52 protein-coding genes and 2 tRNA genes (2 of these 54 only partly in view) are annotated in these 57,286 nt (G+C 63.7%); 6 read left to right on the forward strand and 48 right to left on the reverse strand.

Annotated features, from left to right (window positions below; genetic code table 11):
• The 10 genes from ABQ039_RS12215 to grxD all read right to left on the reverse strand — a co-directional run.
• Positions 1–3,576 carry the 5' portion of a pilus assembly protein gene (locus tag ABQ039_RS12215; RefSeq protein ID WP_260297186.1) on the reverse strand. Its footprint begins 300 nt before the window's first position, so only the first 3,576 of its 3,876 coding nucleotides appear in the window; the start codon lies at positions 3,574–3,576; its stop codon lies off the left edge, out of view.
• A 10-nt stretch (positions 3,577–3,586) separates the two neighbouring features.
• Positions 3,587–4,096, reverse strand: a complete 510-nt coding sequence (locus ABQ039_RS12220) for a PilX N-terminal domain-containing pilus assembly protein (protein WP_039816789.1) — start codon at positions 4,094–4,096, stop codon at positions 3,587–3,589.
• Positions 4,097–4,099: 3 nt separating this feature from the next.
• Positions 4,100–5,212 carry a PilW family protein gene (locus ABQ039_RS12225; protein ID WP_374057865.1) on the reverse strand — a complete coding sequence of 371 codons (1,113 nt, stop codon included), beginning with the start codon at positions 5,210–5,212 and terminating at the stop codon, positions 4,100–4,102.
• Between the two features lie 50 nt (positions 5,213–5,262).
• On the reverse strand, positions 5,263–5,739 hold the full coding sequence (pilV, locus tag ABQ039_RS12230) for a type IV pilus modification protein PilV (RefSeq protein WP_054592542.1): 477 nt from the start codon (positions 5,737–5,739) through the stop codon (positions 5,263–5,265).
• Entirely contained in the window at positions 5,739–6,254 is a 516-nt protein-coding gene (locus ABQ039_RS12235; RefSeq protein WP_039816784.1) for a Tfp pilus assembly protein FimT/FimU, read from the reverse strand. Before ABQ039_RS12235 ends, pilV begins: the two co-directional genes overlap by 1 nt.
• 183 nt (positions 6,255–6,437) lie before the next feature.
• Positions 6,438–7,823 (reverse strand): nucleotide 5'-monophosphate nucleosidase PpnN, encoded by a 1,386-nt coding sequence (ppnN, locus tag ABQ039_RS12240; protein WP_016901083.1) that lies wholly within the window; start codon positions 7,821–7,823, stop codon positions 6,438–6,440.
• A 105-nt stretch (positions 7,824–7,928) separates the two neighbouring features.
• Entirely contained in the window at positions 7,929–11,144 is a 3,216-nt protein-coding gene (locus tag ABQ039_RS12245; RefSeq protein ID WP_349778422.1) for a TonB-dependent receptor, read from the reverse strand.
• 458 nt (positions 11,145–11,602) lie between these two features.
• Complete coding sequence (locus tag ABQ039_RS12250) at positions 11,603–12,202, reverse strand: YhgN family NAAT transporter (RefSeq protein ID WP_006450537.1); 600 nt, start codon at positions 12,200–12,202, stop codon at positions 11,603–11,605.
• Positions 12,199–12,942, reverse strand: coding sequence for an SDR family NAD(P)-dependent oxidoreductase (locus ABQ039_RS12255; RefSeq protein ID WP_102256524.1), 744 nt, complete (start codon positions 12,940–12,942; stop codon positions 12,199–12,201). The genes ABQ039_RS12250 and ABQ039_RS12255 overlap by 4 nt, the downstream gene beginning before the upstream one ends.
• Complete coding sequence (grxD, locus tag ABQ039_RS12260) at positions 12,939–13,259, reverse strand: Grx4 family monothiol glutaredoxin (protein WP_006450539.1); 321 nt, start codon at positions 13,257–13,259, stop codon at positions 12,939–12,941. The genes ABQ039_RS12255 and grxD overlap by 4 nt, the downstream gene beginning before the upstream one ends.
• Before the next feature lie 121 nt (positions 13,260–13,380).
• On the opposite strand from grxD, the gene ABQ039_RS12265 reads away from it, so the two are divergent.
• Positions 13,381–13,959: a superoxide dismutase gene (locus ABQ039_RS12265; protein ID WP_024937960.1), complete on the forward strand. Its 579-nt coding sequence runs from the start codon at positions 13,381–13,383 to the stop codon at positions 13,957–13,959.
• 136 nt (positions 13,960–14,095) lie between these two features.
• Here the strand turns inward: ABQ039_RS12265 and ABQ039_RS12270 are convergent, their stop codons facing one another.
• The gene (locus tag ABQ039_RS12270) at positions 14,096–15,241 is read right to left on the reverse strand and encodes a 5-(carboxyamino)imidazole ribonucleotide synthase (protein WP_184609171.1); all 1,146 of its coding nucleotides are present in this window, start codon (positions 15,239–15,241) and stop codon (positions 14,096–14,098) included.
• On the reverse strand, positions 15,238–15,741 hold the full coding sequence (gene purE / locus ABQ039_RS12275) for a 5-(carboxyamino)imidazole ribonucleotide mutase (RefSeq protein ID WP_016901088.1): 504 nt from the start codon (positions 15,739–15,741) through the stop codon (positions 15,238–15,240). Before purE ends, ABQ039_RS12270 begins: the two co-directional genes overlap by 4 nt.
• 58 nt (positions 15,742–15,799) lie before the next feature.
• On the opposite strand from purE, the gene ABQ039_RS12280 reads away from it, so the two are divergent.
• The 3 genes from ABQ039_RS12280 (at position 15,800) to ABQ039_RS12290 (ending at position 18,059) form a co-directional block, all read left to right on the forward strand.
• Positions 15,800–16,069, forward strand: coding sequence for a Trm112 family protein (locus ABQ039_RS12280; RefSeq protein WP_024937963.1), 270 nt, complete (start codon positions 15,800–15,802; stop codon positions 16,067–16,069).
• Positions 16,070–16,089: 20 nt separating this feature from the next.
• Positions 16,090–16,950 (forward strand): carboxylating nicotinate-nucleotide diphosphorylase, encoded by an 861-nt coding sequence (nadC, locus tag ABQ039_RS12285; protein ID WP_374057866.1) that lies wholly within the window; start codon positions 16,090–16,092, stop codon positions 16,948–16,950.
• A 62-nt stretch (positions 16,951–17,012) separates the two neighbouring features.
• A complete protein-coding gene (locus tag ABQ039_RS12290; RefSeq protein ID WP_104569831.1) occupies positions 17,013–18,059 on the forward strand; it encodes a DUF2272 domain-containing protein in 1,047 nt (348 codons plus the stop codon).
• Between the two features lie 224 nt (positions 18,060–18,283).
• Here the strand turns inward: ABQ039_RS12290 and pnp are convergent, their stop codons facing one another.
• The 25 genes from pnp to tpiA form a co-directional block, all read right to left on the reverse strand.
• A complete protein-coding gene (pnp, locus tag ABQ039_RS12295; protein ID WP_054592535.1) occupies positions 18,284–20,398 on the reverse strand; it encodes a polyribonucleotide nucleotidyltransferase in 2,115 nt (704 codons plus the stop codon).
• Positions 20,399–20,567: 169 nt separating this feature from the next.
• Complete coding sequence (gene rpsO / locus ABQ039_RS12300) at positions 20,568–20,828, reverse strand: 30S ribosomal protein S15 (protein WP_003485583.1); 261 nt, start codon at positions 20,826–20,828, stop codon at positions 20,568–20,570.
• Between the two features lie 157 nt (positions 20,829–20,985).
• On the reverse strand, positions 20,986–21,912 hold the full coding sequence (gene truB / locus ABQ039_RS12305; protein ID WP_184609168.1) for a tRNA pseudouridine(55) synthase TruB: 927 nt from the start codon (positions 21,910–21,912) through the stop codon (positions 20,986–20,988).
• Positions 21,913–21,992: 80 nt separating this feature from the next.
• Complete coding sequence (gene rbfA / locus ABQ039_RS12310; protein ID WP_024937968.1) at positions 21,993–22,385, reverse strand: 30S ribosome-binding factor RbfA; 393 nt, start codon at positions 22,383–22,385, stop codon at positions 21,993–21,995.
• Positions 22,386–22,526: 141 nt separating this feature from the next.
• Positions 22,527–25,235 (reverse strand): translation initiation factor IF-2, encoded by a 2,709-nt coding sequence (infB, locus tag ABQ039_RS12315; RefSeq protein ID WP_054592534.1) that lies wholly within the window; start codon positions 25,233–25,235, stop codon positions 22,527–22,529.
• A 95-nt stretch (positions 25,236–25,330) separates the two neighbouring features.
• Positions 25,331–26,842, reverse strand: a complete 1,512-nt coding sequence (gene nusA / locus ABQ039_RS12320) for a transcription termination factor NusA (RefSeq protein ID WP_024937970.1) — start codon at positions 26,840–26,842, stop codon at positions 25,331–25,333.
• Between the two features lie 4 nt (positions 26,843–26,846).
• A complete protein-coding gene (gene rimP / locus ABQ039_RS12325) occupies positions 26,847–27,437 on the reverse strand; it encodes a ribosome maturation factor RimP (protein WP_046343329.1) in 591 nt (196 codons plus the stop codon).
• Between the two features lie 210 nt (positions 27,438–27,647).
• A tRNA-Met gene (locus ABQ039_RS12330) sits at positions 27,648–27,724 on the reverse strand.
• Between the two features lie 201 nt (positions 27,725–27,925).
• Positions 27,926–29,386, reverse strand: a complete 1,461-nt coding sequence (nuoN, locus tag ABQ039_RS12335; protein WP_024937972.1) for an NADH-quinone oxidoreductase subunit NuoN — start codon at positions 29,384–29,386, stop codon at positions 27,926–27,928.
• A gap of 36 nt (positions 29,387–29,422) precedes the next feature.
• A complete protein-coding gene (locus ABQ039_RS12340; protein WP_102256530.1) occupies positions 29,423–30,925 on the reverse strand; it encodes an NADH-quinone oxidoreductase subunit M in 1,503 nt (500 codons plus the stop codon).
• Positions 30,926–30,945: 20 nt separating this feature from the next.
• Positions 30,946–33,120, reverse strand: coding sequence for an NADH-quinone oxidoreductase subunit L (nuoL, locus tag ABQ039_RS12345; protein WP_184609165.1), 2,175 nt, complete (start codon positions 33,118–33,120; stop codon positions 30,946–30,948).
• Positions 33,121–33,127: 7 nt separating this feature from the next.
• Complete coding sequence (nuoK, locus tag ABQ039_RS12350) at positions 33,128–33,433, reverse strand: NADH-quinone oxidoreductase subunit NuoK (RefSeq protein WP_006450557.1); 306 nt, start codon at positions 33,431–33,433, stop codon at positions 33,128–33,130.
• Entirely contained in the window at positions 33,430–34,092 is a 663-nt protein-coding gene (locus ABQ039_RS12355) for an NADH-quinone oxidoreductase subunit J (protein WP_172837831.1), read from the reverse strand. Before ABQ039_RS12355 ends, nuoK begins: the two co-directional genes overlap by 4 nt.
• Positions 34,093–34,096: 4 nt before the next feature.
• Complete coding sequence (gene nuoI, locus ABQ039_RS12360) at positions 34,097–34,585, reverse strand: NADH-quinone oxidoreductase subunit NuoI (RefSeq protein WP_167709143.1); 489 nt, start codon at positions 34,583–34,585, stop codon at positions 34,097–34,099.
• 3 nt (positions 34,586–34,588) lie between these two features.
• Positions 34,589–35,680, reverse strand: a complete 1,092-nt coding sequence (nuoH, locus tag ABQ039_RS12365) for an NADH-quinone oxidoreductase subunit NuoH (RefSeq protein WP_167709144.1) — start codon at positions 35,678–35,680, stop codon at positions 34,589–34,591.
• On the reverse strand, positions 35,677–37,911 hold the full coding sequence (nuoG, locus tag ABQ039_RS12370; protein WP_349778420.1) for an NADH-quinone oxidoreductase subunit NuoG: 2,235 nt from the start codon (positions 37,909–37,911) through the stop codon (positions 35,677–35,679). The genes nuoH and nuoG overlap by 4 nt, the downstream gene beginning before the upstream one ends.
• Positions 37,908–39,242 (reverse strand): NADH-quinone oxidoreductase subunit NuoF, encoded by a 1,335-nt coding sequence (gene nuoF, locus ABQ039_RS12375; protein WP_024937978.1) that lies wholly within the window; start codon positions 39,240–39,242, stop codon positions 37,908–37,910. The genes nuoG and nuoF overlap by 4 nt, the downstream gene beginning before the upstream one ends.
• Positions 39,243–39,245: 3 nt before the next feature.
• Positions 39,246–39,773 carry an NADH-quinone oxidoreductase subunit NuoE gene (gene nuoE, locus ABQ039_RS12380; RefSeq protein ID WP_016902996.1) on the reverse strand — a complete coding sequence of 176 codons (528 nt, stop codon included), beginning with the start codon at positions 39,771–39,773 and terminating at the stop codon, positions 39,246–39,248.
• Entirely contained in the window at positions 39,770–41,077 is a 1,308-nt protein-coding gene (locus ABQ039_RS12385) for an NADH-quinone oxidoreductase subunit D (RefSeq protein ID WP_016902995.1), read from the reverse strand. Before ABQ039_RS12385 ends, nuoE begins: the two co-directional genes overlap by 4 nt.
• On the reverse strand, positions 41,074–41,826 hold the full coding sequence (locus ABQ039_RS12390; RefSeq protein ID WP_046343337.1) for an NADH-quinone oxidoreductase subunit C: 753 nt from the start codon (positions 41,824–41,826) through the stop codon (positions 41,074–41,076). The genes ABQ039_RS12385 and ABQ039_RS12390 overlap by 4 nt, the downstream gene beginning before the upstream one ends.
• Positions 41,827–41,862: 36 nt before the next feature.
• On the reverse strand, positions 41,863–42,417 hold the full coding sequence (locus ABQ039_RS12395; RefSeq protein WP_016944318.1) for an NADH-quinone oxidoreductase subunit B family protein: 555 nt from the start codon (positions 42,415–42,417) through the stop codon (positions 41,863–41,865).
• Complete coding sequence (locus ABQ039_RS12400; RefSeq protein WP_003485539.1) at positions 42,408–42,764, reverse strand: NADH-quinone oxidoreductase subunit A; 357 nt, start codon at positions 42,762–42,764, stop codon at positions 42,408–42,410. The genes ABQ039_RS12395 and ABQ039_RS12400 overlap by 10 nt, the downstream gene beginning before the upstream one ends.
• A 102-nt stretch (positions 42,765–42,866) precedes the next feature.
• Positions 42,867–42,951 (reverse strand) — tRNA-Leu (locus ABQ039_RS12405).
• A gap of 49 nt (positions 42,952–43,000) precedes the next feature.
• A complete protein-coding gene (secG, locus tag ABQ039_RS12410) occupies positions 43,001–43,462 on the reverse strand; it encodes a preprotein translocase subunit SecG (protein WP_184609161.1) in 462 nt (153 codons plus the stop codon).
• A 33-nt stretch (positions 43,463–43,495) separates the two neighbouring features.
• Positions 43,496–44,251 carry a triose-phosphate isomerase gene (tpiA, locus tag ABQ039_RS12415; protein ID WP_016902991.1) on the reverse strand — a complete coding sequence of 252 codons (756 nt, stop codon included), beginning with the start codon at positions 44,249–44,251 and terminating at the stop codon, positions 43,496–43,498.
• A 112-nt stretch (positions 44,252–44,363) separates the two neighbouring features.
• Between tpiA and ABQ039_RS12420 the strand changes: the two genes are divergently transcribed.
• Positions 44,364–45,164, forward strand: a complete 801-nt coding sequence (locus ABQ039_RS12420) for an SDR family oxidoreductase (RefSeq protein ID WP_349778419.1) — start codon at positions 44,364–44,366, stop codon at positions 45,162–45,164.
• 284 nt (positions 45,165–45,448) lie between these two features.
• On the opposite strand, the gene ABQ039_RS12425 is transcribed toward ABQ039_RS12420, so the two are convergent.
• From ABQ039_RS12425 to trpB, 10 genes are all read right to left on the reverse strand, one after another.
• Positions 45,449–45,877, reverse strand: a complete 429-nt coding sequence (locus tag ABQ039_RS12425; RefSeq protein ID WP_104542591.1) for a group 1 truncated hemoglobin — start codon at positions 45,875–45,877, stop codon at positions 45,449–45,451.
• Entirely contained in the window at positions 45,877–46,749 is an 873-nt protein-coding gene (locus tag ABQ039_RS12430) for a DUF3034 family protein (protein ID WP_349778418.1), read from the reverse strand. The genes ABQ039_RS12425 and ABQ039_RS12430 overlap by 1 nt, the downstream gene beginning before the upstream one ends.
• Positions 46,746–49,112, reverse strand: coding sequence for a bifunctional diguanylate cyclase/phosphodiesterase (locus ABQ039_RS12435; RefSeq protein ID WP_024937986.1), 2,367 nt, complete (start codon positions 49,110–49,112; stop codon positions 46,746–46,748). Before ABQ039_RS12435 ends, ABQ039_RS12430 begins: the two co-directional genes overlap by 4 nt.
• Positions 49,109–49,801, reverse strand: coding sequence for a methylamine utilization protein (locus ABQ039_RS12440; RefSeq protein WP_349778417.1), 693 nt, complete (start codon positions 49,799–49,801; stop codon positions 49,109–49,111). The genes ABQ039_RS12435 and ABQ039_RS12440 overlap by 4 nt, the downstream gene beginning before the upstream one ends.
• Before the next feature lie 200 nt (positions 49,802–50,001).
• A complete protein-coding gene (locus ABQ039_RS12445; RefSeq protein WP_046343346.1) occupies positions 50,002–50,940 on the reverse strand; it encodes an isopenicillin N synthase family oxygenase in 939 nt (312 codons plus the stop codon).
• A 124-nt stretch (positions 50,941–51,064) separates the two neighbouring features.
• On the reverse strand, positions 51,065–52,414 hold the full coding sequence (gene glmM, locus ABQ039_RS12450; RefSeq protein ID WP_024937989.1) for a phosphoglucosamine mutase: 1,350 nt from the start codon (positions 52,412–52,414) through the stop codon (positions 51,065–51,067).
• Positions 52,415–52,496: 82 nt separating this feature from the next.
• Complete coding sequence (gene accD, locus ABQ039_RS12455) at positions 52,497–53,381, reverse strand: acetyl-CoA carboxylase, carboxyltransferase subunit beta (RefSeq protein ID WP_046343350.1); 885 nt, start codon at positions 53,379–53,381, stop codon at positions 52,497–52,499.
• Positions 53,382–53,588: 207 nt separating this feature from the next.
• Positions 53,589–54,395, reverse strand: coding sequence for a tryptophan synthase subunit alpha (trpA, locus tag ABQ039_RS12460; protein ID WP_046343351.1), 807 nt, complete (start codon positions 54,393–54,395; stop codon positions 53,589–53,591).
• Between the two features lie 40 nt (positions 54,396–54,435).
• Entirely contained in the window at positions 54,436–54,645 is a 210-nt protein-coding gene (locus ABQ039_RS12465) for a hypothetical protein (protein WP_016903690.1), read from the reverse strand.
• Positions 54,645–55,862, reverse strand: coding sequence for a tryptophan synthase subunit beta (gene trpB / locus ABQ039_RS12470; RefSeq protein WP_016903691.1), 1,218 nt, complete (start codon positions 55,860–55,862; stop codon positions 54,645–54,647). Before trpB ends, ABQ039_RS12465 begins: the two co-directional genes overlap by 1 nt.
• A 106-nt stretch (positions 55,863–55,968) precedes the next feature.
• On the opposite strand from trpB, the gene ABQ039_RS12475 reads away from it, so the two are divergent.
• Positions 55,969–56,889: a LysR family transcriptional regulator gene (locus tag ABQ039_RS12475; RefSeq protein WP_349778416.1), complete on the forward strand. Its 921-nt coding sequence runs from the start codon at positions 55,969–55,971 to the stop codon at positions 56,887–56,889.
• A gap of 140 nt (positions 56,890–57,029) precedes the next feature.
• Here ABQ039_RS12475 and ABQ039_RS12480 read toward each other — a convergent pair whose 3' ends face one another.
• Positions 57,030–57,286, reverse strand: the end of a protein-coding gene (locus ABQ039_RS12480) for a phosphoribosylanthranilate isomerase (protein WP_016903693.1). 412 nt of this gene lie beyond the right edge of the window; 257 of the gene's 669 nt are visible here — the last part of the coding sequence; its start codon lies off the right edge, out of view — the gene reads right to left on this strand; the stop codon is at positions 57,030–57,032.

Raw genomic sequence — 57,286 nt, forward strand, 5'->3', positions numbered from 1 at the left:
GCCAAACAACCAATTCACACCATCGGTACTGCAACCGCTACTTGCAGCAAGTGGCGCGTAGGTGGGCATGAACAGAATTCCCGAAACAAGTTCCGGATAACCCACGAACCGTTCACCAGCCGGCAGATCCACATACCATCCCAGCGATGTTGTTGGGACAGTACCCACCTGCAGGGTACGCGTCCCGCTACCAGCAACGGTTGTGACTGAGTATGGCGTCAGGCTCGCTCTGCTCAAGGTCGTAGCGATCACGCCATCTATCTGATCCGTAAATCCATACAAGCTTTGTATGTGCTGCGAAGAGCTCGGCAGGCTGTCGTCATTGAACGAAAAACTACCGGTACCAAATAATACAAGGACTCCGCCGTTTTCACCGGAAGCTGCCTGCAGTCCGCCGGTAATGGGTTGCCGGTAGGTACGCCCACCCTCGACATATGTCGCCGTGGTAAATGCAGGCACAGTCACCGAAGCTGCGGTCGAGGTGAGATCAAACTTCCAGATGGCACCACGAAGATCGGCACCATAAACCGTATCGGCATAGCCATCCCGTGTACGAGCAGGCATGCCAGACGGGTCGGTCGTCAGGTTGTCCACCCGATCCAGGACAATGATATTACCCAGCCCGTTCCGGCCACTGATCGCGTTCCCCGGCTCCGTTGCCTCGATCATACGAACGACCGGGGTTGAAGACGTTCCGATGTCCACCACGAACAAGACAGCCTTGCCGTTAGCGCTGTCATAGCCGTTACCAAAGATCGCTTTCCAGCTCACCGTGCCATTAGCAGCACGTACTGGGACAATGACCGGCTTACCGAGCACGTGTCCAATATTGGAGCGCACCGTAGCATCACCACTGAGATCGTTGATCTCCCACAGGCGACTGCCACTACCAAACGCGCCCGGATTGGTCACATCCAGGGCAAACGCACCGCGGCCACCAGCCCCGGTCGTGCCAACCAGTGTCGTCTTCCAGCTGTTGTTGTAGTAGGTATCTCCCACCGCAAGCGGACCATCGACGAAATAGCGATGATCAAACGGCTGAGCAGAGGCTTTGTTGGCTTGATAAGGCAGTAGCAGATTACCCATGTGGCCGTAGGAAGTTGCCGGAATATAGGCAAAGCGCTCACGTCCCCCACCACCGACGACAGTCCCACTACCATTCATGCCACCGTCGAAAGCATGCAACATGCCGTCGTTGGCCCCCGCATATACCATGTACCCTTGATTGGCGCGCTTGGTATTCAAGTAGTTGGTATAGGTCGTTCCCAGTGTTCCTCCCAAAGCACGGTATCCGTAGTCATCGATAGGCGCACTGATCAACGGTGCAGAGTTGATGATATCGCCTAGGACGGTGGTCCGGTCACGCAACTTGCCCTTCTGCTGGACCTCACCACTTCGATCTCCCAGTAGATAGCCAGCCGCTGTCGCCGCCGTTGCTCCAAGATTGATTAAATCTTGCTCCGAACAGATAGATTGACTTGGATATAGTGTCCGTGACAAGCCGCAAAGACCACTCAGACTGATTGTCGTACCATCAAATTTACGAAAATTAGTTCCGTCACTAAAGAAAACATTGCGAGCAGCAGATGCAGGCATTTGTTCGGAGGCTTCCCAAAACGGGGTAAAACGGGCCTCTCTTGTCTCCGGATCGACAGACGCCTGACTGGCCTTAAGCTTACTGGACCAATCAGTCCCATTATTTCTGATTTGGTATTCAGGCGACACAGTCAGGGAGCCCGCACCAATGCGAGCACCCGTTAAGGCCAGAGTTCCAGAAGGAGAATTAGCTGCACTGGCCGCCGAAAGAACTTGGCGCATCGCACTAGTCACTTCATCAGGGCTCTTGGCATTAATGAACTGACCGCGACTGTTAATAGTGGCATGCCAGAGTTCGTCGATCACGCGACCGTCATCATCCGCAGTTGGGTTCCCATTACTATTCCAGTCGGGTGGATTAGCATATGGATCGCCGGTGGCCGCTTGATTAACTTCGTATATATTCCCCTGCGCACCTAGAGTAATTGCATAGAAATTCATATGCAAATCCTTCTGACAATCCAGTCGCTTCCAGTCAGCAGACGTCTTGGAAAGTGTCGCGCACTTGTCATCCACGGGTACAAGTCCGGCCGGAAAACTTGGGCCAGTCACCAGTGGAGTAGAAGTGCCCGAATAGTAGCTCGCAGCAATATCGGCAATCGTATTGCTATAAGAGTCAGCGAATGGAGCGCCAGAGAAATCAACCGTACCGGTAGAGTCGGCATTGCCGTACCCACTGACAGAATTGTTAGCGTTCGTATATCCGTCGGTAAATAACATGCCGCCGTTCTTTTGGCATGCGCGCAGGACCGGCGCACCATCCCCGGTTCGCAAGAACTGCCTTCCCAAATAGTCGACAGCCGTACGATTTGGGGTACCGCCATTCGGCTTGAGACGGTAAATCAAATCGAACAATGAGGTACGCGCGGCGTCGTCGTCCATGTCGTACATGGTAGCCGCGGTCAAATTATTGATAGTGAAGTAGCCGACCCGCATTTTGTCGACGTCGGCCAACGATCGGGACGCGGATCCGACGATCGACAAGATACGATTATGACTATACTGAAACCAGTTGGCAAAATTCTGCCGCGCATTATTATATGCCGCAGTATTAGACCCATAATTGGCTGCCAATATCTGATAACGACGCATATTGCACCCGGGACCACAGGCATTTGCAATGATCGGCCTATTGACGTCACTGGTTAGATACCCAGCTGGAGCCGGGGCATCCACTGGCAGATAAAAAGTTGCCGGCACATAACCCATTTGTACCGCACAATTCGCCGCGACTGAGACTGCTGAATTCAACGTAGTCCAGCGCCCGCCACTGCTCGGCAAGCCATTACCGTTATTTGAGTTGCATGATCGCGCACTTGATCGATAGCGTGTTCCAGCAGGAATTGTCATTCCCGTCAAAAACTGGAATGACTCGCCATCGCTTTCACGATAGGCAAGGTCATAGATAGTGTTGTACCCTGCACTGAAATCATTGCCATAGACAAGAGGATTACGCGGATCAACTCTTGCTTGGTCGAATGTAGCCGCCGGCCAAAGATTGGCGCTTGTTGACGTTTGCGCAGGAGGCGTCCACGGCTCATAGAGCACACTGGGATTATAGTAACCAGCATTGTAAGTTGGCGAGCGCGCAAACCCGAAAACGTCGAGCGGAGGAATTGCACGACCAATTGAATAAGACGAGTTATATCCAGAGTGCGGAAACAAATAAACATAACAATCGGAAAAGTTGTTTGCACACGACTCACTGGAATTAAAAAATACACCAGCCGAACTGAAGAAGCTGCTACCGTTCCACTGCAGACGCCCATCTCCGCCCTTGAAGATGCGCTCGAACGTCATCGAATTCGAGTCATCCACTGCCATGATAAATGCTGGCGGAATTGAGGTCGCGTTATTCAGCGGAGCTTGCGCCAAAGCTCCCTGTCCTTGCGCAGCAATCAGGCCGTAAATGAAATAGCCGCCAGCCGCGACAAGAACGATTGCAGAGACGACAACGGCTCGGAAAATGCGACGGGACATATCGGCAGCCTCAGAGCTTGAAAATGGTGTCGATCGATGCCGATGACGAGGCATCTGTTGCGGCATCGTTAGCGAATGTAGTGATTTGATATACCGGAGTCACGGGATCGAGCGGATCCCCCATCGCAAGCGACCCCCCGCCGATGATGCACGAGTCGATGCGCCTTACGTTGACCGCCTCACTCACCGATGTTGCCTTGCTGCGTCCCCATTCAACCGGATCAAATGCGGCATCACAGTTTTGCTGGATATCGGTATCAACCAAGGGAGCGCCTGTTGGCGCATCCGTACGATTGGCAATGGCCTCAATGGCACGCTCGCTCCGACGCGTCACTCCTTCAGCATGTTGGAAAGCAATATTGGTCGCCAAGTAATTGGATGCCATTTTTTCCTGCATCCCCGCTACTTGCATCCCGGCAATTCCGATCAACGCCAACAGGATTAGCATGATCAGTGCAACATAGAGCACCGCGCCACGAGGGCGAGCGGGCATAGGACGCAGGCGAGCGTAAGCATTCATAAGTTAGTTCCCGAACAGTCGATTACGCAAGGCGATCGTGGACTCGTACGTCATTCTGTACCGCCCGTCAGTTTGGGCAGGCGGCGCAAAAGACACTCCCAATGCACTTGGATAGCGCAGCGCACTCGCCGGTCTCTCTGCTGTGGCAGGTGACGGACTACGGGCAAGAATACCGACCTGGACCTGCCCCACTCGCCGCCACTGCCCAGCCGCTGCAGCATCTGTACCAATAGAAACATCACTTGCAGTCGCTTGTGTATTGATGTTCCCCAATGGTGGGGAGGTGGTGGACATGCTGGCGGTCTGATCAAGACCGAACAGCAGTTGCATGTTCTCGATACCTTCAACCAGTTCCTCGGGCGTTCCGTAATCGTCAACGCCGTTAGAGCGCGCCCGCATCAGCGCCGGCTCGCCCGTTGTTGCCGAGGTCCCGATGTAATACACCAGCGATTCCGCACGGTAGATCAACGCTTGGCCGGTTGGCCTTGCCGAGTAGTTTGATAAATTGGTTCCGTTGGCGGTGATCTTGCCGCTGGCGTAGACGCCCTTGAACACCGTTGCATGGGCACAGTCAGCGATTCCAAATACAGTCGGAGCCGCCTGCCCCCCCTCGGTCAGGCGCAGGCCGTTAGTGGCGTTGAAGCTGACCACGCTGTTACTGCCCGACGTGAGCGAAGTGATCGGCACGCTCTCTGGGGCCAAGTAGCGTAAGACCAGGATGTCGCTGCCCCCGCGCGGATTTAACTTGGAAATCGATGCTGGAAGATTTGTTGGCACAGCCCAGGTGGCCCCGATAGTCAGAACGCCGAGCGGCTTTGTATTAGGCGCTTCGTAACCTTGCACGCTAACGCTGAAATCCAATGGATGACCCGAACCGCTTGCGGCGCCGGTGGTGATGACCGGGTCCCCCTCGCCACGCACAAAATGTGCCTGGTCATTGACACAGCCAAAATGCCCTGCCATGCGTATGTCGCGCTGCAAGAACTCCAAGGCAAACCGCCCGTTCTCCTGCGCGCGCGCACTCCCTTCTGCAAGCATTGATGCGGTACGGGATGCCGAGAAGACCTGGATAACCCCCAGCATCAATACCAAGCCGATCACCATGGCGATCATCATCTCGATCAAGCTGATGCCTGCAATCGCACGCTTGGATACAGAGCTACAAGTCATAGCTGAGACACCAAGGTGAACGTTGTGAGCGCATCCGGGTTGCTTGCATCCCAGCGCTGATCGCCCCAACTGATGCCAACGGTTACCTGGCCGTTGGCATTAAGCACGGTCGCACTGGCGCCTTCTCCTAATGCCTGTACCACCTGACACTTCCAGCGTGCGACGTTGGTTGCGATAGTGAGATTGGTCCCAAGCGGGCGGCTGCAGCTGGCAGCAGTGACCGTGTTCGCCGAAAAGGTGGCGTCGGTATACCAGGACGATTGAAAACGATTGCTGCGCATCTGGTCCAGCAAGTCGTAAGCCAGGTTGGTGGCCTGGGTGCGATAGTTGGCGCTCTGCACGAATCTCACGTTGGCGGTCTGCAACAGCGCAAACCCGAGCAAACCAAACGCAAGAACGATAATGGCGATCAACACTTCGAGCAGGCTGAAGCCGTCGGAACGAGCGCGAGATACAAAGGATCGGGGGAGCATCACTGACAGGCGCCTTTCTGGGAGGTGATCTGACCGGCACCGTTGACGACTAACGTGCGACGCAATGCCTGCCCATCACACGTGGTTGGCTGCAGCGTGATCTGCTGATTGGTGGAAGCAAGCCTACGCCCCCGTCCATCGAATGCAATCGCGGTGCCGGAAGGACCGGAATTGCTCAGCGACCGGTCTATCGAAACGAAACGCAGGACGGTGTCGCCGCTCTTGAAGGCTCCGTCTCCGTCAGTATCCGCCCAAGCCAGCATCCCGCTCCCCCAGTTGTTGTCGCAAGCGGTTCCCGATGCACTACCGCAAACCCCACCACCTCGGCGATTGCGTATCGCCTCACTGCGGGCGAGAGACAGTAACCCGAGGGTCTCATTGGCGCTGCTCGCTACCCGATTGGAGCGAATTACTCCACGAAAGCTTGGAAGCGCGACCGTAAGCAAAATTGCCAATACGGCGATCGCAATCATCAATTCCACAAGTGTGAAGCCGGTAGATCGGCGAAAAGACATTGGACGCTCCCCAGCGTGACCTAGCCAAGATGCTTCGACTGCCCCCTCAGGAACAAGCACCGGGGGGACGAACGGTCGTTTTAGGGTTGCCGACGTGAGTGTTAAGACTTACCGGGCCTACAACCCGCACTCGGCCCGCCCCCTCCCCCCTCCCCCGGAAGTAGGATCTAAATCCAGAAGGCGTTAAGTCACCACCCGATAGCAAGGCCGGTAGTCCCCCGAAATCTTCATCCGGCGCTGCTCGACGAAGCCGCGCAACAGTTCATCCAGGGCCTGCATGATGTCCGGGTCGCCGTGGATTTCGAAGGGGCCGAATTCCTCGATGCGGCGCATGCCGTCTTCCTTGACGTTGCCGGCGACGATGCCGGAGAAGGCACGCCGCAGGTCGGCGGCCAGGGCAGGCGCTGGGCGGCCGTGATGCAGGTCGAGGGCGGCCATGGCCTCGTGGCTGGGTTCGAACGGCTGCTGGTACTCGAGCGGGATGTGTACCGACCAGTTGAAGTAGTACGAATCCTTCTGTTCCTTGCGGTGCGCACGCACGTCGTGGATGCCTTCGGCCATGCGACGCGCCACGGCAACCGGGTCGCCAACGATGATTTCGTAGCGGGAAGCGACAGCTTCGCCCAGGGTGAGCCGGATGAAGCGGTCGATCTGCTCGAAATACGGCGCGGCAATGGTCGGGCCGGTCAGGATCAGCGGGAACGGCAGGTCGGCGTTTTCTTCGCGCAGCAGGATGCCGAGCAGGTAGAGAATTTCCTCTGCCGTGCCGACGCCGCCCGGAAACACCAGGATGCCGTGGCCGATGCGGACGAAGGCTTCCAGGCGCTTCTCGATGTCCGGCATGATCACCAGGTGGTTGACGATCGGGTTCGGCGACTCGGCGGCGATGATGCCCGGCTCGGTCACGCCGATGTAGCGCGTGTGATGCTTGCGCTGCTTGGCGTGCGCGATGGTGGCGCCCTTCATCGGGCCCTTCATGGCGCCCGGGCCGCAGCCGGTGCAGATGTCCAGCCCACGCAGGCCCAGCTCGTAGCCCACCTGTTTGGTGTAGAGGTATTCGTCGCGCGAGATGGAATGGCCACCCCAGCACACGACCAGGTTCGGGTCCGACGGCTGCAGGATGCGCGCATTGCGCAGTTGCCCGAACACTGCGTTGGTGATGCCTTCGCTGGTGTCCAGATCCCCGCGCTGGGCTTCCAGCTCGATCGCCATGTAGGCCAGGTCGCGCACTACGGCGAACAGCAGCTCGGCCACGCCCCGGATGATCTCGCCATCGACAAAGGCCATCGCCGGTGCGTTGCTCAGATCGATGCGGATACCACGATCCTGCTGGTTTACCTGGATGTCGAAATCCGGATACAGGTCGCGCGCGGCGCGCGGGTCGTCCGACGCGCTGCCGCTGGTGAGCACGGCCAGCGCGCAGCGGCGCAACAGCTCATGCATGCCACCGCTGGAGGCATCTCGCAGACGCGCAACTTCCGCCTTGGACAACACGTCCAGGCCACCGCGCGGGTAGATCCGCGCATCCACCACCGGCAGCGCCCGTGCTGCCGTACTGCTGAGTTCCATAGCTTGCTCCTGTCGTATCTCAGAACTTTAGCGTACTCACCCGCACAAAAGAAAACGGCCGGGAGAACCCGGCCGTTTCTGCAAGCTTCGAGCCACTAGCCAACTTTAGAACTGGTAGCGGAAGCCCAGCTGCAGTGCCCAGCGGGAGATGCCCTTGTCGTCGTAGATGGTTGACGGATCAGGCGTATTGAAGCGGTAAACGTATTTACCGGTAGCCGCATCGATACCGCCGTACTCAACCACGCCGCGCATACCCGGGAACGCGTACTCGTCCACACGGCCCCACTTCTTATTGAGCAGGTTTCCGACGTTCATCACGTCAAGCCAGATCTGCGCCTTGTTGCCTTCCAAGAAGCCAGGCAGCTCCTGCTCGATGTGCAGGTCGAACTGGTTTACCCACGAGTTGCGCACTGCATTGCGCTGCGCAACCTGCCCCTTATGGGACGACAAATATTCATCATTGTTGACGAAGTTCCAAAACGCAGCTTCTTCCGCTGCCGAGCCAAAGCGAACATCACCCGGACCTGCGGGGATGTACAGCAGGTCGTTCAAGCGGCTGTCGCCATTTGCATCGTTGTCAAAGGTATAGCTGTAGGGACGGCCACTACGGCCCTGGTAGATCAGGCCGACCTTGGTGGCAAAGTCGCCGAAGAAGTTGTGCTTCCACTGCAACGTTCCGAGGAAGCTATTGCGGATCTCATAAGCAGACGTCGCATTGACCTCTTCGTTGGCCTGGAACACCGCCGTATTGCCCAGCTGCGAACCGGAGGTGGAGCTTGTCAGGCCACTTACTTCGTCGGCATTGGCGAAGGTATAAGCCAGGCTCCAGGACCAATCGCTATCGTTGAACGGCTTATTCAATCCAATGGTCAGGCTCTGGCTGCCACCCTTGCTGGTAGACCGCGCAATGATCGCATCGTTGTAGCTGCGATAACGATTGCCACGCGGGTCGACCGAAATGCCAGTCGGCTGAGTTCCGTTGACATTCCAGTTGGCGGGATTTAAGCCCGCCTGATTCCAATAGATCTGACGACCATCCTGACCGACCGCAGTCGGTCCGGTCTGGCTGAGATTCAGCTGTTGGTAGTAAATAGCTTCTTTGACCTTCGTAACGACGCCCTCGACCGACGCCACTACACCGTACCAAGGCAACTCGGTATCGAACGCCAAGTTCGCCTTCCACACAGCAGGTTGACCCAGATCCTTGTCAACGAAGTCGACAGACTGAGTGGCGCCGTTCAACGTCCCGTTACCACGCGGCTGGTTGTTGATGTCCGGCGTAAACGCGATGCCGTTGCTATTGACCAGATTTACGCTTGAGAAGTTGTAATCGGTGTAAGCCAGACCGGTATTCGAGTAAGGATTGGACAGCCATACCGACGCCGCTGCGCCTTGGAACAGGCCAACACCGCCACGCAACTGTGTAGGACGGTCTGCATCGAAGGTGTAGTTGAACCCAAAGCGCGGCTGCAGAAGGCCGTTGCCATCTATGGTTTCATCATTACGCACATCAAACGTGGTCGAGGCAGCTGCATTATATTGCGGCTTGTTCTTCACCATCGGCTCGTCGTAACGCACACCGAAGGTCAAGGTCAGGTTGCTGTTGACAGCCCATGTATCCTGCAAGAACAGGCCGACGTTTTTCATGCCCCACTGCGCGGCGATATCGTCGATATTTCCGCTGGTGGACTGAGAGTAACGGTAGCTAGCCGGACGATTGTTGCGATAGTCGGCAATCGAGTTGAAGTTGTACGAACCAAAGACACGCTGAGCAAACAAGTTGAAGATGTCGTTGTCTTCGTAGTCGCCACCAAACTTCAGGGTGTGATCATCCAGATACAGATTGGCAGCAAAGAACGCATTCCACGTTTCAGTACGCAGTGCATTGGCCTGTGTACTCTGCTCGGTACCGAAGTTGACGAAGTTGTTGCCGATCCGGACACCGACAGCCGGCAATTGCGAGGCAGCGTCACGCACTGCAGAATAATCGCGGTAGGAAACCTTGGCTTCGGTAGAGAACTTCTCCGTCCAGTCACTGAACAATTGAGCGGTGTAGGTTTCAAGCTCGAAATTGCGGGTGTAATGGTACGAGTTCAATGACAAGGCGGTAGCGCTGAAGCCATTGAGGTTAGCGGTCTCCTGTTCGGACTTGCCGTAACGAAACGAGGCGCGGTGCTTGTCGCTGATGTTCCAGTCGATCTTAATGCCCTTCTCTTCCGACTCAGAATCAAGTGCTGGCAGAGCCAGTGTTCCCGGGTCGAAGCCATAGACATTGCGCGAAATGTCGACGATCTCGTCAACCTGTGCCTGGCTCACGCCAACGATATTGCTGGCGCCCGAGCCGGTCGGACCGTAGCCGGATGCTCCGGTGAATACGCCTTTGCCCTTGTACTTTTCGTAGTTAGCGAAGAAAAACAGCTTGTCCTTGACAACCGGCCCCCCCAGGGTCAGACCATAAGTGGCTTCATTGTCGAACAGCTGCGGGCGGATACCGTTTTGGTTCTTTCCGGACCAGTCGTTCTCACGATAGGTTCCATAAACTGAACCGTGAAATTCGTTGGTACCAGACTTGGTCACGGCATTAATGACGCCGCCGGTGCCACCGGTGATGGCCACATCGTAATTGGCCACGTCCACCGAGATTTCGTCGATGACGTCCATCGAGAACGGCTGGCGCGGAGTCGGCAGGCTGTTGGATTCCAGTCCGAAAGCATCGTTGGTGCTGATGCCGTCGACGCGGATCGCGTTGTAGCGCGGGTTCTGGCCGGCGATGGAGATTTCGTTGCGCGCCTTGTCGGTCTGCGCGACGCGCGGATCCAGACGCACGTAGTCCTGCAGGTTGCGGTTGATCGACGGCAGCGACTCGATTTCTTCGCGGGTCACGTTGGTGCCGGTGCCCATCTTGTTGGCGCTGAAGATCGCTGAGCCGTAGTTGCCTGCGATCGCCTGCACGGTACCGAGCGTGGCCAGATCGCCGCCCAGGGCTGCATCAACCTGATTGACCTTATCCAGGTTCAAGTACACGCCTTCACGCGTGGTGTTGCCCGCGCCGGAAGCAGTAATGGTGATCGTGTACGGCCCACCCACACGCAGGCCGCGCGCGTTGTAGCGTCCGCTGGCATCGGTGGTGGCGCGGCTGACCGTGCCCGATTCGACGTGGGTGATCGTCACTTCGGCATTCGGCACCGGTTGACCGGCGCTGCTGGTCACCAGGCCAGCGACGCCGGCAGAGGTGCTCTGGGCGAACACGGGGGCGGCGGCGAGTGCGGCAACAAGGCCAAGCGTCAGCTTGGACATGCGGAGACAGCGGGGGTGGGTCATTTCGGTAGCCTCGATACAGGTTGGGCAGTGACAAAAAGGCGCAGTCAGCCCAACCGTTCCCGGGGGTGGGCTGCCGATGATCTGGGGTCCCTTGCCGCGCGGCTGGTTGCTGCCGCAACGGTTAACAACAGATTAACACGCTAAGGCCTGATTGTGACGGCGGCGTGACAAAGTTCGCGCGGTGCAACATGAACTTCGCATGTGAAGGCCTAAACGCCAGCTTGCGCAAAGTCGCGCGGCATTTGCGACTGGCATCGCGCTATCGAGCTGGCCTGTCGCAAACCGGCAACGTTTGGCCTGAAAACGCAGCGCTGGCTATCGGCCGCCATCCCGCGCTGTGGTCGCCAGACACCGCCAGCCGCTCATGCCACGGGTCGGCGACGCGGCTTCAAAGCCCGCCAGGCATCCAACAAGCCGTCCCCATGCCACGCACCCTGCCCGCCCATCGCCAACTGGACTCAGATCGACACCGGCAGCTTGAAATAAGTGCCAAGGCCGTCCAGGAACATCTGCACCGAAATGGCCACCAGCAACATGCCCATCAGGCGCTCGATCGCGGTCAGTGCACGATGACCGAGCAGTTTGTACAACAGCGGGGCCGAGGCCAGGATGGTGGAAGCACCGATCCAGGCGATCATCAGCGCCAGGCTCCAATCCCATAACCGGGTGGGCTCGTTGCTGCCCATCAGCATCACTGCGGCCATGCCGGACGGGCCGGCCACCAGCGGGATCGCCAGCGGCACGATGAAGGGCTCGCCGTCGGGGATCTCGCCCATCAGGCCTTCCGGGCGCGGGAAGATCATGCGGATGCCGATCAGGAACAGCACGATGCCGCCGGCGATCGCCACCGATTCCTGGCGCAGATGCATCAGCTCCAGCGCGTACTTGCCGCCCCACAGGAACGCCATCAGCACGAACAGGGCGATCAGCAACTCGCGCGCGAGCACGAAGCGCTGGCGCTTGGGCGGCAGCGGCTTGAGCACGCTGAGAAACACCGGAATGTTGCCCAGCGGGTCGAGGATCAGGAACAGCAGCAGTGCCGCCGACAGAATGGTCACGCGGAAGGACTCCAGATCGCGCCGCGGTGCGCGCCACCGGCCGTGGACAACAGGGTGACGCAGGCGGCGGCATAGCGCGTGGGGTCCAGCGCTTCGCTGTCTTCCTGATGGGTGAAGGCGCGCGCGCGCAAGGCGGTGCGCATCGGGCCGGGCTGCAATCCGCTGATGCGGACCGGGCCGGCGACGGTTTCGTGATGCAGGCTGGCGAGCAGGCCACGCTGTGCATGCTGGGCAGCGCCATAGGCACCCCAGTACGCCTGGCCAACACGTGCCGGGTCATCGACGACGAAGACCACCGCCGCATCGCCTTGCTGCCGCAACAGCGGCAGGCAGGCCTGGGTCAACCAGGCGCGCGCGGTGAGGTTGATATGGAGGTTGCGTGCGAAGTCGGCAGGCGCCGCGAGTTCGGCCGGGGTCAAGCCGGCGAAATCGGCGGCGCAGTGCAGCAGACCGTGCAGGCCACCGAGCTCGGACTGCAGCCGCTGCGCGAGCGTGGCGTAGTCGTCCGGCGTGGCGCCGGCCAGATCCAGCGGATACAGCAACGGCTCCGGACCCAGCTTGGCGACCGCGTCGTAGATGCGCTCCAGCGGGCGCAGCTTGCGGCCGAGCAACACCACGGTCGCACCGGCGGATGCGCACGCCTGCGCCGCCGCGCTCCCCAGCCCGCCGGCTGCACCGGTGATCAGCACCACGCGGCCGGCAAGTGCCGCCGCGTCGGGCCGGGCCTGCGCCAGACTCACGGCTGGTAGGCCTCGCTGACGATGCGCTTGAGCTCGCCGGCCTCGAACAGTTCCAGCGTGATGTCGCAACCGCCGATCAGCTCGCCGTGGATGAACAATTGCGGGAAGGTCGGCCAGTTGGAATAGCGCGGCAGATTGGCGCGCACTTCGGGCTCTTCCAGCACATTGACCGTGCGCAACTGATCGGCGCCGGCAGCCACCAGGGCCTGCACGGCGCGGCTGGAAAAACCGCACATCGGAAATTGCGGGGTGCCTTTCATGAACAGCACGATCGGGTGTTGTTCGACTTCGGCCTGGATCCGTTCCATCACCGGCATTGGACTCTCCTGACTGGGAGCGGCAGGCCCGACCGCCGGGTCGGATAGACTTCCGCAAAGGCGCGCATTGTAAGCCTTCAGCGCGACCTGTCGCCGCACTCCCTTCGCTGCCCTTGCCATCATGCCGATCGAACACCTTGCACTGCCCTACTCCCGCGTCGCCCTGGAGCCGCATCTGTCTGCCGCCACATTGGAGGCGCACCACGGCGTCTGTCACCGCAGCGAGGTCGATCGGCTCAATGCGCGCATCGAAGGCAGCGAGTTCGCCGAGCTGACGCTGGAAGACATCATCGCGCAGGCGCAGGGCACGCTGTTCCATCTGGCTGCGCAGGTGTGGAACCACAATTTCTATTGGCAGTGCCTGCGCCCGCGCGGCGGCGGTGAGCCGCTGGGCCGGCTGGCCGACCGCATCGCCAAATCGTTCGGCGACTTCGTGCATTTCAAGCAGGAATTCAACCGCGTCGCCCTGGGCAGCTTCGGCTCGGGCTGGGTGTGGCTGGTGCAGCGCCCGGATGGCGCACTGGCGATCGTCGCCACGCCGAATGCGTCCACGCCGCTCACCGGGCCGGACACCCCGCTGCTCGCCTGCGACCTCTGGGAGCACGCCTATTACCTGGATTACCGGCAGGACCGCGCGCAGTACCTGGACGCGTTCTGGAAGCTGATCAACTGGGAGTTCGTGGCCAGCCGGTTGGGTTAGCCGCTTGCGCCGTTGCAACAGGTCGACGATCAGGTGACCTGCTGCAACAGCGTCCGGCGGCGTCGCGCACTGCGTGCATCTTCGCCACGGACCTGCGCATCGGCGAGGCCAGCAGTGCCACCGATGGCTCTGCGAATCACCCTTCGCTCAAGCGCGCGAGCACCGGTCCGACCTGCGCATCACGCTGCAGCGCGGCGCCTGCGTCGCTCAGGGCCCGAGCAAGCAGCTGTGGCGTCTCGGCGCGCAGTGTGGCATGGCCGACCTTGCGGCCCTCGCGCGATTGCTTGCCGTAGTCGTGCCAATGCCCACCGGGCACCGCCAGAAATGCAGTCGCGTCCGGCATCGCGCCCAGCCAGTTGAGCATGCAGGCATGCCCGCGCATCGCGGTGCTGCCGAGCGGCAGACCGAGCACGGCCCGCACATGATTTTCGAACTGTGAGGTCTCGGCACCTTCGATGGTCCAATGCCCGGAGTTGTGCACGCGCGGCGCCATCTCGTTGGCGAGCAACTGGCCATCGCGTACGAACAGTTCCAGCGCGAACACGCCGACGTAGTCCAGACGCTCGGCGACCGCACGCGCATGCGTCTCTGCCGCAGCCTGCAAGCCGGCATCCACACGCGCCGGCGCAAGACTGGCCGAGAGCACGCCGTCCACATGCCAGTTCTCGGTCAGCGGCCAGGCGCGGAATTCGCCATCACGCCCACGCACTGCCACCACGCTGACCTCGCGCTCGAACGGCACGAAGGCCTCCACGATCAGCCCGACCTTCGCCGCCTGCGCGCCGAGCGCGTCCCATGCGGCGTCGGCATCGGCCAGCGTCTTGATGCGGAACTGGCCCTTGCCGTCGTAGCCGAAGCGACGTGTCTTGAGCACGCACGGCGTTCCGATACGGGCCAATGCAGCGTCGAGCCCTGCACGGTCGTCGATGGCGGCGAACTCGGGCACCGGAATGCCGAGCTCGCGGAACAGGGTTTTTTCGCTGAGCCGGTCCTGCGCCACCGCCAACGCGGCAGCGCTGGGAAACACCGGCACCTGCGCAGCCAACTGCTGCGCGCCGGCGGCCGGCACGTTTTCGAAATCGAAGGTGATCACATCCACCTGTGCGGCGAATGCGGCAAGCGCGGCGGTGTCGTCAAAGGCGCCCGCCTGCAGCGGCGCCACCTGCCCTGCGCAGGCATCGGTAGCCGGGTCGAACACCCCAAACCGCAAGCCCAACGGCGCACCGGCCAACACCAGCATGCGGGCCAACTGGCCGCCACCCAGAATGCCGACTGTGGTCATTGGCGCGGGTCGTCGCTGGCCATGACATCGTCGGTCTGCCTGGCGCGGAACTGCGCCAGTGCCTGACCGATCTGCGCCTGCTCCGGCGCCAGCATCGCGGCGGCGAACAAGGCCGCATTGGCCGCGCCGGCGTTGCCGATCGCAAACGTCGCCACCGGAATCCCGGCCGGCATCTGCACGATCGACAGCAACGAATCCATGCCGTTGAGCGCCTTGGACTGTACCGGCACACCGAGCACCGGCACCGCCGTCTTGGCCGCCAGCATGCCCGGCAGATGCGCCGCGCCACCGGCGCCGGCAATGATCGCGCGCAGACCGCGTTCGCCAGCCTGCTCGGCATAGCTGAACAATACGTCCGGTGTGCGGTGCGCCGAGACCACCTTGACTTCGTAAGGCACACCCAGCGCATCGAGCTTCTGAGCTGCGTGTTGCATGGTTTCCCAATCGGAACGGGAACCCATCACGATGCCGACCAGCGGCGCGGAGTGGTTGGAGGTCATGGCCCTGCCCTGCGGTAAAGACGTATTCTAGCCATCTTCCACGCAAGACAAGACTTCGATGGATCGCAAACTGCTCGACCTGCTGTGCTCGCCCGATACCCGCCAGCCGCTCTCGCTGCTCGACGGCAAGGGCCTGGAGGCACTCAACACCGCCATCGCCGGCGGAACCCTGCAGCGTGCCGACGGCACCGCGCAGACACAGCCACTGCGCGAGGCGCTGATCACGCGCGACCGCAAGCAGATCTTCCGCGTCGACGACGGCATTCCGGTGCTGCTGGCCGAAGAAGCCATCGGCACTGCGCAGATCGCCGACTTCCCCGAAAAGTGAATCCTTCCGTTCGCACCACCATGCCGGAGGCGCCACCGGCCGCGCTGGTGGAGGCCGATGTCGCGCGCGCGCTGGCCGAGGACATCGGCAGCGGCGATGTGACCGCGGCGCTGTTGCCCGATCAGCCAGACAGCGCGTACCTGCTGTGCAAGCAGGACGCCGTGATCGCCGGGCGGCCGTGGTTCGACGCCACGCACCGCGCGCTCGATCCGCAGGTGCGGATCGACTGGCAGGTGCACGAAGGCCAGCACGTCGCCGCCGGCACGGTGCTGGCGCTGCTACATGGCCGCAGCCGCAGCCTGGTCAGCGCCGAGCGCACCTCGCTCAACTTCATGCAGACGCTATCGGCCACCGCGACCGCCACCGCTGCATACGTGGCTGCCGTGGCCGGCACCGGCACGCGCATCCTGGACACGCGCAAGACGCTGCCGGGCCTGCGCGTCGCGCAGAAATACGCGGTGCGCTGCGGCGGTGGCGACAACCACCGCATCGGCCTGTTCGACACGGTGATGCTCAAGGAAAACCATATTCGCGCCGCCGGCTCGCTGAGCGCCGCCGTGCATGCCGCACGTGCGCAGCAACCGCAGTTGCCGCTGGTGGTGGAGGTGGAAACGCTGGAGCAGCTGCACGAGGCCTTGCAGGTCGGTTGCACGCGCATCCTGATCGACGATTTCGACCCGGCGATGCGTCGCGACGCGGTGGGCATCGTTGCCGCCCTGCCGCGCGAACAACGCATCCCGCTGGAAGTCTCCGGCAGCGTTGATCTGGCCGGCATTGCCGCCATTGCAGCCGATGGGGTGGATTGCATCTCCATCGGCGGGCTCACCAAGCACGTGCACGCGGTCGATCTGTCGCTCAAACTCGGCCCACCGCCGCGCTGATTTCACGCGTGCCCGCAGCCGGCTCTGTCAGCCTGCTGCGATTGTTCTGTGCAGGATCTGCGATGACTGTAAAACCTTGGCCGTGGCTCTGTCTGGTGTTGGCCGCATGGGGCGGCACCGCGGCCGCCGCGGAAGTCTGCGATGTGCCCCCGCGCTTCGGCACCAGCCCTGCAGCGATCGCCATCGTGCGCAGTGCCTGCAACGAGCACCGCTTGTGGCAGCACCCGTTTATCGATGCCAAGGGCCGTCTGGCCAGCCTGGGCGTGACCGAGGCCGAATCGGGCTATCTGGCCGACCACGGCGTGGTCGCCTGGCAACGCGTGGCCGGCTACTGGCGTGACAGCGGCACGCTGGCATCGATGGGCGGCCGTCCCGGCGCATCGAGTTGCGCGGCACTGGATGGCACGCGCTACACCGCCAGCGATTGCCGCGCGTTCCTGATCGACAACCCGTGGTCGGCCGCCTTCATCTCGTGGGTGATGACGCAGGCCGGATTGAGCGGTTTCCACCGCTCTGCACGCCATCTGGATTACATCCGCAGCGCCTACAACGATGGCGCCAGCGGCCCGTACCAGTTCACCGACCCGGCGGTGGAAAAACCAGCCCCCGGCGATCTGCTGTGCCTGCTGCGCGGGCGCAGCGCTGCGCTCGGCTACGCCGGCCTCAAGGCCGGGCTTGGCGGCAGCGCGCCGATGCCGTGGCAATCGCATTGCGACGTGGTGATCGCCGCCAACGTCGGTGGCGATCGCACCCTGTACCTGATCGGCGGCAATGTGTTCAACACGGTGATGATGCGCAAGATGCCGCTGGACCGCGCCGGCCGAGTGGTGTTGCCGACGCCCCAATCCGACGGCAGCCAGGACCAGAGCGAAGACGGCCTGGGCATCGCCAGCGAGTGCACGCCGGCACACGAAGAACTCTGCGACTTCAATCGACGCGACTGGGCGGCCCTGTTGAAGCTGCGCCCGGATGCGGTGATGACGGCGCCACCACCGGTCGAACCGCTGCCTTCGCCAACCACCTTACCGACCACGATGCCACCGGGTTTCCCGCGCGTGGTGCCGCCGCGTCCGGAAACACAGCCCGCGCCGACACAGCAGCCCGGGTAAGCAAGGCTCAAAGCCCCGCTCCCATCCGGAGAGGGGTTGGGGTGAGGGTACGGCGGCGAAGTCTTGGCCAAGGCTCAACCACGCGAGGCTTCGTCCGTACCCTCATCCGCCCCTGCGGGGCACCTTCTCCCGCAGGAGAAGGATCAAGTCAGGCGCCCTTGCCGAACAGCCAACAAAAAAGCGGGCCGAAGCCCGCTTTTTCGTGACGCATCAACCAGCGGCGATTACTCGGCCGACGGCGGAACGCCCTCGCCTTCTTCCACTGCCTTGATCGACAGACGGATACGGCCCTGCTTGTCCACTTCCAGCACCTTGACGCGGACCAGATCGCCTTCCTTCAGCTTGTCGCCGACCTTTTCCACGCGCTCGCTGGAGATCTGCGAGACGTGCACCAGGCCGTCCTTGCCCGGCAGGATGGTGACGAACGCACCGAAGTCCATGATCTTGGCGACCTTGCCTTCGTAGATGCGGCCCGGCTCCACGTCCGAGGTGATCTGCTCGATGCGCGACTTCGCAGCTTGCGCGGCAATCGCATTGACCGAGGCGATGATGATCGTGCCGTCGTCCTGGATGTCGATCTGGGTACCGGTTTCCTTGGTGATGGCCTGGATGGTCGAGCCGCCCTTGCCGATCACTTCGCGGATCTTGTCCGGGTGGATCTTGATGGTCAGCAGACGCGGCGCGTAGTCGCTCAGTTCCTGACGCGGAGTGGTCAGCGCATGCGCCATCTCGCCGAGGATGTGCAGACGGCCGGCCTTGGCCTGCTGCAATGCCTGCTTCATGATTTCTTCGGTGATGCCTTCGATCTTGATGTCCATCTGCAACGCGGACACGCCTTCGGAAGTGCCGGCCACCTTGAAGTCCATGTCGCCGAGGTGATCTTCGTCACCCAGGATGTCCGACAGCACCACGAAGTCGTTGCCCTCCTTGACCAGGCCCATCGCGATACCGGCGACCGGCGCCTTGATCGGCACACCGGCGTCCATCAGCGCCAGCGAGCTGCCGCAGACCGATGCCATCGAGGACGAACCGTTGGACTCGGTGATTTCCGAGACCACGCGGATGGTGTACGGGAATTCTTCCAGGCTCGGCATCACCGCCAGCACGCCGCGCTTGGCCAGGCGACCGTGGCCGATCTCGCGACGCTTCGGCGCGCCGAAACGACCGCACTCGCCCACCGAGTAAGGAGGGAAGTTGTAATGGAACAGGAAGTTCTCTTTGTACTCGCCCGAGACGGCGTCGATGACCTGACCGTCGCGTGCGGTGCCGAGCGTGGTGATCACGATCGCCTGGGTCTCGCCGCGGGTGAACAGCGCCGAACCGTGGGTACGCGGCAGCACGCCGGCCTTGGCGCTGATCGGACGTACGGTATCCAGTGCACGGCCGTCGATGCGCACCTTGGTGCTCAGCACCGAGCCGCGCATGGTCTGGTATTCCAGCTCGCCGAATTCCTTGGACAGGTCACCGGCAGCCCAGCCTTCGACCGTGGCGCGCGGTGCCAGCGCACCCAGCACGTCCTTCTTGATCGCCGAAATCGCGTCGCGGCGCTGCAGCTTGTCGCGCACCTGGAACGCCGACGCGAGCTGATCGCCCACCGCTTCCTTCAGCGCAGCGATCATGCTGTCGTTCTTGGCCGGAGCCACCCAGTCGGACGGCTTGGTGCCGGCTTCGACGGTCAGCTCGTTGATGATGTTGATGACCTTCTGCATCTCGCGATGGCCGAACGTCACCGCGCCCAGCATCACTTCTTCCGACAGCAGCTCGGCTTCGGACTCGACCATCAGCACCGCATTGGCGGTACCGGCCACGACCAGCTCCAGCTGCGAATCCTTCAGCTCGGTCACGGTCGGGTTGAGGATGTATTCGCCATTCTTGTAACCGACCTTCGCCGCAGCGATCGGGCCGTTGAACGGGGTGCCGGCCAGCGACAGCGCGGCCGATGCGCCGATCAGCGCGGCGATATCGCCGTCGATGTCCGGGTTCATCGACATCACGGTGGCGATGATCTGCACTTCGTTCTTGTAGTCCTCCGGGAACAGCGGACGGATCGGGCGATCGATCAGGCGCGAGATCAACGTTTCCTTCTCGGTCGCACGTCCTTCGCGCTTGAAGAAGCCGCCCGGGATGCGGCCGCCGGCGTAGAACTTCTCCTGATAATCAACCGTCAGAGGAAAGAAGTCCTGCCCTTCGCGCGCGCTCTTGGCGGCGACGGCGGTGACCAGCAGTACGGTGTCGTCGAACTTGACGATGACGGCGCCGCCTGCCTGGCGAGCGATTTCGCCCGTCTCCAGGGTGACGGTGTGCTTGCCGTACTGGAAGGTTTTGGTGATTTTTGCCACGGAGGTTTTTTCCCTTAGGTGTTGCTGTCTTCGTTGGACCGTCGTCGACCCATGCCGAGAACGGGCGGCCGGGAGGCTCCGGCCCATGAACTGCATGCTGCAGATAACGTGATGCGAATGACCAAAACAAAGCCGCGGCGCATCGCTGCGCCGCGGCGGTGTGACTCGATTAGCGGCGCAGGCCGAGCTTCTCGATCAAGGACTTGTAACGCTCGTTATCCTTCTTCTTCAGGTAGTCGAGCAGGCTGCGGCGACGGTTGACCATCTGCAGCAGGCCGCGACGGCTGTGGTGATCCTTCTTGTGGGTCTTGAAGTGGCCGGTCAGCAGCTCGATGCGCGCGGTCAGCAGGGCGACCTGCACTTCCGGCGAACCGGTGTCCTGGGCGCTGCGCTTATTGTCTTCAATAACTTTCTGGGTGTCGACGGACATGATGTTTACTCGATAGATGCGTGGTCGGCAGGAACGTGCATGACGCACCGCCGGACTCGCCGTTTGCTAGGGATGAGCGCGCTTGGCGCTGGAGGTGCCCCGATCGGGGCCGCAAAATTGTAACGTCGTGCGGGCCCGGGAACAAGTTGACTAAACCTTAACAAGCCACCGCTTCGTTCAGTCCATTGAACAATCGCTGCGGCGACAAACGCCCCTCCGCGTCCACCAGGCCTAGCCCTGAGGGGATTCCGTCGGGTCCGAACACGGCCACCTGGCCGCTCGGAAATGCGGGATCACGCAGGCGCTGGCCCATACGAAAACGCGCCGCATGCGCCGCATCGAGCGCGATCCGCGCAAAATCGGCCAGTCCGGCCTCGATCGGCAGCAATAGCTCCTGCGCGTCGGTGCCCGCTTCCAGGGCTGCCGACAGCGCTTCCAGCGTGATCATCTGCGGCGCGCGAAACGGCTCCACCCAGAGCCGGCGCAGCGAGGCGATATGCGCACCGCAGCCAAGCACCTCGCCCAGATCGCGCGCCAGGCTGCGGATATAGGTGCCCGAGCCGCAGGTCACACGCAACTGCAGCCGCGGCGCGGCGTAACCGAGCACATCGATCGCATGCACATCGACCTCGCGCACCGGCGCCTCGATCACCTCGCCACGGCGAGCCTTGGCGTACAGCGGCTCGCCACCCTGCTTGAGCGCAGAATAGATCGGCGCCTGTTGGCGGATGCGCCCGATGAAGGGCGTCAGCGCTGCACGCAGCGCGTCTTCGCCCAGTGCCGGCACCGCACGCTCGCGCAACACCTGACCATCGGCATCGTCGGTATCGGTAGTGACACCCAGCACGATCTCGGCGTCGTAGGCCTTGGCCGAACCGAGCAGCAGGCCGGCAATCTTGGTGGCCTCACCCAGACACAGCGGCAGCAAGCCGGTGGCCAGCGGATCCAGGCTGCCGGTGTGGCCGCCCTTTTCGGCACGCAACAAACGGCGCGCGGACTGCAAGGCCGTGTTGGAGCTGACTCCAGCCGGCTTGTCGAGCAACAGGATGCCGTGCAAGGGGCGATAGACGATACGGGGTTTCAACAGATCGGTGCTCGAATCGGGCACTGTGCGTGCCCGTTGAAATCGGGGCCGCTGATCGACAGGCGGCGGGCCGGCAGCGCTCAGCGCTGCTCGGCGTCCTCGTCGCTGGATGCGGCCTCGGGGCCGACATCGTCCAGGTCACGCAGCAGGTTGTCGATACGCTCGCCACGGTCGACCGAATCGTCGTAATGGAAATGCAGTTCGGGCACGTGGCGCAGCTTCATCGCGCGCGCCAGCTGCGTACGCAACTGACCGGCGATTTCCTTGAGCCCCTTGACCGCTTCGGCCGAACGCTCCTGCTGCAGCGCGGTGACGAACACCTTGGCATGCGCCAGGTCGCGGCTGATTTCGACGTCGGAAACGCTGACCGACGGCAGGCCGTGATCGCGCACGGCCGCGTGCACGATCGTGCCGAGGTCGCGACGCACCTGCGCCGAAACGCGGTCGGTGCGATGGAATGATTTGGTTGGCATGGTCGTGGACCTGGTTGATTCGGAGGGCCAGTTGGCACCGAAGCCAAAAACGGACGCGGGCGGCCATGCCGCCCTCGCCTTGCAGAACTCGCGTTGCAACTCCGCCTGGCGGAGTCCGGGGCCCGCAGGCCCCGGCAGCTGTTACAGCGTACGGGCGACTTCGATACGCTCGAAGCACTCGATCTGATCGCCGGCCTTGACGTCGTTGTACGCCTTCACGCCGATACCGCACTCGGTACCGTTGCGCACTTCCTCGACGTTTTCCTTGAAGCGACGCAGCGATTCCAGCTCGCCCTCGAACACCACGACGCTGTCGCGGAGCACGCGGATCGGCTTGCTGCGCTTCACCACGCCTTCGATGATCATGCAGCCTGCAACCGCGCCGAACTTGGAGCTGCGGAACACGTCGCGGACCTGCGCGATACCGATGATCTCTTCGCGGATTTCCACACCGAGCAGACCGGAGGCCACCTGCTTCACCTGGTCGATCACGTCATAGATGATCGAGAAGTAACGCAGATCGATGCCGTTGGACTCGACGATCTTGCGGGCCGAGGCATCGGCACGCACGTTGAAGCCGATCACCGTGGCCTTGGAGGCCGCTGCCGAATTCGCATCGGATTCGGTGATGCCGCCCACGCCGGAGTGGATCACGTTGATGCGGATGTCGTCGTTGGACAACGCCACCAGCGATTGCTTGAGCGCTTCCACCGAGCCCTGCACGTCGGCCTTGATCACCAGGTTCAGCACCTGCTGGCCTTCACCCTTGCCCATCTGGGCCAGGATGTCTTCCATACGGTTGCTGGCCGAGGCCACCAGACGCGACTCGCGACGCTTGGTTTCGCGCTGCTGTGCCACGTCCTTGGCCAGACGCTCGTCGTCGACGACCACGAAGTCGTCGCCGGCTTCCGGCACGCCGGACAGGCCGAGCACCTGTACCGGGATCGACGGGCCGGCCGAGGCCGGCTGGTGGCCGGTCTCGTCGAACAGCGCACGCACGCGGCCGTACTGGATGCCGCACACCAGGTAATCGCCACGCTTCAGCGCGCCCTGCTGCACCAGCACCGTGGCTACCGGGCCGCGGCCCTTGTCCAGCGAGGATTCGATCACGGTGCCGCTGGCGCGGCCCTCGGCCACTGCCTTGAGCTCGAGTACTTCGGCCTGCAGCGAGATCGCGTCCAGCAGCGTGTCCACACCGGTACCGACCTTGGCCGACACTTCGATGAACTGGGTATCGCCGCCGAACTCTTCGGCTACCACGTTTTCGGCCAGCAATTCGTTCTTGACCCGCAGCGGATCGGCGCCGGCCTTGTCGATCTTGTTCACCGCCACGATCAACGGAACGCCTGCCGCCTTGGCATGCGCCACCGCTTCCTTGGTCTGCGGCATCACGCCGTCATCGGCTGCAACCACCAGCACCACGATGTCGGTGATCTTGGCGCCACGGGCACGCATCGAGGTAAACGCGGCATGGCCGGGCGTATCCAGGAAGCTGATGACGCCACGGGCGGTTTCAACGTGGTACGCACCGATGTGCTGGGTGATGCCGCCGGCTTCGCCGGAGGCGATCTTGGTGCGACGGATGTAATCCAGCAGCGAGGTCTTGCCGTGATCGACGTGACCCATGATGGTCACCACCGGCGGACGCGGCGTGGCATCGCCCTGCGCATCCTCGGCATGTGCCAGCAGCGCATCCTCGAAGTCGGCATTGTCGGCACGCACGGCCTTGTGGCCGAGTTCTTCGGTCACCAGCGCGGCGGTGTCATGGTCGATGCTCTGGGTGATGGTCGCCATGACGCCCATCTTGAACAGCGCCTTGACCACGTCGCCGCCCTTGAGTGCGAGCTTCTGCGCCAGATCGGCCACGGTGATGGTCTCGCCGATCGCCACTTCGCGCACCACCGGTGCGGTCGGACGCTCGAATCCGTGCGGACCGCTGTTGCCCTGGTTGCCACCACGGCCATTGTCGTTGCCACGACGCGAGGACGACGAGCCCGGACGACCGGTCGGCTTGCCGCGCACGTTGGAACGGCGCGCGCGATCTGCCGCGGACAGGTGCAACTGCCCGGCAAAACGCTTGGTCGCATCGTCGTCCTCGACACCGGCCACCATGACGTGCGAACCGCGCGTCTTGTGCTTGGCGGCATTGGAACGGTCGTCCGGACGCGCCGGCGTGGCCGGGCGCGATGCCGGCGATGCGCCAGCCGGACGGGCCGGACGCGGCGCAGACGACGGCGACGGTGCGCGTGCGGCAGGCGCTGCAGACGGTGCGGGCGCAGCAGCCACCGGCGCCGGCGCACTGGCAGCCGCAGCGGCTTCCTCGGCAGCCTTGCGCTCGGCTTCGGCGCGGTCGCGCGCAGCCTGTTCCTCTTCGCGCTTGCGCTGGATCGCTTCGTCACGCAGGCGGTCGCTTTCGGCCAGTGCCTGCTGCTCGTCGAGATTGCGCTGACGCGAAGCGGCGAGCTTGGCCAGGATGTCGGCGCGCTCTTCGTCCGGCGTCATCGGCGCAGGACGGCCGCCGCCTTCGTTTTCGGACTTCACATAGGTGCGCTTCTGCCGCACTTCCACGTTGACTGTGGTCTTGGTGCGGCCGGCGCTGACCGTGACTTCCTGCAGCTTGCGCCGGTTGAGGGTGATCTTCTTGGCTGCTTCGCTCGCCGCTTCGGCAGGCGTCTCGGCCTTGCCATGCGTGCGACGCAGGAAGCCAAGCAGTTTCATCTTCTCGGTGCTGGTCACGACCTGGTCGGGACCGCTGAACTTCATTCCGGCCTCGGCCAGTTGAACCAGCAGTTTATCGACCGGCGTATTGACCAGTTCGGCAAGCTTGCGGATGGTGGTTTGCTGCGACATTCGGATCCTATGATCTGGTTGGCGCCCCCTCGCCCAGAGCAAGGGAAACGCTGATTCTAAGCCCTGATGGGGTCAGGGCGCGGTTCATTGCCGGCTCATTCGCCGCGCTCCAAACGGGCGATCTCCTCGGCGCGGGCCGCCAGGATCAGCGCCGCGGCGCGCTCCTGGGTCAGACCCTCGATGCCGAAGTCGACGATCTCGTCCGCTGCCAGGTCGGACAGGTCCTCGCTGGTACGCACGCCGTGCTCGGCCAGAGCAAAGGCCGTTTCCTCGTCCATCCCCTCCAGCGCCAGCAGGTCCTCGGTGGGCTGAGTTCCTTCCAGGCCTTCTTCTTCTGCCAGCGCGGCGTTGAGCAACGCATCGCGGGCACGGGCGCGCAACTCTTCGACGATGTCTTCGTCGAAGCCTTCCACCGCCAGCAACTCGCCGACCGGCACGTAGGCGATTTCTTCGACCGTATTGAAGCCTTCGGTCACCAGGATCGCTGCGATTTCCTCGTCCACTTCCAGGCGATCCATGAACAACTGGCGCGCGGAGGTCTGCTCGGCTTCGGACTTGGCGGCCACCTGGTCGGCGGTCATCACGTTGAGCTGCCAACCGGTCAGGCGGCTGGCCAGACGCACGTTCTGGCCGCCCTTGCCGATCGCCTGGGCCAGGCGGTCTTCCGCCACGGCCAGATCCATCGAGTGCTTGTCTTCATCGACGATGATCGACTGCACTTCGGCCGGCGCCATCGCATTGATGACGAAGTTGGCCGGGTTCTCGTTCCACAGCACGATGTCCACGCGCTCGCCATTGAGCTCGTTGGATACCGCCTGCACGCGCGAACCACGCATGCCGATGCACGCGCCGATCGGATCGGTGCGGGTGTCGTGCGCGATCACCGCGATCTTGGCGCGGTCGCCCGGATCGCGTGCGCATGCCTTGATCTCGACCAGGCCCTGGCCCACTTCCGGCACTTCGAGCTTGAACAGCTCGATCATGAATTCCGGCGCGGCGCGGCTGATGAACAGCTGCGGGCCACGTGGCTCCGAACGCACTTCGGCCAGATAGCCGCGCACGCGGTCGCCGGGGCGCAGCACGTCACGCGGAATGCCCTTGTCCTTGGGAATGAAGGCTTCGGCATTGCCGCCCAGATCGACAAAGATGTTGCCGCGCTCGGCGCGCTTGACCACACCGGTGATCAACTCGCCGACGCGATCCTTCCAGGCATCGACCACCTGCTGACGCTCGGCCTCGCGCACACGCTGCACGATCACCTGCTTGGCAGCCTGCGCCGCGATACGGCCGAAGTCCGGGTTTTCGATCTGTTCTTCGATGTAGTCTCCCACCTCGACGCCGTCGGCTTCGTCGACGGCATCCATCAGACGCACCTGGCGATCCGGGGATTCCATCACGACATCGTCGGCAACCACTTCCCAACGACGATAGGTTTCGTAGTTACCGTCCTTGTGGTCGATGGTCACGCGCGTCAGCACGTCCTGGTCGGGATAGCGCTTCTTCGCTGCGGAAGCCAGCGCGGCCTCGATCGCATCGAAGATCACTTCGCGCGGCACGCCCTTTTCGTTGGCCACCGCATCCACTACCAGCAAAAGTTCCTTGCTCATTTCGTCACTCCGCGCGCGGCTTGCCAGCCGCCGACTCGTTGGATGGTTTCTTCTTGTCGTGCCCGGGTTTTTTCGGGCCGGGCTTGTTCGGTTTTTGCGGGGCCAGGCCCAGGGCGACCCAATCCGGCAGGATGCGCGCCTTGTCGATGTTGTCGAAGCCGATCTGCACATCCTTGCCGTCGACGGCGAACACCACCGCATCCGTCTCGGAGTCGATTCGCACGATCTGGCCCTGGAAGCGGCGCCGGCCATCCTGCGCCAGCTTCAGCACGATCTTGGCGGACTCGCCAACGTGACGGCCGAACTGCTCCAGCGTGAACAACGGACGGTCCACACCCGGCGAGGACACCTCGAGCGTGTAGTTGCCGGTGATGGGGTCTTCGACGTCGAGCTGGGCCGAGACTTCGCGGCTCACACGCTCGCAGTCGTCGACGTTGATGACACGCTCGGGCTGTTCGGCCAGCGGCACATCGATGTACAGGCGCAATGTGGCGCCACCTGGAGCGGGAAGATATTCCACACCCAGCAGTTCCAGGCCCAAGGACTCAACCGTTGGACTCAGCAGATTCGCGATTTCGGTCGCTTTTTCGCTCACAGACTGCCCTGATCAGATGATTGCCAGTAGAACCCCGGCAACCGGCAGCAAACTTTCCGGTTCCGGAAAAAACAAGGGGCCCGATGGGCCCCTTGCGTGAAAAAATCCCGACCTCTCAGGGTCGGCGCAAAGACGGGAACATGCGTCTTTGCGATCCAAGAAGCTGAAGAACTGCCCTAAGGCATTGCATTAAAGCAGCACTTCAAAACTTGGTAGCGGGGGCAGGATTTGAACCTGCGACCTTCGGGTTATGAGCCCGACGAGCTGCCAGACTGCTCCACCCCGCAGCAGAAGCGGAATTATGAAGAACTTGAGCGGCAATTGCAAGCCCTAGTTTTTCATCGATTGAAAACCCTGGGGGTCTTCAACGTCGCGGCAAATGATAACCGCATTGCAACAAAAACGAAACAGCAATTACGACTTTATTTCAGTCGGCCCATCAACAGTGCTTGTGCACATGTGCCGCAAGGTCATGCCACGACTGTGACTCAGGCAAGGCCTGCAAATGCACGCTGGCACCACACCATGATCGGGCTCCAGGCCAGGCCCAGCGCAAGCAACGCAAGCGCGTTGACACCGAGCACGGTACCCAGCACACGGTCGTTGTTGGCCGGCAGCGGCTCGCCCACCGGCTCATCGAAGTACATGACCTTGATGACGCGCAGATAGTAGAAGGCGCCGATCACCGCGCAGAGCACACCGACCAGGGCCAGCCACAGCATGTCGCCATTTACCGCGGCGCTGAGCACCGCCAGCTTGGTCCAGAAGCCCAGGAACGGCGGGATACCCGCAAGCGAGGCCATGATGCACAGCACCAGGCCGGCCATCCACGGATTGCGTGCGTTGAGTCCCTTGAAATCATCGATGTTCTCGGCTTCGAAGCCGTTGCGCGACAACGCGATGATCGCGCCGAACGCGGCGGTCGACATGATGGTATAGCTCACCGCGTAGAACATCGCTGCGGCATAGCCTTCCTCGCCACCACCGGCCACGCCCATCAACAGAAAGCCGATGTGCGAGACGGTCGAGTACGCCAGCATGCGCTTGAGGTTGCTCTGCGCAATCGCCATCAGGTTGCCGATCACCAGCGACACCGCAGACAGGCCGCCGATCAACAGATGCCACTGCGGCGACAGCGGCCCCATGCCAACCTCGAGCAGGCGATACGCCATACCGAAGGCAGCGAGCTTGGGCGCAGAGCTGATGAACAAGGCGATCGGCGCCGGCGCACCCTGGTACACGTCAGGCAACCACATGTGGAACGGGGCAGCACCCAGCTTGAAGGCCACGCCGGCGATCATGAAGATGGTGCCGGTCAGCAGCAGCGTGCGCTCGTTGGAGCCTTCGATCGCGTCGTGGATGCCGCTCAGGCTCAGCGTCCCGGTGGCGCCGTAGACCAGCGACATGCCGTACAGCAGCAGGCCCGAGGCCAACGAACCGAGCACGAAGTACTTCATCGCCGCTTCGGTGGCCAGGCCGTTGTCGCGATTGGAGGCGACCAATGCGTACGAGCACAGCGCGAGCAGTTCCAGGCCCAGGTACACCATCAGCAGGCTGCCGGCCGAGGTCAGCAGCATCATGCCGGCGGTGGCGAACAACACCAGCACCGGGATCTCGCCCTGATAGAGATTGCGTTCGCGCAGGTAGGTCCAGCCATAGACCAGGCTCAGGCCACTGACCAGCACGATCACCGTCTTCATCACGTCGGCCGCAGTGTCGCGCACGAACATGCCGTGGAAGATCTCGCCCTGCCCGCCCGTACCGGTCGCCAACAGCGCGAACACCACCGCGAGCACGGCGACGGAGAACAGGTGGGTCCAGACCTTGTTCCGCTGGCTCACGAACAGGTCGAGCATCAGCAGTGCAAAGGCGCCGCCGATCAGCACCAGCTCCGGAACAAGCGGAGCCAGGTCAGCGGTGGTCAACGGCGCGAGCGTTGGCGTGGTCATCATCAAATCCTGGAAATCAAAACGTACGGCAAGCTGTTACAGCTTGGACGCGGCAATCTGGGTAGCCAGCTTGGCGATCGATGGTTCCATCAGATCGGTCAGCGGCTTCGGATACAGGCCCAGGGCCAGCACGCCAACGGCGAACACCCCCAGCACGAACGCCTCACGGCCATTGATGTCCTTCAGCTCGGCCACATGGGCATTGGCCACTTCGCCGAAGAACACGCGCTTGTAGAGCCACAGCGTATACGCGGCGGTGATCACCAGCGTGGTGGCGGCAGCGAAGGCAACCAGCGGATGCTTCTGGAAGCTGGCCAGGATCACCATGAACTCGCCGACGAAGCCACTGGTACCCGGCAGGCCGGCATTGGCCATGAAGAACAGCATGGAGAACGTCGCAAACCACGGCATCACGTTGACCACGCCACCGTAATCGGCGATGCGGCGGGTATGCATGCGGTCGTACAGCACGCCGATGCAGGAGAACATCGCACCGGACACGAAGCCGTGCGAAATCATCTGCACCATCGCACCCTGCAGGCCCAGGCGGGCGGCATCGGTGCTGCCGTACTCACGGACCAGGGTGAAGGCGATGAAGGTGCCGAGGGTGACAAAGCCCATGTGCGCGATAGACGAATACGCCACCAGCTTCTTCATGTCGTCCTGCACCAGGGCCACCAGACCGACGTAGATCACCGCGATAAGCGACAGCGTGATCACCAGCCAGGCGAACTCGTGGCTTGCATCCGGCACGATCGGCAGATTGAAACGCAGGAAGCCGTAGCCACCGATCTTCAACGCGATCGCAGCCAGGATCACCGAACCGGCGGTCGGCGCTTCGACGTGTGCGTCCGGCAGCCAGGTGTGCACCGGGAACATCGGCACCTTGACCGCGAACGCGATCAGGAAGGCGAAGAAGATCCAGGTCTGCTCCTTGGCGGTCAGCTGCAACGCGTACAGGTCGGCCAGCTGGAAGCTACCGCCCTTCAGGTACAGGTAGACCAGGCCCACCAGCATCAGCACCGAGCCGAGGAAGGTGTACAGGAAGAACTTCATCGCCGCGTAGATGCGCCGCGGACCGCCCCAGACGCCGATGATCAGGAACATTGGGATCAGCATGGCTTCGAAGAAGACATAGAACAGCATCGCGTCGGTCGCGGCAAAGATGCCGACCGTGACGCCTTCCAGGATCAGGAAGGCGGCGACGTACTGATTGACGCGCTTGTCGATCGAGCGCCAGGCGCCGATCAGGGCCAGCACCGTCACCAGCGTGGTCAGCACGATCAACGCGACCGCGATGCCGTCAACGCCCAGGTTGTAGCCGATGTTGTAGGCCGGGATCCAGGCATGCAGTTCGATGAACTGCAGGGCGTCATTGGCGGTGTCGTAGCCCAGCAGCGGCAGACTCAGCACAAAGGTCGCCACCGCCACCGCCAGCGATGCCCAGCGGGCAGTCTCGGCGTTGCGCAACGCAAGGATCAAGGCGCCACCGATAATCGGCAGCCAGATCAAGATAGACAGTAAAGGCCAGTTCGACACGTTTTCTTATTCCGTACAGGTCAACGCCAGAAATGCATCAGTACCGCCAACAAGGCGATCAAACCGATGATCATTGCGAAGGCGTAGTGATAGAGGAAACCGGATTGCGTGCGACGCAGCAGATTTGCAGCCAGGTCGATCAGTCGGGCAGAACCATTGACGACGACACCGTCGACCACATGGGTATCGATGGCACGTGACGCCTTGCCAAGGACCACGCCGCCACCGGCGAAGCCATTGATCCAGAGCTTGTCGAAGCCGTACTTGTTTTCCAGCAGCCACACCACCGGCGCGAACGCCTTGCGCGACTTGGTAGCCAGTTCCGGCTTCCACAGATAGAACAGCGCAGCCAGCAGCAGGCCGGCGACCGTCAGGAAGAACGGTGCCGCCATCATGCCATGCAGCGCGAAGGCGACCGGGCCATGGAACTCTTCGGCCAGTGCGCCGACGGTGTCACGCGCCGGATCGTAGAAATCGACGATGCCGGTGAAGAACGACACTGCCTGCCCCTTGAGCGCATGCGCGGCGTGGTGGCCCTGCCAGTCGGTGCCGAACAGCATCGGACCGATGGTGAAGAAACCGATCGCCACCGACGGGATCGCCAGCAGGATCAACGGCAGCGTCACCACCCACTTGGATTCATGCGGCTCGTGGGCACCATGGTGGCCATGACCGTGGTCGTCGTGGCCGTGCGTATCGTGTGCATGTGCGTCGTGCGCATGACTGTCGTGCGCGTGGACCTGCGCCTCGGCATCGGTGTGCGCACTGTCGTGGTGTGCATGCGCAGCGTGCGCATGGGCATCGCGGAAGCGTTCCTTGCCGTGGAAGGTCAGGAACAGCAGGCGGAAACTGTAGAAGCTGGTCACCAGCACGCCGCCGAGCACTGCCCAATAGCCATATGTCGCGATCCAGCTATGCGACTCATGGGCATGGTGTGCGGCTGCCTCGATGATGGTGTCCTTGGAGTAGAAGCCGGAGAAGAACGGCGTACCGACCAGTGCCAAGGTACCGATCACGCTAGTCCAGTAGGTCACCTTCATGTACTTGCGCAGGCCGCCCATCTTGCGCATGTCCTGCTCGTGGTGCATGCCGATGATGACCGAACCGGCCGCCAGGAACAGCAGCGCCTTGAAGAAGGCATGCGTCATCAGGTGGAACACGGCGGCCGAATACGCCGACACGCCCAGCGCCACGGTCATGTAGCCCAGCTGCGACAGCGTGGAATACGCAACCACGCGCTTGATGTCGTTCTGCACGATGCCGATCAGGCCGGTGAAGAAGGCCGTGGTCGCACCGATGAACAGGATGAAGTTCAACGCGGTTTCCGACAGCTCGAACAGCGGCGACATGCGCGCGACCATGAAGATGCCGGCGGTCACCATCGTCGCGGCATGGATCAGTGCCGAAATCGGGGTCGGGCCTTCCATCGAGTCCGGCAGCCACACGTGCAACGGCACCTGCGCCGACTTGCCCATCGCGCCGATGAACAGGCAGATGCAGATCAGCGTCATCACGCTCCACTCGTGGCCTGCGAACAGCTGCACCTTGGCACCAGCCATGGTGGTCGCATTGGCGAACACGGTGGAGTAATCCAGCGAGCCGAACCACAGCAGCACACCGGCGATACCGAGAATGAAGCCGAAGTCGCCGACGCGATTGACCAGGAACGCCTTCATGTTGGCGAACACGGCGGTCGGGCGCTTGAACCAGAAACCGATCAACAGGTAGGACACCAGACCCACCGCTTCCCAGCCGAAGAACAGCTGCAGGAAGTTGTTGCTCATCACCAGCGTGAGCATGGAGAAGGTGAACAACGAGATGTAGCTGAAGAAACGCTGGTAGCCCGGGTCTTCTTCCATGTAGCCGATGGTGTAGATGTGCACCAGCAGCGACACGAAGGTCACCACCACCATCATCATCGCGGTCAGGCGATCGACCATGAAGCCGACATGCGCCGAGTAGTTACCGACATCGAAGAAGGTGTACAGGTTCTGGTTGAACGGGCTGGCGCCCTGCTCCACCAGTTGATACAGCGTCAGGCACGACAGCACGCAGCTGACCGCCACGCCCAGGATGGTGACGTATTGCGCGCCCTTGCGCCCTACCTGGCGACCGAACAGGCCGGCGATGATGCTGCCGACCAGCGGTGCAAGCACCACCGCGATCAACAGACTCTTGGAGAGAGTGATTTCCATCTACAGGTCAGCCCTTCAACGTATCGACTTCGGCCACATTGATCGTGCGGCGCGTGCGGAACAGAGTCACCAGGATCGCAAGGCCGATCGCAGCCTCGGCGGCGGCAACGGTCAGGATGAAGAACACGAACAGCTGACCGGCGGGGTCGCCAAGCTCGCGCGAGAACGCAATGAAGTTGACGTTGACCGACAGCAGCATCAGCTCGATCGACATCAGCAGCACGATGACGTTCTTGCGGTTGAGGAAGATGCCGGCCAGGGAGATGCAGAACAGCACCGCGCCCAGTCCCAGCAGGTGGCCCAAGGTAATCAAGACTTCGCCTCCTGTCCGTCGGCCGCATCCAGCTTCGGCGCGACCTGTACCGGCTTTTCAACCGCCATTTTGACCATGCGCAGACGATCGCCCGCCTTCACCCGCGACTGCTCGCCCGCATTCTGGTGCTTGATGCCGGTGCGCTTGCGCAGGGTCAGCATCACCGCGGCCACCACGGCCACGGTCAGGATCACCGCGGCGAACTCGAACGGCAGCAGGAACTGGGTATAGAGGGTCTTGGCCAGCCAGGTCAGGTTCGACACGTCGGCGGCCTGCGCAGCGGCGTTATCGGCCGGGAACGGTGCGGCACTGCGCGCCTTGACCCCGATCAGGGTGACCATCTGCGCCAGCATGGCAACCGCCACGATGACACCGACCGGCATGTACTTGACCCACCCTTCGCGCAGGCGGCTGGTGTCGATGTCCAGCATCATCACCACGAACAGGAACAGCACCATCACCGCGCCGACGTAGACCAGCACCAGCGTCACGCCGAGGAACTCGGCGCCGACCAGCAACCAGATGCATGCCATCGAGAAGAAGGTGAGGATCAGGCACAACACGGCGTACACCGGGTTGCGCACGCTGATCACCGCACCGGCGGACACGACCGCGACGGCGGAGAAGGCGTAAAAAGCAATAGTGACCCAGTCCATCATGACCTCAACGGAAGGCGGCATCGGCAGCGCGACGCTCGGCGATCTCGGTTTCGAACCGGTCTCCGATCGCCAGCAGCTGCGGCTTGTTGACAATGTTCTCGCCACGCTTCTCGAAGTGGTACTCGAGGATGTGCGTCTCGACGATCGAGTCCACCGGGCAGCTTTCTTCGCAGAAGCCGCAGAAGATGCACTTGAACAGATCGATGTCGTAGCGCGTGGTGCGGCGCGAGCCGTCCTCGCGCTTGGCCGAGTCGATGGTGATCGCCAGCGCCGGGCACACCGCTTCGCACAGCTTGCAGGCGATGCAGCGCTCTTCGCCGTTGGGATAGCGACGCAATGCGTGCAGGCCACGGAAACGCGGCGACTGCGGGAACTTCTCCATCGGGTACATCACGGTGTACTTGGGCTTGAACGTGTATTTCAACGTCAGCCACAGGCCGCCTAGCAGTTCGAGCAGAAGCAGGCTCTTGAAGTAATGGGTGATCTTGTTCATCAGTTACACGCCCTTCTGGATCACGCCGTAAAACACCATCAACGCCGTCACTGCGATCCACACGATCGTGAGCGGAATGAACACCTTCCAGCCCAGACGCATGATCTGGTCATAGCGGTAGCGCGGGAAGCTGGCACGGAACCAGATGTAAGCGCTGGCGAAGAAGAACACCTTCATCAGCAGCCACGGCCAACCGCCCTTCCACAACCAGTCGATCCACGGCGAGATATCCGCATTGACCCAACCCTGGATCGGGCTCAACCAGCCGCCGAGGAAGAAGATCGAGATCAGGAAGCTGACCAGGATCATGTTGGCGTATTCGGCCAGGAAGAACAGCGCGAACGCACCGCCCGAGTACTCCACCATGTGGCCGGCGACGATTTCCGATTCGCCTTCCACCACGTCGAACGGGGCGCGGTTGGTTTCGGCGACGCCGGACACCCAGTACACGATGAACAACGGGAACAGCGGAATCAGGAACCAGTCGAAGAAGCCGGAGCTGCCCGCCTGCGCGAACACGATCTGGCTCAAATTGACGCTGCCGGAAGCAATCATCACGCCGACCAGCGCAAAGCCCATCGCGATTTCGTAGCTGACCACCTGCGCGGCCGAGCGCATCGCACCCAGGAACGCGTACTTGGAGTTGGACGCCCAGCCGGCCAGGATGATGCCGTACACGCCCAGCGAGGTCATCGCCAGCAGATACAGCAAACCGACGTTGGCGTTGGACAGCACCAGCTGCGCGTCGAACGGCACCACCGACCAGGCCGCGAAGGCAGGCGCCAGGGTCAGCAGCGGCGCGATGATGAACATCGCCTTGTGCGAGCTGCTCGGTTGCACGATCTCCTTGAACAGGAGTTTGAACACGTCGGCGAAGGCCTGGAAGATGCCCATGCCCACGTACATCGGCCCGTGACGCACGTGCATCCAGCCGATCAGCTTGCGCTCCCAGACCACGTAGAAGGCCACCGACACGATCACCGGCACGGCGATCAGCAGGATCTTCAGCACGGTCCACAGCACCACGCCGCCATCGCCCAGACCGACAAACCACTGGTGCAGGGGATCGACCAGGTTCAACAGCAATTCGTTCATGCAGCCACCACCGTTACACGACCGGCACCGAGCGGCGCGGTTGCGCCATGGCCGGATTCGATCCACACCGTGCCCGGTGCGACGCGCTTGTCCAGCACTACCGGCAACGTCGCCTTACCGGCGTCGGTACCGACCTTGACCATCTGACCAGCGCCGACCTGCAACTGCGCAGCCTGCTCCGGATGCATCGCCACACACGGCGCGATGTTGAGCGGATGCGATTGCAGCGCGGCGGCGCGACGCACCACCGCATCGGTGCGATAGATCGCAGCGGTGGCGGCAACTTCCAGCCCGTCGCTGCTCGCAGCCGGCTGCGCCGAAGCGACAGGGCTGACGGAACGGTTCTGCATGCCGGCACGCAGGCCGACCAGATCGATGAATTCGAAACCGGCCAGACCCAGCTCGCCACCAAGTGCACGCAGTACGCGCCAGCCTTCGCGGGCTTCGACCGGCAGGCGACCGGCGGCACGTGCGGTCTGCACGCGGCCATCCAGATTGGTCAGCGATGCGTCGATTTCCGGCAGCGCACCGATCGGCAGGATCACATCGGCCACGTCGCGCGTCGAGGCGCAGGCGAACTGGCTGAACGCGACCACCTTGGCACCCGCCAAGGCGCTGCGTGCGGCCGCGGCATCGGCGAAATCCAGACCCGGCTCGATGCCATACAGCACGTAGGCTTGGCGCGGCTGCGCCAGCATGCCGGCGACATCGCGTGCGGTCGGCAGCACACCCTGCGACACCAGACCGACCGCGTTCGCACCCTGCGGGATGCGGCACAGCGAGGCGCCGGTTGCAGCGGCGAAGTCGCGTGCAGCGGCACGCAATGCGGCAGCCTGCGGGTGGTTTTCAGCCAGTGCGCCGACCACGATCACGGCGCGCGTGGCGCCCTTGACCGCATCGCGCACCGCCGCATCGTCCAGGGCACCGGCCAGCTGCGACGGCGCAACGACCGTGCGGCTTGCCTGGGTGAAGGCAAAATCGAAATCGACCGGGTTGACCGAATGGATCTTCGTTCCGTTCTGGATGCTGGCCTTGCGCAGGCGTGCATGCAGCAACGGCAGCTCGTGGCGTACGTTGGTCCCGAACAGCACCACCACATCGGCGCGCTCGATCTCGGCCAGCGGCGTGGCGAACACTTCGGCCACCGCGGCATCGGAGAAATCACGGTTGAGCAGGCGGTGATCCAGATTGCCGCTGTTCAGGCCTTCGGCCAGACGTGCGAGCAAGGCGCCCTCTTCGTTGGAGGTGGACGGATGCACCAGCACACCGAGCTGATCGCCGGCGTTGTCACGCAGGATCTGCGTCGCGGCGGCCAGACCTTCGGCCCAGCTCACCTCGGTCCACTGTCCGTTGACCTTCTTCAGCGGCTTGACCGCACGGTCTTCGGCATACAGGCCCTGATGCGAATAACGATCGCGATCGGACAGCCAGCACTCGTTGACCGCCTCGTTCTCGCGCGGCACGGTGCGCAGCACTTCGCCGCGACGCACGTGCAGGAACAGATTCGAGCCCATCGCATCGTGGTAGCCGAGCGACTCGCGCGCCATCAGCTCCCACGGACGCGCACGGAACTGGAACACCTTGTTGGTCAGCGCGCCGACCGGGCAGACGTCGATGACGTTGCCGGAGATTTCGGTGGTCAGCGGCTTGCCGTCGTAGGTGCCGATCTGCAGGTTCTCGCCGCGATACATGCCACCCAGCTCGTAGGTGCCGGCAATGTCTGCGGTGAAACGCACGCAACGGGTGCACTGGATGCAGCGGGTCATTTCGGTGGCAACCAGCGGACCGATGTCCTCGTCCGGCACCACGCGCTTGCGTTCGTTGAAGCGGCTGACCGAACGGCCATAACCGAGCGACACGTCCTGCAGTTCGCACTCGCCGCCCTGATCGCAGATCGGGCAGTCCAGCGGATGGTTGATCAGCAGGAATTCCATCACGCTGCGCTGGTACTTCAGCGCCTTTTCGCTCCGCGTGGTGACCTTCATGCCGTCCATCACCGGCGTGGCGCAGGCAGGCGACGGCTTCGGGGATTTCTCGACGTCCACCAGGCACATGCGGCAGTTGGCCGCGATCGGCAGCTTCTCGTGGTAGCAGAAGCGCGGGATCGGGATGCCGGCCTTGTCGGCCGCCTGGATGATCATCGAACCCTTCGGCACCACCAGGGACTGGCCGTCGATCTCGACGGTGACATGGTCCGGTGGCACGTTGGGGTTCACTGGTTGGGCGCTCATGCGGCCACTCCGACGTGCGTGTCGACGATCGAACGACCGTTGACGATGTAGTACTCGAACTCGTCCCAGAACTGGCGCAGGAAGCCTTGGATCGGCCACGCCGCCGCCTCGCCGAAGGCGCAGATGGTGTGTCCTTCGATCTGGCCGGCAACGGTGCGCAGCTGATGCAGGTCTTCCATCGTCGCCTTGCCGGCAACGATGCGCTCCAGCACGCGGTGCATCCAGCCGGTGCCCTCGCGGCACGGGGTGCACTGGCCGCAGGATTCCTTATGGAAGAACTGCGAGATGCGGCAGGCGAAGCGCACGCAGCACACGCTGTCATCCAGCACCACGATCGCACCCGACCCCAGGCCGGTGCCGAGCGCACGCAAGGTGTCGTAGTCCATCTGCAGACCGGCCACCTGGTCGGCCTTCAGCACCGGCATCGACACGCCGCCAGGCACCACGCCCTTGAGCTTGCGGCCCGGACGCAGGCCACCGGCCATTTCCAGCAGTTCGTCGAAGGTGGTGCCGAGCGGCACTTCGAAATTGCCGCCCTTCTGCACGCAGCCGGACACCGAGAAGATCTTCGGGCCGCCGTTCTTGGTCTTGCTCAGCCCCAGGAACCATTCCGGGCCGTTGCGAATGATCGCCGGCACCGACGCATAGGTCTCGGTGTTGTTGATGGTGGTCGGCTTGCCGTACAGGCCGAAGTTGGCCGGGAACGGCGGCTTGTAGCGCGGCTGGCCCTTCTTGCCTTCCAGCGATTCCATCAGCGCGGTTTCTTCGCCGCAGATGTAGGCGCCGGCACCCAGCGCACCGTAGATATCGATATCCACGCCGCTGCCGAGGATGTTCTTGCCCAGCCAGCCGTTGGCATAGGCATCGGCCAGCGCCAGCTCGAAGTTCTCGAACGGCTCGTGGTGGAACTCGCCACGCAGGTAGTTGTAGCCCACGGTCGAGCCGGTGGCGTAGCAGGCGATCGCCATGCCCTCCACCACCGAGTGTGGGTTGTAACGCAGGATGTCGCGGTCCTTGCAGGTGCCCGGCTCGGATTCGTCCGAATTGCACAGGATGTACTTCTGCATCGTGCCCTTGGGCATGAACGACCACTTCAGGCCAGTCGGGAAGCCTGCGCCGCCACGGCCGCGCAGGTTGGACGCCTTGACCATCTCGATGACGTCGGCCGGCGCGATCTTCTCTTCGAGGATCTTGCGCAGCGCGGCGTAGCCACCGGTTTTCAGATAGCTCTCGTACGACCACGGGGTGTCGTAGTGCAGCGTCGTGTAGACGACCTGATGCGGCAACGGCGCCGGACCGACCGGGCCTGAGGGTGCGTGATGATGTGCCATGTCTTACTCCAGCCCGTCCAGCAGCGCGTCGACCTTCTCTTTCGTCAGGTGCTCGTGGTAATGGCCGTTGATGACCATCATCGGCGCTGCAGAGCAGGCCGCCAGGCACTCTTCTTCGCGCTTGAGGTAGACGCGGCCATCGGCTGTCGACTGCCCCAGCTTGCAACCCAGTTTCTTTTCCGCGTGCGCCAGCAGATCTTCGGCGCCGTTGAGCCAGCAGCTGATGTTGGTGCAGAACGCCACGTTGTGGCGGCCGACCTTCTCGGTCTCGAACATCGAGTAGAAGCTGGCGACCTCGTAGGCCCACACCGGCGGCAGGTCCAGATACTTGGCCACGCCGACAATCAGCTCGTCTGTCAGCCAGCCCTGGTTCTGCTCCTGCGCAGCGTGCAGGCCCTGCAGCACGGCCGAACGCTTGCGATCGGGCGGAAACTTGCTCAACCAGTGATCGATGTGCGCGCGCGTCTTGTCGCTCAGCACCACCTGCGGATCGACGTCGCGCGCCGCTTCGAAATTACCCGTCGCCTTCATCGGTCAACCTCACCGAAAACCAAATCGTAAGTACCGATCATCGCCACGACGTCGGCCAGCAGATAGCCACGCACCACCGCGTCCATCGACGACAGATGCGCAAAGCCCGGCGCGCGCAGATGCACGCGGAACGGCTTGTTGGCGCCATCGGACATCAGGTAGCAGCCGAACTCGCCCTTGGGCGCTTCGACCGCGCAATAGGTTTCGCCAGCCGGCACGCAGTAGCCTTCACTGAACAGCTTGAAGTGATGGATCAGCGCTTCCATGTCGTCCTTCATGCCTTCGCGGCTTGGCGGAGCGACCTTGAAATTGGTGACCATGACCGGGCCGGGGTTGGCCTTCAGCCACTTCACGCATTGCTTGATGATGCGGTTGGACTCGCGCATCTCGGCCACGCGCACCAGATAGCGGTCGTAGCAATCGCCATTGGTGCCGACCGGCACGTCGAACTCCACCGCGTCGTACTTGGCGTACGGCTGCTTCTTGCGCAGGTCCCATTCGATGCCCGAGCCACGCAGCATCGGGCCGGTCATGCCCCAGGCACGCGCCAGATCCGGGCTGATGATGCCGACGTCGACAGTACGCTGCTTCCAGATACGGTTATCGGTCAGCAGCGTCTCGTACTCGTCCACACGCGACGGGAACGTATTGGTGAAATCCTCGAGGAAGTCCAGCATCGAGCCTTCGCGCGCTGCATTGAGCTTCTTCAGTGCCCCGCCCTTGTGCCAGCGGGATTCCTTGTACTTGGGCATGCGATCGGGCAGATCGCGATACACGCCGCCGGGACGGTAGTAGGCAGCGTGCATGCGCGCACCACTGACCGCCTCGTAGACGTCCATCAATTCTTCGCGCTCGCGGAACGCGTACAGCATCACTGCCATCGCGCCCAGGTCGAGCGCGTTGGAACCAACCCACATCAGGTGGTTCTTGATGCGGGTGATCTCGTCGAACATGGTGCGGATGTAGTGCGCACGCTCAGGCACTTCGATGCCCATCAGGGACTCGATCGCGCGCACGTAAGCGTGCTCGTTGCACATCATCGACACGTAATCCAAGCGGTCCATGTACGGAACCGACTGGTTGAACGGCTTGGATTCGGCCAGCTTCTCGGTGCCACGGTGCAGCAGGCCGATGTGCGGATCGGCACGCACCACGGTCTCGCCGTCCATTTCCAGGATCAGGCGCAGCACGCCGTGCGCCGCAGGATGCTGCGGGCCGAAGTTCATCGTGTAATTGCGGATTTCCTGCTTGCTTTCGACAGGATTGCTCGCGAAGGCATCGGTTGCCTGGCGGAACTCACTCACTTGGCGGTCTCCGACTTGCCCACTTCACCAGCGGCAGTCTCATAACGGGCATCGTCGCGGATCACGCGCGGCACACCGACGCGCGGCTCGACCGAGGTCACCGGCTCGTACACGACACGCTTGCGCTCATCGTCGTAACGCACTTCGACGTTGCCGATCAGCGGGAAATCCTTGCGGAACGGATGGCCGACAAATCCGTAGTCGGTCAGGATGCGGCGCAGGTCCGGATGGCCATCGAAGACGATGCCGAACAGGTCGAAGGCTTCGCGTTCGAACCAGTTCACGCCGGGCCAGATATCGGTCAACGAGGCCACCATCGGTACCTGCTCGTCCGGTGCGTAGCAACGCACGCGCAGACGCTGGTTGTGCTGGTAGGAGATCAGCTGCGCGACCACCGCAAAACGCTGCTTGGGCATGTGCTGCGGATGGGCGCCGTCGGAGCTTTCCTGGCTGGGAAATTCGCCCCAGGCGAAACGACCGACGGCCTTGCCCTCGACGCCGCGGCTGAAGCCCTGCGACGACACGTCGGCGGTATCCCACTCGTCGCTGCCGTAGCCCAGGTAATCGACGCCACACAGGTCGCTGAGCTGTTCGAAACCGAGCTCGTCGCGCAGGGCCAGACAGGTGGCGTGCCAATCGACCGCAGCGACTTCCAGCGTCACTTCGCCGCGCGGCAATGCCACGGCGATCTGCGCACCGGCGAAACGTGCCGCAAGTCGGTCAGTGAAGGAAGATGCTTGCTCTGCCATGGGGGCTTGGCTGCTCTCAGTAGAAGAAGACGGGTGTCAGCGCGCGATGGTCTGGGTACGCCAGATCTTCTTCTGCAGCTGCAGGATGCCGTATACCAGCGCCTCGGCGGTCGGCGGGCAACCGGGGACGTAGATGTCCACCGGCACGATGCGATCGCAACCGCGCACCACCGAATACGAATAGTGATAGTAGCCGCCGCCATTGGCGCAGCTGCCCATCGAGATGACCCACTTCGGGTCCGGCATCTGGTCGTAGACCTTGCGCAGCGCCGGGGCCATCTTGTTGACCAGCGTGCCGGCCACGATCATCACGTCGGACTGGCGCGGCGACGGGCGGAACACCACGCCGTAGCGGTCCAGATCCAGACGCGCGGCACCGGCATGCATCATCTCGACCGCACAGCAGGCCAGGCCGAAGGTCATCGGCCACATCGAGCCGGTGCGCGCCCAGTTCAGCAGCGCATCGACGCTGGTGGTCACGTAGCCCTTCTCGAGCAGCGGGTTTTCGCCTTCCGGGCGCAGGATGTCTTCCACCCGGCCTTCCGGCATCGGGTTGGTCATCAGACGATCCAGGGTCTGAATCACTCCCATTCCAGCGCTCCCTTCTTCCACACGTAGATAAAGCCGAGGAACAACATGCCGACGAACAGGCCCATGGTGACCAGCGAACGTGCGCCGATCTCCATGAACACCTGTGTCCACGGCACGATGAAGATGATTTCCAGATCGAACACGATGAACTGGATCGCGATCAGGTAGTAGCGCACGTCGAACTTCATGCGCGCGTCTTCGAAGGCTTCGAAGCCACACTCGTAAGGCGAGAGCTTGCGCGGGTCCGGACTACGCGGACCGAGGAATCGACCGACCAGCATCAGCACGATGCCGATACCGGTGGCGACGATCAGAAACAGCAGACTCGGCAAATATTCGGCCAGCACAGCGATTCTCTCTTGCCTCTGCCCGCACGCGCCGCGTGCCGGCATGGGGTATAGGCAGACCCCGCGCGCGACCAGCGATGCGCAGGAACTGCAGCCAAACAATGGTGCCCAAGAGGGGACTCGAACCCCTACGACCTAAGTCGCTACCACCTCAAGGTAGTGCGTCTACCAATTCCGCCACCTGGGCATACGTTGCGCCGCTGGGCATCCCAGTGCGCAGCGTATTGTAACCGGCTTCAGCGTTTTTGTGCTGGTTCTGAAGCGTTTTCTTCGCGTGCCGCGGGCACCTGCTGTGCCGGTGCGGACTGCGCCGGCGTTGCAGCAGGCACTGGCTGCGAAGGAGCGGTCGGGACTGCGCCGGCGGCCGGCGCCTGCGGCAACGGCTGAGTCAGCTCGCCCGCAGCGGCGGGCGCCGGGGTGGCCGACTGCGACATCACGCCCAGGTTCTGGTCGGTCGGACGTGCGCCGTGGGTGGCGTACCACGCCATGAACAGGCTGATGCTGAAGAACACCACCGCCAGCCACTTGGTCGACTTGGACAGGAAGTTCGACGCGCCCTGCGAGCCGAACACGGTGCCCGACGCGCCGGCGCCGAAGCCGGAACCGGCTGCCGCACCCGCACCACGCTGCATCAGGATCAGCGCAATCATCGCCAGCGCGACCAGCACGTAGACCACATTGAGGATCAACATCAGCATTTCGAAATCCGTCCCCGGACAAAACTTAATGGGTTAACAAGCGGCCGCCGCACGCGCGATGGCCAGGAAATCCTCGGCGACCAGCGAGGCGCCTCCGACCAGCCCGCCATCGACGTCGGGCTGGGCAAACAGCTCGCTGGCGTTATCGGGCTTGACACTGCCCCCGTACAGGATGGGCAGAGAATCGGCGATTCTAGCATCCGCCTTCGCGACTTCGCCACGCAGGAACGCGTGCACCGCCTGCGCCTGCTCCGGGCTGGCGGTGCGGCCGGTGCCAATGGCCCAGATCGGCTCGTAAGCGAGCACGGCGCGGGCAAAGCCCGCGCTGCCCACCAGCGCCAGCACCGGCTCGAGCTGGGCGCGCAGCACCGCCTCGGTCTGGTCGGCCTCGCGCTGCTCCAGCGACTCGCCCACGCACAGCACCGGAATCAGCCCGGCATGCATGGCGGCGGCGAACTTATGCGCCACCAGCTCACTGCTCTCTCGATGATACTGGCGCCGTTCGGAGTGGCCGACCAGCCCGTACTCGGCGCCGACATCGACCAGCATCGTGGCCGAGACTTCCCCGGTGTAGGCGCCCTTCTCGTTACTGCTGACGTCCTGGGCACCGAAACACAGGTGGTGTTCCTCGAAATCCTCGATCAGGTCGCCCAGGTAAGGCAGTGGCGGCAGGATGACGACATCGACACCCTCCAGGGGCATGTGTGCGGCGATCTGGGCCACCAGTTCGGTGGCGAAGGCGCGGCTGCCATGCAGCTTCCAATTTCCGGCAACGATCTTTCGACGCATCAGGCGCAGGTTCCTGAGTGGAAGACAGGCGACAGAATAGCCCATGCCCTGTCGGCAGCCGGCACACTTCTGTCCATTGCCTGTCCTCCCCCTCCTCCACCAGGAACCTGCCATGTCCGTTTCGCCTGTCTTCGCGCTGGTCACCGGCGCCTCCAGCGGCATCGGCCGCGAGATTGCGCGTGCCTATGCAAGGCGTGGCGTGCCGCTGATCCTGACCGCGCGCCGGGTCGACCGGCTGCAGGCGCTGGCCGAGGAGTTGCGGCCCTTGGTGCGGGTGGAAGTGGTGCCGGCCGATCTGGGCGATCCCGCCGCGGTCGAAGCATTGGTTGCGCAGATCCAGCGCAATGGCTGGACGGTGGGCACCCTGGTCAACAACGCCGGCTACGGCGTGCCGGGCCGCTATCTGCACAACGACTGGGCCACGCATGCACGCTTTCTGCAGGTGATGGTGGGCGCGGTGTGCGAACTGACCTGGCGGCTCTTGCCGATGATCCGCGCCAGCGGCCAGGGCCGCATCCTCAATGTGGCCTCGTTCGCCGCACTGACGCCGAGTGCCGACGGGCAGACGCTGTACGCAGCCAGCAAGAGCTTCCTGCTGCGCTTCAGCGAATCGCTGGCACTGGAGAACGCCGACTGCGCGGTCAAGGTCTGCGCGCTGTGTCCCGGCTTTGCCTGGTCGGAGTTTCACGATGTCACCGGCACCCGCGCGGCGATGTCCACCCTGCCCCACTGGGCGTGGCTGCAGGCCGACGACGTGGCCGAGTACGGCATTGCCGCGCTGGAACGCGGCCAGGTGCTGGCCGTGCCGGGCTGGCGCTATCGTCTGGTCAATGCGGCCTTGCGCGTGATGCCGCATGCGCTCGCACTGCGCCTGATGGCGCGTGGATCGCAGCGAGTGCGTCCGTTGCAGTGAGAGGCGGCGGCGCATCGGCTGCCTGCAGCGTCTTGCCTGCGCAGCCACACACCCGTGACCGCGCGCCGCTTGCAACTGCCCGCTTGTCCGTTGCCATGGTCACCACCGGTACCGGCCGCGGCCTCCCTCCTGTCTGCAGCGCAGGGCGACTGGCAATACGTCGCGAGCGGACGTCGGATGCTGTGAACGGCCCCGCCCACAGCCGCAGCCCGTGGCTGGAAACATGGTGTTACGAGCAGCGACCACGCGCGTCCATCACTGCGCGCGGCAGCGATGCGACAGCCTCAGTGATTGACGATTTCGCCGTGCATGGCCGCCAACCGCGCCAGCAGACGGTTCTGCGTGCGGCGCGGAATCTTGCGCTGATCCATCGCCCAGTTCAGATCCTCCACCAGCGCATTGAAGTCGCCTTCGCGAATGGCCAGGTGCGCGTGCGCCTGCTGCATCGACTTGGCGGTATCCGGGCACGGGCCGTCGGCGACATGGCAGAACTTCTGCACCAGGCGCTCGTTGAGCATCACGATGTTGACGCGCGCGAACTTGTCGACGATGCGTTGGTCGTCGGCGATGCGCGACAGCATGGTTTCCACCAGCGCTTCGATTCCGGCCTGCCCGCCGAGTTCGTCGTAGAGCGTGGGGCGCGGTTGCGTGGTGGCGCAGGCATTCATTAGCGCCAGCATGCACAGCAAGGGCCAGCGCAGCCATCGATTCATCAGAACGCCACCTGCAGGGAAAGATAGGGACCGCGCTGGTCGGTGAGCGTGGCGATGTCGCCAAGCTCGGCCCAGGCCGCGGTCAGGGACACATGCTTGCTGGGAAACCAGGCCACGAATGCATCCGCCCAGGCCTGCTCGCGGGCGAAGCCGAGGTTGTCGGGCTTGTCGCGGTATTCCACGCCGACCACCCACGCCGGCGACAGCACGACGGCGGCGCTGGCTTCGCCGACCAGCCGATAGGCGTTGCGGCGATCGCCGCCGAAACCGAGCAAGCCGGTCTGATTGGCGCGGGTCGCGCGCAGCGTGCCGTTGAGCAGCAGTTGATAGCCGCCCGCGGCCTGCAGGAACAAGCGGCTGGCACTGACATACACATCGGTACCGTGATCGTCGCGCGCGCCGATCGCCAGCGGCAGCGTGCCATCGCGCAGGCGTTTGTACTGCATGCCCACGCTGACCTGCGGCGCATGTCCGTAGACCAGATCGCCGTAGACCCGCAGCTTGGCGCCGAACACGTCCTGGCCAAGCGCATTCCATGGCAGGCCCAGCCGGTCCTGCAGGGTGCCCAGATCCAGCCGTTGCCGCGCCAGCGAAAGTTCCAGCCGGTTGCCGACCGTCAGCGCGGCACCTTGCACGTCGAGCCGGTAATCGCCGCTGTCCACATGCGTGGCGAACAACACGCTGCCTAGTTCGTCGCGGGTGCCGTAGCCCGACAGCGTGGCCCACGGCACGATGCCGCCACCGCTGCTGCCTTCGATCATCGACACGCCACCGGTGGCGAGCAGGCGTCCGTCGCCGGCGATCGCCGACGCGGGCGCGCTGGCCAGCCCGGCCAGTGCCACAGACAGCAGCGCGCCCCGCCATTTGCTCATCGATGCACTCCTGCCTGCGCCGCCGGCGCCAGATCGAGTTGCCGCATGCACCAGGCGACCAGCGGCACTTCTTCCAGTGGCGGCGAATACAGATAGCCCTGCACCATGTCGCAGCCATAACCGCGCAGCAGCCCCAGCGCGGTGGCGTTCTCCACGCCTTCGGCGATCACGCTCAAGCCCAGGTTGTGCCCCAGATCGATGGTGCTGCGCACGATGAACGCATCGTCGGTGCCCTCGGCCAGTTGCATGACGAAGCTCTTGTCGATCTTCAATTCGTTCACCGGCATGCGCTTGAGTTGCGCCAACGAGGAATAGCCGGTGCCGAAGTCGTCGATGGACAGACGCACGCCGACGCTGCGCAGCTGGTGCAGCATATGCAGCGCCGATTCGACATCGCGCATCAGCGCGCTTTCGGTCAGTTCCAGCGTCACCGACTGCGCCGGCACTGCGTGATGTTCCAGACGGCCACGCACGTAATCGGGCAGGCCGGGGTCGGACAGATCCAGTGCGGAGAGATTGATCGCCATGCCCAGTTCCAGCCCCTGCCTGCGCCATTGCGCCTGGCAGCGCAGCGCCTCGTCCAGCACGAAGCGGGTCAAGGGATGGATCACGCCGGAGTGCTCGGCCAGCGGAATGAATTCGTCCGGGCCGATCGCCCCGAGCACCGGATGCTGCCAGCGCACCAGCACCTCGACCTGTTCGACGCGATCGTTGCGCAGGCAGATCTTGGGCTGGAAGCGCAAGGTCAGTTCGTTGCCGCCGATGGCCTGACGCAGATCGCCGGTCAGGCGCAGCCGGCGCAGATGCTGCTCGTCCTGGCCCAGGCGATACACGCTGGCGCCGACGGTGGTGACGTTGCCGCCCTGGCGCCGTGCGATGTCCGCGCGCCGCAACAAGGTATCCGGATCGGCGCCGTGTTCGGGAATCAGGGCGATGCCGATACTGGCTTCCAGCTGGATGCGCGCCTGCGGCAGCGCCAGCGGGCGGCGCAACTGCAGCAGCAAGCGCTGCGCATCCTGCTGCACGGTGGTGACATCGGTCTGCGCCACCACCACCATGAATTCGTCGCTGCCCAGCCGCCCGACGAGATTGGGTTCCTGCACCACGTCGGCAAGGCGGCGGCCTGCTTCGACCAGGACCTGGTCGGCAAAATCGTGGCCCAGGCTGTCGTTGAGTTCCTTGAAGCGTTCCAGATCCAGGATCAGCACTGCGGCCGTGCCGCCGGAGGCCACGGTCTGCTCCACCACGTCCTTCAGCCGCTCCAGCAACCAGATGCGATTGGGCAGACCGGTCAGGGCATCGTGGCGCGCCTGATGCAGGATGTGCTGCTCGCGACTGGCGATCTGCTGCTGCATGCGCCCGAAGCTGTCGGCCAACTCGGCCAGTTCGCGCCCGGAGGGCACCTCGACCGCGGTGTGGTAGTCGCCGCGCTGGATGCGCCGCGCTGCCTGCACCAGCTGCGCGACCGGCCTGCTGACGCTGCGCGCCAGGAAGATCGCCACACCCAGCGCCGCAGCCGTGGCCAGGCCCGCCAGCAGCAGGATGCGCAACTTGAGCACGCGGTACGGCGCCACCGCGCGATCCAGCGAGGCCTGCAGCGCGACCCGCACATGGCTGTCGCCCTGGATCGACTGCAGTTTGACCAGGTAACGCGACTCGGCCAGCGTCAACGCGACCGCCGCGCCCTGTGCGCGTTCGGCGGTCGGCAACTGCTGCGCGAACTCGGCGCGCGCAGCCGGCTCCAGCGTGGACGCCAGCACCCGCACCGGCGGACCATCGGTGAAGAAGGTCGCATCCAGCCCGGTGGTGGAACGGAAATCCTGTGCGAGACCGTCGCCGGATTCGTTGCCGATCGCGATCCAGCCCACCCGGCTCGGTGCCAGTACCTGCACCACCGCCAGCCGCACGATGCGTCGGTCCAGTGCGACCACGCCCACCGCACGCCCATCGCGCTGCGCCTGCTGCAGCAGGGTCTGCACTGCGCGCAGCTGTTCGGTTTGCGGCAGATCGGCAAGCCCGGTCAAAAATTCGCCATCCGGGGCCAGCAGCAGCGCGGTCTGCGCCGACATGCGCGCGGCGTGGTTGCGCAATGCCGATTGCATGGTCGGCACATCGCCGCTGGCCACGGCCGCGCGGAAACCGAAGTCGTCGGCCAGCACCGAGGCCGACTGCAGCAGTTGTTCGTCGCGGCGCAGATTGATGCGTTGCCAGACGCGCTCGCCGATCTGCAGCTCTTCGCCGAGCTGCGCCTTGACGCTGCGCTCGGTGGCGACCTGCACCGCGATGAAAGTCAACGCCTGCGTGGCGAGCACGACCAGCACCAGAAACGCCGCGATGCGGGTATGCAGGCGCATGGCCTTCATGGCTTGGGCTTCTGCGGGTCGGCGCGGCGGAACTTGTCCTGCAGCGCGCGCACGCGCGCATCCGGAGGTGCCACCGCCGGTGCGGCGCCCGTGGTCTGCAAGGTCACGCGCCGTTGCACGGCCTCGCGCGCAAGAGCCACCGGCTCGGCGAGTGCGGCGCCCTTAATGCGCGGATGCCAGACCCGCAAGGTGTAGTTCCCCGCCGGCGCGTCCAGCTGCACGCGACCGTCGCTGCCGGTCTTGCCGAAATACGGCGTGTCCAGCACCACGATATAGCCCAGCATCCAGTCGTGGATATTGCAGCCCACCGTCACCAGACCAGCCTGGTCAAAGCGCACCGGCGCGGCAGTGCTGCCCTGGAACAGCGGCAACTCAAAACGCTTTGCGGCAGAGAACGAATAGACCTGATGACGAATCTGGTCGTTGTTGGGAAACCGCACCAGCGTGCCGGTACGCACCGCCAGCACCGCAGGCACGAACTGCGAATTGACCTGGTCCATCTCGACGGTTCTGGGCGCCCCGCTAGCGGCCACCGGACGTGCCGGCTCCAGACTCACCACCGCATCGACCAACATGCCGTTGGCATCGACAACGGTGACGCTGAGCGGCGTCGCCAACGCATAGCTTGCGGCGCTGTACGCCAGCGCCCCCGCAACCGGGCCGATCCGTTTGAACCACTGCGTCCGCATGCGCCCCCCAAGCCTAGTGCAATCGGCAGCGGGCGCCAGGCGAATCCGACGTCGCGCTAGCGATCAGACTGGGTTATCGGCTGAGGTGAATGCAAGCTTTAACCGGCCGCCAGCAGAATTTTATGAACCAAACTGTGGCGGAGGTCATCGCCGATGCTGCGAGCGCAGCCGCTGGCGGCGCTGCTGCGCCTGCGAACGGATTACTTCAGCTTGATCTCGCGCAGACGTTCTTCCAGAAAACCGTGCGCGGTAATCGGCTCGGGGTAGCGGCTCGGATTGTCGGCGGAGATGCACGAAGGCAGCACGTCGATGAGGAAATCCGGATTGGGGTGCAGGAAGAACGGCACCGAATAGCGCGGCTTGCGCGCCTGTTCGCCCGGCGGATTGACCACACGATGGATGGTGGACGGATACACGTGGTTGGTCAGGCGCTGCAGCATGTCGCCGATGTTGACCACGATGGTGTCGGCGTCGGCAGTGAACGGCACCCACTCGCCATCGTTGGAGCGCACTTCCAGCCCGGCCGCGCTGGCGCCGACCAGCAGGGTGATGAAATTGATGTCGCCATGCGCACCGGCGCGCACGTTGGGGATGTCGTCGCTGGTGATCGGCGGGTAGTGGATCGGCCGCAGGATCGAGTTGCCGTTGTTGGTCTTGTCGACAAAGTAGTCCTGCGGCAGGCCGATATGCAGCGCCAATGCCGACAGCACACGCGAGCCCAGCTGGTCCAGCTGCTGGTACAGCCGGTAGCCGCGCTCACGGAAACCAGGCACCTCTTCGGGCCACAGGTTCGGCGCCATCACCGCGCGGTACGGCGAATCGTCCGCGATCTCGCGACCGATATGCCAGAACTCCTTCAGATCGAAATGCTTGGAATCCTTGGCGGTCTCCACGCCGAACGCGGTGTAACCGCGCGCACCGCCGCTGCCTTCCACGTGATAGCGACGCTTGACCTCTTCGGGCAGGGCGAAGAACGCCTTGAACACGTCATACGCCGCGTCGATGTCGGCCTGCGCGATGCCGTGGTTGCGGATGCCGGCAAAGCCCCACTGCCGATAGGCCGCGCCGAGCTCGGCGACGAAGGCGTCGCGGTCGCTGTCGAAACGGGTGATGTCCAGGGTCGGGATGCGGGCGCTCATACGGATATCTGTAGTTGAAGTCGGGAAGTCGAAAGGAAGGCCTGCCGCTCAGGACAGCAGGCGATACAACAGGTAGAACGTCGCGGCCTTGGCAAAGACCACGCACACACCAATGATCAGCGACTCACGCCGCGTCACGCACGGCTCCGGAAAGACGGTCGAGCGTGTCCTGCATCAGGCCGGCGTCGTCGGCTTCCACGGTCACGCGCACCACCGGCTCGGTACCGGACGGACGCAGGAACGCGCGCCCACGGCCCTGCACGGCGGCCTGCGCCTGCTGCAGCGCCTGCTGCACGCCGGCGGCCTCCACGATCGCCTTGGCCGCCCCGCCTCCCAGCCGCACATTGACGGTCTTCTGCGGCACCTTGCTCAGGCTGCCCAGGGCCTCGCGCAGACTCTGCCCGTCGCGCCCCAGTGCCTCGAGCACCTGTAGCGCACTGACGATGCCATCGCCGGTGGTGGCGCGATCCAGGCACAGCAGGTGGCCGGAGGTTTCGCCGCCCAGCGTGCCGCCGCCCTCGACCAGGGCCTGGTGCACGTAGCGGTCGCCGACCTTGGCGCGCTGGAACGGGATGTGCAATGCGGCCAGCGCCTGTTCCAGACCGTAGTTGGTCATCAAGGTGCCGACCACGGTGCCGGTGAGCCGGCCGCTGGCCTGCCAGGAGCGCGCGAGCACGTAGAGCAGATCGTCGCCATCGACCGGGTTGCCCTGGTCGTCGGCCATCAGCACGCGGTCGCCATCGCCATCGAAGGCGATGCCGAGCTGCGCACCGCTCTCGCGCACCTTGGCGGCGAGGTTGTCGATATGGGTGGAGCCGACACCGGCATTGATATTGAGCCCGTCCGGTGCGGCACCGATGACGACCACGTCCGCACCCAGCTCGCGGAACAGCATCGGCGCGATGTGATAGGTCGCGCCATGCGCGCAGTCCAGCACCATCTTCAGGCCGTGCAGGGTGAACCCGCGCGCCACGCTGGCCTTGCAGAATTCGATGTAACGGCCGATCGCATCGCGGGTGCGGATCGCCTTGCCCAGGCGCTCCGATTCCACGGTGTGGAACGGCTCGTCCAGCGCGGCCTCGATCGCCGCTTCGGTGGCGTCGTCGAGCTTCTCGCCTTCGGCAGAAAAGAACTTGATGCCGTTGTCGTAATGCGGGTTGTGCGAGGCGCTGATCACCACGCCGGCGTCGGCGCGCAGGGTGTTGGTCAGGAAGGCGATGGCCGGGGTCGGCATCGGGCCGATCAGCTGCACGTCGGCGCCGGCGGCGACCAGGCCGGCTTCCAACGCGGCTTCGAACATGTAGCCGGAGATCCGGGTGTCCTTGCCGATCAGCACCAGCGGGCGCTTGCTGCGGCCCTGGGTGAGCACCCGACCGAGCGCATTGCCCAGTCGCAGCACGAAATCGGCCGAGATCACGCCCTGCCCGACCCGACCGCGGATGCCGTCGGTTCCAAAATACTTGCGACTGCTCATGCGTTGCGGTGTTCCTGCCTACGGGTGGACGCACGCGCAGCGGCGCGTGCGACGGTGTCGCGCATGCGCGCAACCACTGGCCTCATGCGGCCGCGTCCTGCGGATGCGGCTGGCGCATCATCATCGCGGTCAGATCGGCGATGCGGTCGCGCATGTCGCGGCGGTCGCAGATCTGGTCGATGGCACCGTGGTCGAGCAGGAACTCCGAACGCTGGAAGCCTTCCGGCAGGGTCTCGCGCACGGTCTGCTCGATCACGCGCGGGCCGGCGAAACCGATCAGGGCATGCGGCTCGGCGATATTGATATCGCCCAGCATCGCGAACGAGGCCGACACGCCACCGGTGGTGGGATGGGTCAGCACCGAGATGTACGGCAGGCCGGCTTCGCGCAGGCGACCGAGCGCGGCGGAGGTCTTGGCCATCTGCATCAGCGAGAACAGGCCCTCCTGCATGCGCGCCCCGCCGCTGGCGGAAAAGCACACGAACGGACAGCCGACTTCCAGCGCCACTTCGGCCGCGCGTGCGAAGCGCTCGCCGACCACCGAGCCCATCGAGCCGCCCATGAAGGCGAAGTCGAAGGCTGCGGCGACCAGCGGATTGCCCTTGAGCGTGCCGCGCATGGCGATCAGTGCGTCGTACTCGCCGCTGCTCTTCTGGCTGGCCTTGATGCGCTCGCCGTAGCGCTTCTGGTCCTTGAACTTGAGCACGTCGACCGGGCCCAGCTGGGCGGCGATCTCGGTGGTCGCGGTGTCGGGATCGAACAGCGAGTTGAGGCGCGCGCGCGCGCGGATCGCCATATGGTGGTCGCACTTGGGACACACCTCGAGGTTTTCCTCGAGCTCGGGGCCGTACAGCGCGCTGCCGCAGTTGCTGCACTTCTCCCACAGGCCCTCGGGGACGCTGCGCTTCTTGGCCGGGGTGTTCTCGGTGCGGATGCCGGAGGGCATCAATTTGCTGAGCCAGCTCATGCGTGTATGACAATCCATGCAGGGCGGCCATGTGGGCCGCAGAGGGGCGACAGTCTAACGCGCCGGGAGAAAGCCGAGGTAGCGCGGAGGCTAAATGCGGGGCCGGCATGGCCCGGCCAGCGCCTGCCGCGCCGGCGCTTGAAGGCAGGCGCGCCAGATGGCGCGCAGGCCGCGCCGTCTCCCCCGGAGCAGAGAGCGGCGTTGGCTTCAGGCCTGGTCGAGCGCCTGGCGCAACGGTGCCAGGAAGGCTTCGGCGCGTTCGCGGGCGCTGCGGACGTCAGTGGCTTCGGCCAGCGCAGCGACCAGGGCGCTACCAACCACCACCCCTTCGGCGTCGACGGCCATCGCGGCGGCGCTGGCGGCGTCCTTGATGCCGAAGCCGGCCACCACCGGAGCGCCGGCACGCCGACGCAGCTGGCGCAGGCGGTCGCTGGCGGCATGGGTGTCGAGCAGATTCGAGGCGCCGGTGACGCCGGCGAAGCTGACGTAGTAGAGATAGCCCTGGGCGCTGCTGCACAACATGTCCAGACGCTGCTCGCTGGTGGTCGGCGAGGCCAGCGCGATCAGGGCCAGGCCGACCTCGGTGAAGATGGTGCGGGTCTCGGCCGCTTCTTCGGGTGGCAGATCGACCAGGAGCAGGCCATCCACACCGGCAGCGACGGCGGCTTCGGCGAAGCGCCGGGTGCCGTGGATCTCGATCGGGTTGAGGTAGCCCATCAACACCACCGGCGTGGCGGCGTCTTCGCGACGGAATTCGTGCACCGCCTCCAGCACGTAGGCAAGGCCGGCACCACGGCCCAGCGCGCGCTCGGAGCTGCGCTGGATGGTGGGGCCGTCGGCCATCGGGTCGGAGAACGGCACGCCCAGCTCGATGACGTCGGCACCGGCACGTACCAGCGCGTGCATGACCGGTACGGTGGCTTCCAGCGACGGGTCGCCGGCGGTGATGAAGGGGATGAGCGCCTTGCGGCCATCGGCGCGCAGGCGCTGGAAGGTTTCGTCGATACGACGCATTGAAAGACCTTGCAAGAAAGTTAGAGGCGGTGCGACCGCTTCAATGGATGTCCTGGTACATGGCAGGCGGCAGTTCGGTCAATGCCTGGGCCTCGACCTCGAGGTCGAAACTGTCCAGGCAGCAGCCGCAGCCGCTGTTTTCCGAGCAGCTGCGGATCTGCGGCGCCCAGCGGTCGAGCCAGGCGAACAGCAGCTCCTGCTCGCCCGGTTGGTCGGCCAGCGCGGTCACGGTGACGCGCCGCAGTGGCATCAGACCTGCACGCCTTCGCGCGCGGCGATGGTGTGCACGTCCTTGTCGCCGCGGCCGGACAGGTTGCACAGGATCAAGGCGTCCTTGGGCATCTCGCGCGCGAGCTTGATCGACTGCGCCACCGCGTGGCTGGATTCGAGCGCGGCCAGGATGCCTTCGGTATGCGCCAGCAGATGGAAGGCGGCCATCGCTTCGTCGTCGGTGATGCCCTGATAGACCGCGCGGCCGCTGTCGGACAGGAAGGAGTGCTCCGGGCCCACGCCCGGGTAATCCAGCCCGGCGGAGATCGAATGGGTTTCGGTGATCTGGCCGTCGTCGTCGCAGATCACATAGGTGCGGTTGCCATGCAGCACACCGGGGCGCCCGGCCGCGATCGACGCCGCATGACGGCCGCTGGCGATGCCGTCGCCGGCCGCTTCAGCGCCGTAGATCTTGACGCCCGGGTCGTTGAGGAAGGCATGGAACAGGCCGATCGCATTGCTGCCGCCGCCGACGCAGGCGCTGATCGCATCCGGCAGGCGGCCGAAGTCTTCCAGCATCTGCGCGCGCGCTTCACGGCCGACAATCGCATTGAAGTCGCGCACCATGCGCGGATACGGATCCGGGCCGGCCACGGTGCCGATGATGTAGAAGGTGTCCTGCACGTTGGTGACCCAGTCGCGCATCGCCTCGTTGAGCGCGTCCTTGAGCGTGGCCGAGCCGGAGGTCACCGGGATCACCGTGGCACCGAGCAACTTCATGCGGTAGACGTTGATCTTCTGCCGCTCGATGTCGGTGGCACCCATGTAGACCACGCACTCCAGGCCCAGCCGTGCGGCGACCGTCGCGCTGGCCACGCCATGCTGACCGGCGCCGGTCTCGGCGATGATGCGGGTCTTGCCCATGCGGCTGGCCAGCAGGGCCTGGCCGATGGTGTTGTTGATCTTGTGCGCGCCGGTATGGTTCAGGTCCTCGCGCTTGAGCAGGATCTGCGCGCCGCCCACTTCGCGGCTCAGGCGCTCGGCGTGGTAGATCGGGCTGGGCCGGCCGACGTAATGCTTGAGATCCTTGTCGTACTCGGCAATGAAGGCCGGATCCTGGCGCGCCTGGTCGTAGGCGGCAGCCAGTTCCTGCAACGGGCCGATCAAGGTCTCGGCGACGAACCGGCCGCCGAACTTGCCGAAGTGGCCGGCAGCGTCCGGATAGGCGTGAAAGTCACTGATGGGCTGGGCCGACATGGGAATCCTCTGCAGCGATGCGGTCATACAAGAAGCATTACTGTAGCGCAGCCACGGCGCGCGATAAATCGATAAGATTGCCGCAACCTGTGACCTGGACTCACATATGAGCACCCTGCTTCCCCCGCTGGCAGCGCTGCGCGCGTTTGAATCCGCCGCGCGTCTGCAGAGCGTCAGCCGGGCCGCGCAGGAGTTGCACGTGACCCATGGCGCCATCAGCCGGCACGTGCGCTCGCTGGAACAGGCGCTGGGCGCGGCGCTGTTCACCCGCCAGGGTCGCGGCCTGGTGCTGACGCCTGCCGGCGTCCGGCTACGCGATGCGACCGGTGAGGGCTTTGCGCTGATCGGCGACACCTGGGCGGCATTGCGGCGCCCCAGCAGCGAGGCGCCGCTGGTGCTGGGTTGCTCGGGCAGCCTGCTTGCGCGCTGGGTCATCCCGCGGCTGGGCCGGCTGCAGCGGGATCTGCCGCAGGTGCGCCTGCACCTGTCGGCCAACGAGCAGGCGCCGGGCCCGGATCTGGACGGCCTGGATGCGGCCCTGCTGCTGGACACCCCGCCCTGGCCAGGCGACTGGCAGGTGCACGAGTTGGGGGTGGAGTGGATTGGTCCGGTGCTGAGTCCGCAGCTGGCATCGGCGACGCAGCTCGCTGGCAAAGCGCCTGACGCCCTGCTCGATCACGCCTTGCTGCATACCCGCTCGCGTCCGCAGGCCTGGCCGGAATGGGCGCAAAGCCACGGCGTGGCAGCCGAAGTGCTGCACTTCGGCACCGAATTCGAACATCTGGTCTACCTGCTGGAAGCCGCCGCCGCCGGCCTGGGCGTGGCGATCGCACCGCAACCGCTGGTTGCCGCGGACCTGGCCGCCGGACGCCTGCTGGCGCCCTGGGGCTTCACGCCAACCCGCGGCCGCTGGGTGCTGTGCGCCGCAAGGCGCAACCCGGACCCGCGCATCGAACAGCTCGCCGGCTGGTTGCGTAGCGCACTTTCAGAAGATCAGCAGCGCACCACGGATGCCGCAAGCGTCTAATTTGAAAGCTCAGTGGTCTGCGAAACAGCGACCGAACAATCGATCGTCAGAGAAGCGAAAGATCTAGGGCAATCAAAACAACGAAGCAGACTGCCCACTCCGATTCCCCAATCCCGATTCCCGATTCCCGAATCCCCAACTCACCCCATCTCGTGACAATCGGCCCGGCGCACTTCTTCGACGAACTTGCGCATCATGTGGCCGTCCTTGATCCCGGGCGCCAGCTCCACGCCGCTGGACACGTCCACGCCCCACGGCAGCGTTGCCACGATCGCGTCGAACACATTGTCGGCGGTGATGCCTCCGGCCAGCAGAAACGGGCGATGCAGGCCGGTCGGCAGGCGCGACCAATCGAAGGTCTTGCCGGTACCGCCGCCTGCACCGGGCGCATGGCTGT

This window comes from Xanthomonas sp. WHRI 6108, from assembly GCF_040202385.2.
GTDB classification, from domain to species: Bacteria; Pseudomonadota; Gammaproteobacteria; order Xanthomonadales; family Xanthomonadaceae; genus Xanthomonas; species Xanthomonas arboricola.

What these genes read in the sequence shown, in the direction of transcription:
- rpsO (WP_003485583.1), bottom strand. Translation starts at nt 20,828, where the DNA reads ATGTCCGTCGACACCCAGAAAGTTATTGAAGACAATAAGCGCAGCGCC.
- trpB (WP_016903691.1), bottom strand. Translation starts at nt 55,862, where the DNA reads ATGTCGGCCCAGCCCATCAGTGACTTTCACGCCTATCCGGACGCTGCC.
- ABQ039_RS12235 (WP_039816784.1), bottom strand. Translation starts at nt 6,254, where the DNA reads ATGTCTTTTCGCCGATCTACCGGCTTCACACTTGTGGAATTGATGATT.
- ABQ039_RS12265 (WP_024937960.1), top strand. Translation starts at nt 13,381, where the DNA reads ATGCCGATCGAACACCTTGCACTGCCCTACTCCCGCGTCGCCCTGGAG.
- trpA (WP_046343351.1), bottom strand. Translation starts at nt 54,395, where the DNA reads ATGCGTCGTATCGACGAAACCTTCCAGCGCCTGCGCGCCGATGGCCGC.
- nuoN (WP_024937972.1), bottom strand. Translation starts at nt 29,386, where the DNA reads ATGACCACGCCAACGCTCGCGCCGTTGACCACCGCTGACCTGGCTCCG.
- ABQ039_RS12435 (WP_024937986.1), bottom strand. Translation starts at nt 49,112, where the DNA reads ATGAAGGCCATGCGCCTGCATACCCGCATCGCGGCGTTTCTGGTGCTG.
- nadC (WP_374057866.1), top strand. Translation starts at nt 16,090, where the DNA reads ATGCCGGAGGCGCCACCGGCCGCGCTGGTGGAGGCCGATGTCGCGCGC.
- nuoF (WP_024937978.1), bottom strand. Translation starts at nt 39,242, where the DNA reads ATGGCACATCATCACGCACCCTCAGGCCCGGTCGGTCCGGCGCCGTTG.
- ABQ039_RS12245 (WP_349778422.1), bottom strand. Translation starts at nt 11,144, where the DNA reads ATGACCCACCCCCGCTGTCTCCGCATGTCCAAGCTGACGCTTGGCCTT.
- ABQ039_RS12390 (WP_046343337.1), bottom strand. Translation starts at nt 41,826, where the DNA reads ATGGCAGAGCAAGCATCTTCCTTCACTGACCGACTTGCGGCACGTTTC.
- infB (WP_054592534.1), bottom strand. Translation starts at nt 25,235, where the DNA reads ATGTCGCAGCAAACCACCATCCGCAAGCTTGCCGAACTGGTCAATACG.
- ABQ039_RS12280 (WP_024937963.1), top strand. Translation starts at nt 15,800, where the DNA reads ATGGATCGCAAACTGCTCGACCTGCTGTGCTCGCCCGATACCCGCCAG.
- ABQ039_RS12290 (WP_104569831.1), top strand. Translation starts at nt 17,013, where the DNA reads ATGACTGTAAAACCTTGGCCGTGGCTCTGTCTGGTGTTGGCCGCATGG.
- tpiA (WP_016902991.1), bottom strand. Translation starts at nt 44,251, where the DNA reads ATGCGTCGAAAGATCGTTGCCGGAAATTGGAAGCTGCATGGCAGCCGC.
- nuoL (WP_184609165.1), bottom strand. Translation starts at nt 33,120, where the DNA reads ATGGAAATCACTCTCTCCAAGAGTCTGTTGATCGCGGTGGTGCTTGCA.
- ABQ039_RS12355 (WP_172837831.1), bottom strand. Translation starts at nt 34,092, where the DNA reads ATGATGGACTGGGTCACTATTGCTTTTTACGCCTTCTCCGCCGTCGCG.
- purE (WP_016901088.1), bottom strand. Translation starts at nt 15,741, where the DNA reads ATGACCTCCAACCACTCCGCGCCGCTGGTCGGCATCGTGATGGGTTCC.
- ABQ039_RS12425 (WP_104542591.1), bottom strand. Translation starts at nt 45,877, where the DNA reads ATGAATCGATGGCTGCGCTGGCCCTTGCTGTGCATGCTGGCGCTAATG.
- ABQ039_RS12440 (WP_349778417.1), bottom strand. Translation starts at nt 49,801, where the DNA reads ATGCGGACGCAGTGGTTCAAACGGATCGGCCCGGTTGCGGGGGCGCTG.
- ABQ039_RS12475 (WP_349778416.1), top strand. Translation starts at nt 55,969, where the DNA reads ATGAGCACCCTGCTTCCCCCGCTGGCAGCGCTGCGCGCGTTTGAATCC.
- grxD (WP_006450539.1), bottom strand. Translation starts at nt 13,259, where the DNA reads ATGCCGGTGATGGAACGGATCCAGGCCGAAGTCGAACAACACCCGATC.
- ppnN (WP_016901083.1), bottom strand. Translation starts at nt 7,823, where the DNA reads ATGGAACTCAGCAGTACGGCAGCACGGGCGCTGCCGGTGGTGGATGCG.
- ABQ039_RS12420 (WP_349778419.1), top strand. Translation starts at nt 44,364, where the DNA reads ATGTCCGTTTCGCCTGTCTTCGCGCTGGTCACCGGCGCCTCCAGCGGC.
- pilV (WP_054592542.1), bottom strand. Translation starts at nt 5,739, where the DNA reads ATGCTCCCCCGATCCTTTGTATCTCGCGCTCGTTCCGACGGCTTCAGC.
- ABQ039_RS12220 (WP_039816789.1), bottom strand. Translation starts at nt 4,096, where the DNA reads ATGAATGCTTACGCTCGCCTGCGTCCTATGCCCGCTCGCCCTCGTGGC.
- ABQ039_RS12465 (WP_016903690.1), bottom strand. Translation starts at nt 54,645, where the DNA reads ATGCCACTGCGGCGCGTCACCGTGACCGCGCTGGCCGACCAACCGGGC.
- ABQ039_RS12270 (WP_184609171.1), bottom strand. Translation starts at nt 15,241, where the DNA reads ATGACCACAGTCGGCATTCTGGGTGGCGGCCAGTTGGCCCGCATGCTG.
- nusA (WP_024937970.1), bottom strand. Translation starts at nt 26,842, where the DNA reads ATGAGCAAGGAACTTTTGCTGGTAGTGGATGCGGTGGCCAACGAAAAG.
- ABQ039_RS12395 (WP_016944318.1), bottom strand. Translation starts at nt 42,417, where the DNA reads ATGGGAGTGATTCAGACCCTGGATCGTCTGATGACCAACCCGATGCCG.
- rbfA (WP_024937968.1), bottom strand. Translation starts at nt 22,385, where the DNA reads ATGCCAACCAAATCATTCCATCGCACCGACCGCGTTTCGGCGCAGGTG.
- glmM (WP_024937989.1), bottom strand. Translation starts at nt 52,414, where the DNA reads ATGAGCAGTCGCAAGTATTTTGGAACCGACGGCATCCGCGGTCGGGTC.
- ABQ039_RS12430 (WP_349778418.1), bottom strand. Translation starts at nt 46,749, where the DNA reads ATGAGCAAATGGCGGGGCGCGCTGCTGTCTGTGGCACTGGCCGGGCTG.
- secG (WP_184609161.1), bottom strand. Translation starts at nt 43,462, where the DNA reads ATGCTGATGTTGATCCTCAATGTGGTCTACGTGCTGGTCGCGCTGGCG.
- ABQ039_RS12445 (WP_046343346.1), bottom strand. Translation starts at nt 50,940, where the DNA reads ATGAGCGCCCGCATCCCGACCCTGGACATCACCCGTTTCGACAGCGAC.
- nuoE (WP_016902996.1), bottom strand. Translation starts at nt 39,773, where the DNA reads ATGAAGGCGACGGGTAATTTCGAAGCGGCGCGCGACGTCGATCCGCAG.
- nuoH (WP_167709144.1), bottom strand. Translation starts at nt 35,680, where the DNA reads ATGAACGAATTGCTGTTGAACCTGGTCGATCCCCTGCACCAGTGGTTT.
- nuoG (WP_349778420.1), bottom strand. Translation starts at nt 37,911, where the DNA reads ATGAGCGCCCAACCAGTGAACCCCAACGTGCCACCGGACCATGTCACC.
- accD (WP_046343350.1), bottom strand. Translation starts at nt 53,381, where the DNA reads ATGAGCTGGCTCAGCAAATTGATGCCCTCCGGCATCCGCACCGAGAAC.
- nuoI (WP_167709143.1), bottom strand. Translation starts at nt 34,585, where the DNA reads ATGAACAAGATCACCCATTACTTCAAGAGCCTGCTTCTGCTCGAACTG.
- ABQ039_RS12225 (WP_374057865.1), bottom strand. Translation starts at nt 5,212, where the DNA reads ATGATGATCGCCATGGTGATCGGCTTGGTATTGATGCTGGGGGTTATC.